53 protein-coding genes and 1 pseudogene (2 of these 54 cut by a window edge) are annotated in these 56621 nt (G+C 64.3%); 25 read left to right on the forward strand and 29 right to left on the reverse strand.

The genetic code is table 11. From position 1 onward, the window contains the following. The 3 genes from KG104_RS03075 to KG104_RS03085 form a co-directional block, all read left to right on the forward strand. Window positions 1–222, forward strand: the 3' end of a protein-coding gene (locus tag KG104_RS03075; protein ID WP_207347211.1) for an ROK family protein. 795 nt of this gene lie to the left of the window's left edge; 222 of the gene's 1017 nt are visible here — the last part of the coding sequence; its start codon lies off the left edge, out of view; its stop codon occupies window positions 220–222. Continuing rightward, window positions 215–886 (forward strand): N-acetylmannosamine-6-phosphate 2-epimerase, encoded by a 672-nt coding sequence (locus KG104_RS03080; RefSeq protein ID WP_207347212.1) that lies wholly within the window; start codon window positions 215–217, stop codon window positions 884–886. Before KG104_RS03075 ends, KG104_RS03080 begins: the two co-directional genes overlap by 8 nt. Before the next feature lie 67 nt (window positions 887–953). Continuing rightward, window positions 954–1757, forward strand: a complete 804-nt coding sequence (locus tag KG104_RS03085; protein ID WP_207347213.1) for a MerR family transcriptional regulator — start codon at window positions 954–956, stop codon at window positions 1755–1757. Here the strand turns inward: KG104_RS03085 and KG104_RS03090 are convergent. Further along, the gene (locus KG104_RS03090; RefSeq protein ID WP_237688654.1) at window positions 1730–3343 is read right to left on the reverse strand and encodes an SLC13 family permease; all 1614 of its coding nucleotides are present in this window, start codon (window positions 3341–3343) and stop codon (window positions 1730–1732) included. The genes KG104_RS03085 and KG104_RS03090 overlap by 28 nt on opposite strands. 222 nt (window positions 3344–3565) lie before the next feature. Here KG104_RS03090 and KG104_RS03095 point away from each other — a divergent pair, with 222 nt between their 5' ends. Continuing rightward, window positions 3566–4129: a small multidrug efflux protein gene (locus tag KG104_RS03095; RefSeq protein WP_207347214.1), complete on the forward strand. Its 564-nt coding sequence runs from the start codon at window positions 3566–3568 to the stop codon at window positions 4127–4129. Here the strand turns inward: KG104_RS03095 and KG104_RS03100 are convergent. Genes KG104_RS03100 through KG104_RS03115 form a run of 4 tightly spaced genes read right to left on the reverse strand, consistent with a single transcriptional unit; the run spans window position 4113 to window position 5903 of the window. Then, window positions 4113–4535: a VOC family protein gene (locus tag KG104_RS03100; protein ID WP_207347215.1), complete on the reverse strand. Its 423-nt coding sequence runs from the start codon at window positions 4533–4535 to the stop codon at window positions 4113–4115. The two genes, KG104_RS03095 and KG104_RS03100, sit on opposite strands and share 17 nt — an antisense overlap. A 2-nt stretch (window positions 4536–4537) precedes the next feature. Further along, the gene (locus KG104_RS03105) at window positions 4538–5038 is read right to left on the reverse strand and encodes an SRPBCC family protein (RefSeq protein ID WP_207347216.1); all 501 of its coding nucleotides are present in this window, start codon (window positions 5036–5038) and stop codon (window positions 4538–4540) included. Beyond that, a complete protein-coding gene (locus KG104_RS03110; RefSeq protein WP_207347217.1) occupies window positions 5038–5544 on the reverse strand; it encodes an SRPBCC family protein in 507 nt (168 codons plus the stop codon). The genes KG104_RS03105 and KG104_RS03110 overlap by 1 nt, the downstream gene beginning before the upstream one ends. Continuing rightward, the gene (locus tag KG104_RS03115) at window positions 5541–5903 is read right to left on the reverse strand and encodes an ArsR/SmtB family transcription factor (protein ID WP_104055459.1); all 363 of its coding nucleotides are present in this window, start codon (window positions 5901–5903) and stop codon (window positions 5541–5543) included. Before KG104_RS03115 ends, KG104_RS03110 begins: the two co-directional genes overlap by 4 nt. A 177-nt stretch (window positions 5904–6080) precedes the next feature. Here KG104_RS03115 and KG104_RS03120 point away from each other — a divergent pair, with 177 nt between their 5' ends. After that, entirely contained in the window at window positions 6081–6374 is a 294-nt protein-coding gene (locus KG104_RS03120; RefSeq protein ID WP_104054906.1) for a hypothetical protein, read from the forward strand. Here KG104_RS03120 and gluQRS read toward each other — a convergent pair. Both gluQRS and KG104_RS03130 read right to left on the reverse strand, forming a co-directional pair. Next, window positions 6371–7276 (reverse strand): tRNA glutamyl-Q(34) synthetase GluQRS, encoded by a 906-nt coding sequence (gene gluQRS / locus KG104_RS03125; protein ID WP_207347234.1) that lies wholly within the window; start codon window positions 7274–7276, stop codon window positions 6371–6373. The two genes, KG104_RS03120 and gluQRS, sit on opposite strands and share 4 nt — an antisense overlap. A gap of 70 nt (window positions 7277–7346) precedes the next feature. After that, complete coding sequence (locus KG104_RS03130; RefSeq protein WP_207347218.1) at window positions 7347–7775, reverse strand: VOC family protein; 429 nt, start codon at window positions 7773–7775, stop codon at window positions 7347–7349. Between the two features lie 122 nt (window positions 7776–7897). Here KG104_RS03130 and KG104_RS03135 point away from each other — a divergent pair, with 122 nt between their 5' ends. The 3 genes from KG104_RS03135 (at window position 7898) to KG104_RS03145 (ending at window position 11299) form a co-directional block, all read left to right on the forward strand. Next, window positions 7898–9484, forward strand: a complete 1587-nt coding sequence (locus KG104_RS03135) for an exonuclease domain-containing protein (protein WP_207347219.1) — start codon at window positions 7898–7900, stop codon at window positions 9482–9484. A gap of 60 nt (window positions 9485–9544) precedes the next feature. Next, complete coding sequence (locus tag KG104_RS03140) at window positions 9545–10402, forward strand: MBL fold metallo-hydrolase (RefSeq protein WP_207347220.1); 858 nt, start codon at window positions 9545–9547, stop codon at window positions 10400–10402. Window positions 10403–10477: 75 nt separating this feature from the next. Beyond that, on the forward strand, window positions 10478–11299 hold the full coding sequence (locus KG104_RS03145) for a putative hydro-lyase (RefSeq protein ID WP_207347221.1): 822 nt from the start codon (window positions 10478–10480) through the stop codon (window positions 11297–11299). A gap of 188 nt (window positions 11300–11487) precedes the next feature. Here KG104_RS03145 and KG104_RS03150 read toward each other — a convergent pair whose 3' ends face one another. After that, the gene (locus tag KG104_RS03150) at window positions 11488–12159 is read right to left on the reverse strand and encodes a TetR/AcrR family transcriptional regulator (protein ID WP_104161479.1); all 672 of its coding nucleotides are present in this window, start codon (window positions 12157–12159) and stop codon (window positions 11488–11490) included. A gap of 94 nt (window positions 12160–12253) precedes the next feature. Here KG104_RS03150 and KG104_RS03155 point away from each other — a divergent pair, with 94 nt between their 5' ends. Then, window positions 12254–13330, forward strand: coding sequence for an NAD(P)-dependent alcohol dehydrogenase (locus KG104_RS03155; protein WP_207347222.1), 1077 nt, complete (start codon window positions 12254–12256; stop codon window positions 13328–13330). A gap of 187 nt (window positions 13331–13517) precedes the next feature. On the opposite strand, the gene KG104_RS03160 is transcribed toward KG104_RS03155, so the two are convergent. Further along, on the reverse strand, window positions 13518–13955 hold the full coding sequence (locus KG104_RS03160; protein WP_104054916.1) for a nitroreductase family deazaflavin-dependent oxidoreductase: 438 nt from the start codon (window positions 13953–13955) through the stop codon (window positions 13518–13520). Between the two features lie 143 nt (window positions 13956–14098). Here KG104_RS03160 and KG104_RS03165 point away from each other — a divergent pair, with 143 nt between their 5' ends. Together KG104_RS03165 and KG104_RS03170 are read left to right on the forward strand one after the other, a co-directional pair. Further along, window positions 14099–14293, forward strand: a complete 195-nt coding sequence (locus KG104_RS03165; protein ID WP_104161482.1) for a helix-hairpin-helix domain-containing protein — start codon at window positions 14099–14101, stop codon at window positions 14291–14293. Window positions 14294–14412: 119 nt separating this feature from the next. After that, window positions 14413–14787 (forward strand): VOC family protein, encoded by a 375-nt coding sequence (locus tag KG104_RS03170; RefSeq protein ID WP_307858983.1) that lies wholly within the window; start codon window positions 14413–14415, stop codon window positions 14785–14787. Window positions 14788–14881: 94 nt separating this feature from the next. Here KG104_RS03170 and KG104_RS03175 read toward each other — a convergent pair whose 3' ends face one another. Next, a complete protein-coding gene (locus tag KG104_RS03175; RefSeq protein WP_207347224.1) occupies window positions 14882–15988 on the reverse strand; it encodes a thermonuclease family protein in 1107 nt (368 codons plus the stop codon). Between the two features lie 312 nt (window positions 15989–16300). Between KG104_RS03175 and KG104_RS03180 the strand changes: the two genes are divergently transcribed. Then, the gene (locus tag KG104_RS03180) at window positions 16301–16696 is read left to right on the forward strand and encodes a hypothetical protein (RefSeq protein ID WP_104054920.1); all 396 of its coding nucleotides are present in this window, start codon (window positions 16301–16303) and stop codon (window positions 16694–16696) included. A 17-nt stretch (window positions 16697–16713) separates the two neighbouring features. Here KG104_RS03180 and KG104_RS03185 read toward each other — a convergent pair whose 3' ends face one another. Further along, window positions 16714–17040, reverse strand: coding sequence for a Rossmann-fold NAD(P)-binding domain-containing protein (locus KG104_RS03185; protein ID WP_207347225.1), 327 nt, complete (start codon window positions 17038–17040; stop codon window positions 16714–16716). 303 nt (window positions 17041–17343) lie between these two features. Between KG104_RS03185 and chvE the strand changes: the two genes are divergently transcribed. The 4 genes from chvE (at window position 17344) to KG104_RS03205 (ending at window position 21875) form a co-directional block, all read left to right on the forward strand. Then, window positions 17344–18453, forward strand: a complete 1110-nt coding sequence (chvE, locus tag KG104_RS03190) for a multiple monosaccharide ABC transporter substrate-binding protein (RefSeq protein ID WP_181032333.1) — start codon at window positions 17344–17346, stop codon at window positions 18451–18453. A gap of 87 nt (window positions 18454–18540) precedes the next feature. After that, a complete protein-coding gene (gene mmsA / locus KG104_RS03195) occupies window positions 18541–20088 on the forward strand; it encodes a multiple monosaccharide ABC transporter ATP-binding protein (RefSeq protein WP_207347226.1) in 1548 nt (515 codons plus the stop codon). Next, window positions 20085–21287, forward strand: coding sequence for a multiple monosaccharide ABC transporter permease (mmsB, locus tag KG104_RS03200; protein WP_207347227.1), 1203 nt, complete (start codon window positions 20085–20087; stop codon window positions 21285–21287). The genes mmsA and mmsB overlap by 4 nt, the downstream gene beginning before the upstream one ends. A 171-nt stretch (window positions 21288–21458) precedes the next feature. Beyond that, window positions 21459–21875 carry a VOC family protein gene (locus KG104_RS03205; RefSeq protein ID WP_207347228.1) on the forward strand — a complete coding sequence of 139 codons (417 nt, stop codon included), beginning with the start codon at window positions 21459–21461 and terminating at the stop codon, window positions 21873–21875. Here KG104_RS03205 and KG104_RS03210 read toward each other — a convergent pair. Beyond that, window positions 21872–22456, reverse strand: coding sequence for a VOC family protein (locus KG104_RS03210; RefSeq protein WP_207347229.1), 585 nt, complete (start codon window positions 22454–22456; stop codon window positions 21872–21874). The two genes, KG104_RS03205 and KG104_RS03210, sit on opposite strands and share 4 nt — an antisense overlap. Before the next feature lie 74 nt (window positions 22457–22530). Between KG104_RS03210 and KG104_RS03215 the strand changes: the two genes are divergently transcribed. After that, window positions 22531–23337, forward strand: coding sequence for a helix-turn-helix transcriptional regulator (locus KG104_RS03215; protein ID WP_207347230.1), 807 nt, complete (start codon window positions 22531–22533; stop codon window positions 23335–23337). A gap of 57 nt (window positions 23338–23394) precedes the next feature. Next, window positions 23395–24594 (forward strand): GDSL-type esterase/lipase family protein, encoded by a 1200-nt coding sequence (locus tag KG104_RS03220; protein WP_307858984.1) that lies wholly within the window; start codon window positions 23395–23397, stop codon window positions 24592–24594. A gap of 76 nt (window positions 24595–24670) precedes the next feature. On the opposite strand, the gene KG104_RS03225 is transcribed toward KG104_RS03220, so the two are convergent. The 5 genes from KG104_RS03225 to arfA form a co-directional block, all read right to left on the reverse strand. Continuing rightward, the gene (locus KG104_RS03225; protein WP_207347236.1) at window positions 24671–25402 is read right to left on the reverse strand and encodes a hypothetical protein; all 732 of its coding nucleotides are present in this window, start codon (window positions 25400–25402) and stop codon (window positions 24671–24673) included. A gap of 168 nt (window positions 25403–25570) precedes the next feature. Next, the gene (locus tag KG104_RS03230; protein ID WP_207347237.1) at window positions 25571–26500 is read right to left on the reverse strand and encodes a carbohydrate ABC transporter permease; all 930 of its coding nucleotides are present in this window, start codon (window positions 26498–26500) and stop codon (window positions 25571–25573) included. After that, window positions 26500–27441: a carbohydrate ABC transporter permease gene (locus tag KG104_RS03235; RefSeq protein WP_207347238.1), complete on the reverse strand. Its 942-nt coding sequence runs from the start codon at window positions 27439–27441 to the stop codon at window positions 26500–26502. Before KG104_RS03235 ends, KG104_RS03230 begins: the two co-directional genes overlap by 1 nt. 72 nt (window positions 27442–27513) lie before the next feature. Continuing rightward, on the reverse strand, window positions 27514–28911 hold the full coding sequence (locus KG104_RS03240) for an ABC transporter substrate-binding protein (protein ID WP_207347239.1): 1398 nt from the start codon (window positions 28909–28911) through the stop codon (window positions 27514–27516). A gap of 48 nt (window positions 28912–28959) precedes the next feature. Further along, window positions 28960–30471 (reverse strand): arabinosylfuranosidase ArfA, encoded by a 1512-nt coding sequence (arfA, locus tag KG104_RS03245; protein WP_207347240.1) that lies wholly within the window; start codon window positions 30469–30471, stop codon window positions 28960–28962. Window positions 30472–30702: 231 nt separating this feature from the next. Here arfA and KG104_RS03250 point away from each other — a divergent pair, with 231 nt between their 5' ends. Next, on the forward strand, window positions 30703–31761 hold the full coding sequence (locus KG104_RS03250) for a LacI family DNA-binding transcriptional regulator (protein ID WP_207347241.1): 1059 nt from the start codon (window positions 30703–30705) through the stop codon (window positions 31759–31761). A 304-nt stretch (window positions 31762–32065) separates the two neighbouring features. Continuing rightward, window positions 32066–32794: a hypothetical protein gene (locus tag KG104_RS03255; RefSeq protein ID WP_207347242.1), complete on the forward strand. Its 729-nt coding sequence runs from the start codon at window positions 32066–32068 to the stop codon at window positions 32792–32794. A gap of 108 nt (window positions 32795–32902) precedes the next feature. Here KG104_RS03255 and KG104_RS03260 read toward each other — a convergent pair whose 3' ends face one another. Beyond that, entirely contained in the window at window positions 32903–35566 is a 2664-nt protein-coding gene (locus KG104_RS03260) for a M14 family metallopeptidase (protein WP_207347243.1), read from the reverse strand. Window positions 35567–36538: 972 nt separating this feature from the next. Between KG104_RS03260 and KG104_RS03265 the strand changes: the two genes are divergently transcribed. Continuing rightward, entirely contained in the window at window positions 36539–37030 is a 492-nt protein-coding gene (locus tag KG104_RS03265) for a hypothetical protein (RefSeq protein ID WP_207347244.1), read from the forward strand. 213 nt (window positions 37031–37243) lie between these two features. Here KG104_RS03265 and KG104_RS03270 read toward each other — a convergent pair whose 3' ends face one another. The 3 genes from KG104_RS03270 to KG104_RS03280 form a co-directional block, all read right to left on the reverse strand. Beyond that, window positions 37244–38557 carry an MFS transporter gene (locus KG104_RS03270; RefSeq protein ID WP_104161508.1) on the reverse strand — a complete coding sequence of 438 codons (1314 nt, stop codon included), beginning with the start codon at window positions 38555–38557 and terminating at the stop codon, window positions 37244–37246. Window positions 38558–38643: 86 nt separating this feature from the next. Beyond that, entirely contained in the window at window positions 38644–39741 is a 1098-nt protein-coding gene (locus tag KG104_RS03275) for a phosphotransferase family protein (protein WP_237686971.1), read from the reverse strand. Next, window positions 39738–41348, reverse strand: coding sequence for a class I adenylate-forming enzyme family protein (locus KG104_RS03280; RefSeq protein WP_207347245.1), 1611 nt, complete (start codon window positions 41346–41348; stop codon window positions 39738–39740). The genes KG104_RS03275 and KG104_RS03280 overlap by 4 nt, the downstream gene beginning before the upstream one ends. A gap of 178 nt (window positions 41349–41526) precedes the next feature. Here KG104_RS03280 and KG104_RS18185 point away from each other — a divergent pair. The 3 genes and pseudogenes from KG104_RS18185 to KG104_RS03290 form a co-directional block, all read left to right on the forward strand. Beyond that, a pseudogene (locus KG104_RS18185) lies at window positions 41527–41748 on the forward strand (TetR/AcrR family transcriptional regulator); the annotation flags it as partial. Between the two features lie 3 nt (window positions 41749–41751). Then, a complete protein-coding gene (locus tag KG104_RS17960) occupies window positions 41752–42168 on the forward strand; it encodes a TetR-type transcription factor C-terminal domain-containing protein (RefSeq protein ID WP_237688703.1) in 417 nt (138 codons plus the stop codon). Between the two features lie 479 nt (window positions 42169–42647). Continuing rightward, window positions 42648–43091 (forward strand): hypothetical protein, encoded by a 444-nt coding sequence (locus KG104_RS03290; RefSeq protein ID WP_104054955.1) that lies wholly within the window; start codon window positions 42648–42650, stop codon window positions 43089–43091. 114 nt (window positions 43092–43205) lie between these two features. On the opposite strand, the gene KG104_RS03295 is transcribed toward KG104_RS03290, so the two are convergent. From KG104_RS03295 to KG104_RS03305, 3 genes are all read right to left on the reverse strand, one after another. Beyond that, a complete protein-coding gene (locus KG104_RS03295) occupies window positions 43206–44762 on the reverse strand; it encodes an SIR2 family NAD-dependent protein deacylase (RefSeq protein WP_207347247.1) in 1557 nt (518 codons plus the stop codon). 74 nt (window positions 44763–44836) lie between these two features. Then, entirely contained in the window at window positions 44837–46330 is a 1494-nt protein-coding gene (locus KG104_RS03300) for an ADP-ribosylglycohydrolase family protein (RefSeq protein ID WP_207347248.1), read from the reverse strand. Then, window positions 46327–47271 carry an ARPP-1 family domain-containing protein gene (locus tag KG104_RS03305; protein ID WP_207347249.1) on the reverse strand — a complete coding sequence of 315 codons (945 nt, stop codon included), beginning with the start codon at window positions 47269–47271 and terminating at the stop codon, window positions 46327–46329. Before KG104_RS03305 ends, KG104_RS03300 begins: the two co-directional genes overlap by 4 nt. 91 nt (window positions 47272–47362) lie before the next feature. Here KG104_RS03305 and KG104_RS03310 point away from each other — a divergent pair, with 91 nt between their 5' ends. Further along, window positions 47363–48025, forward strand: coding sequence for an NUDIX hydrolase (locus KG104_RS03310; protein ID WP_207347250.1), 663 nt, complete (start codon window positions 47363–47365; stop codon window positions 48023–48025). Window positions 48026–48414: 389 nt separating this feature from the next. Here the strand turns inward: KG104_RS03310 and KG104_RS03315 are convergent, their stop codons facing one another. From KG104_RS03315 to KG104_RS03335, 5 genes are all read right to left on the reverse strand, one after another. Then, window positions 48415–49056, reverse strand: coding sequence for a hypothetical protein (locus KG104_RS03315; RefSeq protein ID WP_207347251.1), 642 nt, complete (start codon window positions 49054–49056; stop codon window positions 48415–48417). 69 nt (window positions 49057–49125) lie between these two features. After that, complete coding sequence (locus tag KG104_RS03320; protein ID WP_237686972.1) at window positions 49126–49632, reverse strand: hypothetical protein; 507 nt, start codon at window positions 49630–49632, stop codon at window positions 49126–49128. Further along, window positions 49625–52942: a UvrD-helicase domain-containing protein gene (locus KG104_RS03325; protein ID WP_207347252.1), complete on the reverse strand. Its 3318-nt coding sequence runs from the start codon at window positions 52940–52942 to the stop codon at window positions 49625–49627. The genes KG104_RS03320 and KG104_RS03325 overlap by 8 nt, the downstream gene beginning before the upstream one ends. Continuing rightward, window positions 52939–55794: a PD-(D/E)XK nuclease family protein gene (locus tag KG104_RS03330; RefSeq protein WP_207347253.1), complete on the reverse strand. Its 2856-nt coding sequence runs from the start codon at window positions 55792–55794 to the stop codon at window positions 52939–52941. Before KG104_RS03330 ends, KG104_RS03325 begins: the two co-directional genes overlap by 4 nt. Before the next feature lie 101 nt (window positions 55795–55895). Beyond that, window positions 55896–56621, reverse strand: the 3' portion of a protein-coding gene (locus tag KG104_RS03335; protein WP_207347254.1) for a sigma factor-like helix-turn-helix DNA-binding protein. Its footprint extends 546 nt past the window's final position; only the last 726 of its 1272 coding nucleotides appear in the window; the start codon falls outside the window, past its right edge; it ends in the stop codon at window positions 55896–55898.

Below are 56621 nucleotides of genomic sequence, written 5' to 3' on the forward strand. Positions count from 1 at the left end.
CCGTCCGTCGTCGTGGTCGGCGGCGGGGTGGCCGGAGCCGGTGACCTGTGGTGGACGCCGTTCCGGGCCGCGCTGCACGCCGAGCTGATGGACCCGCTGGCGGATCTTCCCGTGGTTCCGGCGGCCCTCGGCTCCGGCGCTGCCATCGTGGGAGCCGCAAGGTTCGCCTACAACCGTCTTTCCGCCGAACTCAACGCACCACAGGAGCACCACCATGTTTGACCTTTCCGTTCTGGCCTCCCGGCTGATCGTTTCCTGCCAGGCCTATCCGGGCGAACCCCTGCGCGATCCCCGCACCATGGCGCAGATGGCGCAGGCCGCGGTGATCGGCGGAGCCGCCGCGGTCCGGATCCAGGGCATCTCCGACCTGGAACAGACCCGTGCCGCGGTGGACGTTCCGATGATCGGCCTTTGGAAGGACGGTAAGGACGGCGTGTTCATCACCCCCACGCTGGAGCACGCCCTGGCCTGTGTGGCTGCCGGGTCGGACGTCGTGGCGATTGACGGCACCCGCCGGCCCCGCCCGGACGGCCGTTCCCTGGCTGAAACCATCTCTGCGCTGCATGAGCAGACCGGCGCGCTGGTGATGGCCGACTGCGGTTCCGCCCTGGACGCCAAAGCCGCCGCCGAGGCCGGGGCCGACCTGATCGGCACCACCCTGGCCGGCTACACGGGGGAGCGGCCCAAAACCGACGGCCCGGACCTGGACCTGATCGCCGAGATCGCCGCTCTGGACCTGGGCCGGCCGCTGATCGCCGAGGGCCGCATCCATTCCCCGGCGCAGGCCCGGGCATGCCTGGACGCCGGCGCATTCGCCGTCGTCGTCGGCACCGCCATCACGCACCCCACCACCATTACCGGCTGGTTTGCGGACGCCCTGGCCTAGCCTCACACTCGGCTGAGCTGTCTCGGGCGGGTATTCTTTGACTGTCGTGGCTCGGGAAGGGGATCGGATGGCGTGGAGCACCCGCGAACTGGCTGAGCTGGCGAAGACAACCGTGAACACCATCCGGCACTACCATCGGCTGGGTCTGCTCGAGGAGCCTGACCGGCGGTATAACGGCTACAAGCAGTATGAAGGCCGTCACCTGGTAAGTCTTCTGCGCATCCGGCGTCTTGCGGAGCTCGGCGTGCCGTTGTCGCAGATGCACGAGGTGGGCACCAGATCCGGCAGCACACCGGATGTCCTGCATGACATTGACGCTGAGCTGAAGAAAAGCATCGAACGCCTGCAGGAGGCACGGGCCCATATTGCAGCGATCATCGCGCACCGGGCGCCGGCGGACGTTCCCGCAGGATTTGAAGCCGTTGCCTCCCGTTTGTCGGAAAACGACAACGCGGTGATCCACCTGATGAGCCACCTGTACGACGGGGAGACATTGACCGATGTACTGGAGATGACGGCGGATGAAACCGATGACACCGGCCCTGACATTGACCGGCTGCCGGCCGATGCTGACGAGGAGACCCGGCAGGAGCTGGCCGGAAGGATGGCCGAGGTTCTGGCGCGGAACATGACCGATTACCCGTGGTTGGGCAACCCGGCATCACTGCAATCCGATGACGCCCACTTCACCACAAAGACAGTGGGGGACATCCTGGCCGAGTTGTACAACCCGGCCCAGCTGGATGTGATGATGCGGGCGGGCGTCCTGGCCGCCGAACGGGTGCAGGCTCAGAAGCGCCAGGCAAGTCAGCAGGACCAGGCAAGTCAGAAGGGCCAGGCAAGTCAGAACGGCCAGATCAGCGGCACGTAGAACACGCCGGCCGCGAGGAAAACGAGGGCCAGCGGCAGCCCCAGCCGCCAATAGTCTCCAAAACGGTAGCCGCCCGGCTGCATCACCATGAGGTTCGCCGGCGTGGCGATGGGGGTGAGGAAGGCGGCGGCGCCCACCACAGTCAGCGCCATCATGAACGGCTGCACACTGACCTCCAGCGACTGGGCAAAGGACACCGCCACGGGCGCCATCACCAGCACCGTTGCCACGTTTGAGATGAACTGGCTGAGGATGAGGGTGAGCACGCAGATGACGAGGAGGGCGAAGTGAGGGGATCCTCCGCCCGTGAGCCGGTCGACGAGCGAAGCGATTTCATCCGCCGCACCCGATGAGACGAACGCATTCGAGAGCGGTATGAGCCCCGCAATAAGGATGACGGTGTCCCACGAGACGGCACGGAATCCCTGGGGCACGGAGACCACTCCCAGGACCACGAGGGCACCTGCCGCGAGCAGTCCCGCGATCACCGGAGGAACAACGCCGGTGGCCAGCAGGACGATGGTTCCGACAAGCACGGCGAGGCAGCGGCGCCAGCCGCGGCCGAGCGGAACGCCCCGCTGGAGACTTTGGGACGGCTCGACGGCGATCACATCGGATGACTCGGTATAGCGGTGCAGCGCATCCCAGGGCCCGTGGATCAGCACGCCGTCGCCCGTGTGGAGGGTGAGTTCGCCCGTTGGTGCGGGGGCCTCGGGGCCGGTCGGCGGTGCGCCGCCGCGGTGCAGGGCGATGACCACGAGGTCCCCGTCCCCGATGGTCTCTCCGGGGAAAACCGTGCGTCCGATCAGCCGCGAGTGGGGCGCGACGATAACCTCGGCCACACCCTCACCTCCGGTGAAAAGCCGTCCGGCCTCGAGGTCGGCCGGGTATCTCTCCTGCCAGGACCGCACCCGCTCGCGCGGGTCGGCTGTGTTTGCCGTGAGCCGCTCGGGGGAACGCTGAGGCAGGAGGCGTCCCCCGAAGGCCACCACCACGAGCGCGGTCACCACCACGAGGGGCAGGCCCACCAGCGCAAACTCAAAGTAGCCGAACTCCCGTCCGCCTGATTCGGCAGCCATTTCGGAGACGATGATGTTCACCGGCGTTCCCGTCAGGGTCAGCAGCGATCCCGCGCCGGCGGCAAAGGCCAGTGGAATCAGCATGCGTGAGGGAACGACGCCGGACCGTCCGGCGGCGACGACGGCGACGGGCAGCAGCGCCGCAACGGCACCGTTGATGCTGATCACGGCGGAGAGTGCGGCCGCGGCAGCCATGACCGCCAGGAGCAGCCCGGCGCCGCGGAGCGACGAGCGCCGCTCGAGCTGCTGTCCGATCCACGCAGTGATGCCCGTGGCATCGAGCGCGTCGCTGAGGACAAACAGGAAGGCGATGAACAGGACAACCGGATCGCTGAATCCCTGCAGTGCTTCGGTCAGCGGAAGCACCCCGGTCGTCCACAGCGCCAGCGGGACAAACAGGGCAACGATCACGAGCGGAACCCGGTTGGTCATGAAGCCCAGTACGGCCAGCACGAGCACCACGTACGTCGCCCACATCGGATCCAGGATCACCTGCAGGTTTTCCACGCATCACCTCTGTGCCAGTTGGTCCACGCCTGCGGAAGAAGGTTGTTCGTAGAAACCAGTCAAGTGCGTTAACGCCGAGGTGTCGATGGATCAGCATCCCCCGCGTCTGCACGGGAGGCAGAGTGCCCTCTGCGCCGGGGTTGACCCTGTTCCGGGAACACGGTTTCTACTGATGGAACGTCCGGAGATATCCGGTACGCCAACCAGCAGTCAGGAACCGTCATGAACCCGATAGAGAGTCTCGTCAGCAATTTACACGAGCTGGCAGCCCAGGTGCCCGAGATTATTCAGCCGCTTGTCGTGGCGCTGGCCGGGGCAGTCCCTTTTGTCGAGGGGGAGGGAGGTGCCATTATCGGCGTGGTCGGTGGAATGCACGTGATCATCGCCGCGATCGCCGCCGCGGCCGGTAACTTTCTCAGCGTTCTTGTGGTGGTCCTTCTCGGTTCCCGGGCGCGTCACGCAGTGGTGGAACGCCGAGCCGTGCACGCCGTGGCGGCGGGGGCAGCGGCAGCCGGAGGATCGGTGGAAACGCTCCCGGCCGTTTCCGTGAAGCCTGAGTCCAAGGGCCAGCAGCGGTTCAAGAGGTGGCTTGTGCGGTTCGGTGTCCCGGGGGCCAGCATCCTCGGCCCGCTGGCGATTCCGACCCAGTTCACCTCTGCAATGCTCGTTGCCGCCGGCACTCCGCGCGGTTGGGTCCTGCTCTGGCAGGCAGTAGCCATCATCCTGTGGACAACCGTTGCGGCTGTCTCGGTCTGGGCTGCTCTCACGTTTATTGTTCTCGCGTGACCTCCTTGCGCGGTATCAGCGGATGCTCGGCACGGACCTTCATTTCCTGGACCATCCAGCTGTTGCCGTCCGGGTCGCTGAAACCGAAGAAGGTGCCGCCGTCGCGCTCGTCGAAAACGGTAATCTCGCCCGCTTCCACGCCGCGGCCCAGCAGCTCCTCGCGGGCCGCCCGCGCATCGGAGACCACGAGCTGCATTCCGTGCAACGCCCCGGGCTCCATCTGCTGCTGGGCCGGATTGCCGATCACGATGGAACACCCCGACCCCGGCGGCGTCAGCTGGGCAAAATCCATGTCGCCGGCAGTTGTGCGGTGGTCCAGGGTGAAGCCCATCTGGTCACGGTAGAAGGCAATGGCACGGTCCAGATCGGTGACCGGAACCTGCACTACTTCGAGGGTCCACTCCACGGTTACTCCCTCCCTTCCGGGGCTTCGGTGGGGAGGGACGCGAGAAGGTCATCCAGCTGGTTGTAGCCGGAGGACATGCCCTCTTCCATGCCGTTGCCTAGGAACTCGTCCCGGGATTCAACCGACGGGTACAGGGAGCGGCCGGTCAGCAGTGTCCTGCCGCCGGGCAGCTCGGTGAACGTGCTGTATTCCAACGTCACCACGTCCGGGTAACCCTCGAATTCGAAGGTCTGCAGCACGAAGTCGTCCTGGCGCAGAGCGTGGAAGGCACCCCTGAAGGCGTATTCGTCCTCGCCCCGGCACTGCACAAACCGGTAGGCGCCGCCGGTACGCGGTTCGAAGACATCAATCCGGGTGGTGAGGTCCTGCGGTCCGATCCACCGGGCGAACAACTCCGGGTCGGTATGGGCGCGGAAGACGTCGCTGACCGGGAAATCGAATTCACGGGAGTAATCCATAGAGGGCTCGCCCGCCGGCGCGCTGAGGTTCAGAGGGTTGCTCATCACGCGCCCCGTCCCTGCAGCGTTTCCGGCTGGAGCTGGGCGAGTAGCTCCTCCATCCGGTCAAAGCCCTCGGCGACGCCGGATTCCATGCCGGAAGCCGCCATCCCGTCCCGTGCCTCCATGGAGGGGTAAACGGAATGGGCAGAGATCCGGGTGCGGCCGCCGTCGAGCGCCTCAAGGGTCATGAACTCCAGGCTGGTGACATCGGGGTACCCGGAGAATTCGAAAGTTTGGATGGCGGACTCGTTCTCCCGCACGGTGTGGAAGATGCCTCTGAATTCATAGGGGACCCCCTCCGGCCCGGTGTGGATGTAGCTGTAGGAGCCGCCGGTACGGAAGTCGTAGTGATTGATGTCCATCTTCATGCCGCGCGGACCAAGCCACTGGACCACCAGGTCCGGCTCGGCGTAGGCCCGGAAGACCTGCTCCACGGGATAATCCACCTCGCGGGTGAAATCAATAAACGGAAGCCCGTCCGGGACGTTGAGTTTCAGTGCGTTCGTCATGGCAATTCCTTTGCCTGCTGGCCGCCTTTCACAGCGGTCTCTGTGCTGAGCACGGCATCAAGGCTGCGGAACTGCTCCTCGCGGACCAGCCGGTACTGGCCGATCCAGGCGGTGAGCGCCTCCAACCGCGCGGGATTCAGGTGGACGGGGCGGCGCTGGGCGTCACGGCTGCGCGTGACGAGCTGTGCCTGCTCGAGGACCTGAATATGCTTCGAGACTGCCTGCTTGGAAATCTCGAAGGGTTCCGCAAGTTCGTTGACCGTGGCCGGGCCCCGGGACAACCGGGCGATGATGCGGCGGCGGGCGGGATCGGCCAGGGCCAGAAACGCCCGGTCCAGATCTGCCTCGTCAGTGTTCATGGCGTTGGTCAGCTTCTGTGTAATCAAGGTACTGGTTGTTCAACCTGTTGGTTGATTACGAAGCTACGCCCGCGGTCCGACGACGTCAACGGGTCTGCAAACTTTTGTCGGAGACTTTTCGAGTCCGCCCGTGCCCGCCGGTATTCACAGGCACCGGCCCCCGCCGGACAATGGAGCATGACTAGTTCGGTATCGCGTTCTCATCCCCGCGGCGAGCCCGCTTTCCACTGGGGCAGCTTTGTCTTCGGACTGATCATGCTGCTGCTGGTGATTGCGCAGGGGGTGGCCTCCGGCCTGCCGGGCTACGTGGGCATGGCCGGGCTGATCCTGCTGCTGACCGGCCTGTATGCCTTCTTCACCCACCGGCCCTCCTGGCTGTGGCTGCACCATCGGCGGGACGCGGCCATTGTGGCGGTCATCGGCCTGGCGGCGTTCATCCTGGCACTGGGCATTCATCTCGGCAGGGCCTAGAGGCCCGGCAGGACAGACCCCGGCGAGTCGAATACCCACGGTCCGCGCGGCAGCAAGGCCGGAGAAAACGCATCCAGTGCATTCTCCAGCGTTCCCGGCGGCAGGTTCAGGGACGCCAGGATCAGGTTCCGCACGTCATCCGAATCCATGCCGATGCCGGCCAGCGCCGTCAGGGTGATGGCGCCGTCGCGCTTCGCCAGCCGCTGGCCGGCTCCGTTCAGGACCAGCGGCACATGCGCATACACCACTTCGGGCAGGCCAAGCAGTGAGGCGAGGTAGGCCTGCCGGGGAGCGGAAGTGAGCAAATCGCCGCCGCGGACCACCTGGTCAATGCCCTGGGCGGCGTCGTCGATGACCACGGCCAGGTTGTACGGCGGCACACCGTCGTTGCGCAGCAGCACCATGTCATCCACCGGCCCCGTAAACGTGCCGTGCAGCAAATCCTTCACGGTGTACTGCTCTGCGTCGGCACGCAGGCGGAGAGCGGCGGGCCGGTCCCGGCGTCGTCGTGCCCGTTCCTCTTCCGTGAGGTTCCGGCAGGTTCCGGGGTAGGCACCGGGCGGTGCATGAGGGGCCCGCGGCGCGTCGGCGATTTCGCTGCGGGTGCAGAAGCACTCATAAACCCTTCCGGCTTCGGACAGCCGGTCGATGGCCGCCAGGTAATACCCGGTGCGCTCGGACTGCCGCACCGGAACGGCATCCCAGGAGAGCCCGAGGGCGGTGAGATCCCGCAGCTGCGCAGCTTCCGTCCGCGAACGCTCGGGATCCAGGTCTTCCACTCGCAGCAGGAACCCGCGTCCGGAAGAGCGCGCAAACAGCCAGGCCAGCACGGCGGTGCGGAGGTTGCCGACGTGGAGATCCCCGGAGGGGCTGGGAGCGAAGCGGCCGGCTCCTGCTGTCATGGCGGCGGCGGGGGAGGCGGTCACTTGTCCACCTTACAAAACTGGTTGTAAATCCAGTGCCATCGGCGCCTTACGCCAGTTCCTCGAAGAGCGTCAGTTGAAGCCCCTCCGGTGCGTTGAGCCGGGAGTTCAGCGACCGCCACGGGGTTTCCCGCGGTTCGGCCACCAGCTGGGCACCGCCGTCGACCGCCGCCGCGGTGGCGCTCCGTGCGTCGTCGACCTCGAAGGCCACCCGCAGCTTCAGGCTTGGCTTGCCGTTGGCTTCCACCCGGTCGATCATGCGGACCTGGGAGGCGTTGGCGATCTCCAGGGTGGCCCGTCCCGCGTCGAGGATGGTGACCTCGGCGCCGTCACCGCCCGAGTAGGCCTCCTGCTGCGGCATGCCCAGCGTGTCACGGTAAAAGGCCAGGGCCGCTGCATAGTCCTCAGCGGCGATCACGAGGCGCAGCTGGCGGACGGGAGGAGCCGGAGACGACGGAGCGGGGTCTGTTGAGGTCATGCCGGCACAACCGTCTGCGGGGCGTTTGAATTCCCGGAGGAAAGGTAAAGTAGAGGGCCGCCGCTCGCGGTTTCGATGCCCCGGCTGAGTTCGGCCGGAAACCCCAAGGACCTCCACACAACATGACACTGAACTTCACCGCGATCGACTTTGAAACAGCCAACGGATCGCGGGCCTCGGCCTGTGCCCTGGGCATGGTGAAGGTTCGCAGCGGACAGATTGTGGAGCGGGGGCATTGGCTCCTGAGGCCCACCGACGGCGGAGGATTCCAGCAGCGCAATATCGACGTCCACGGCATTACTGAAGCCATGGTGGCCGGTGCACCCACCTGGGCCCAGGTCCATTCCGAGATTGCCGCGTTCATCGCCGACGACGCAGTGATCGCCCACAACGCAGCCTTTGACCTTGACGTTTTCCGCAAAACCAGCGAGACGGCCGGAATCGTATCAACACCGTATCGCTCCGGCTGCTCGGTGAAACTGGCGCAGAGCCTGCTGGCACTGGAGAATCACAAGCTGCCCACCGTTCATGCGGCACTGGGTTTCGGAGCTTTCCAGCACCACGACGGGCTGGCCGATGCCGAGGCCTGCGCCAATATCACCATCGCCCTGGCAGGCAGGGAAGAACTGGCGGACATCGATGCCGTGCTGGCGCTGTGCGGGTCCAGGACCCCGGCGGGATCCAGAGGGGCCTCAGCCGGTTCAAACCAGGCTGCCGCCGCAACTTCGGGGGCAGGCCGGGCACAGCGGTTCGCGCCGCGCACCGCTCTGGCCCTCGCCGAACCGGTGACCGAGCTCTCCGCCAAAATGAACGGACACATGGTGTCCTTCACCGGTGACTTTTCCGTGGAACGCCCGGTCCTGCAGCAGCTGGTCCTGGCACACGGCGGGGCGCTGAACAACCATGCCCCAACGCGCACCACCACGCTGCTGGTGGTGGGGAACTGGGACGCAGAGATGCTGCGGCCCGGCGCCGTCGTCAGCCGCTCCGTTCAAAAAGCCCAGGACCTGCGCGCCAAGGGCCAAGCCCTGGAGATCATCGGTGAAGCGGCGTTCTGGCAGCTGCTGGACGCTGATCCGGCGGCTGCGGCGGAGGCTGCCGCAGCCGCCGCGCTGCTGCCCTCCGCCTACGAGCCGCTGTCCCTGGCCGATGCCCCGCCGGCGCTGCCCAAGCGCCGCGATGTAAAGGGCATGGGTGCAGTCCTGGCCCGGATGGGGCCGGCCGAGCTCGCCGCTGCCACTTTCAAGAGTGAGCATTACGGGGTATTCCGGGTCTCCGGCACCGCCTTCAAATCCCCGGTGCTCGGAGTGCGGATGCTCGGCCACCGCAGCATCGAAAACAACGGCAAACCCGAGCGGGACATCCATTCCCTGACGGTTCTGCAGGACGAGGATGCTGCCTTTGTTGCCGTCCTCACCGCAGGCCTTTCCGAGGACGGGGCCGCTGACCTGCTGCTGGGCCGCGTCCGGCACGGGGACGTGGTGACCGCAGTGTTTGACGCCCTGGGCGGCCCGTTCGTGGTTCAGGGAGTGGCGGTTTACGCTCCCGTTGCCGACATGTTCATGCTCGGCTCGATGATTCTGGCACGCCACGGACGGCCCGGAACGAAGCTCAGCTCGCTGCAGTCGGTCATCCCGCGCGCCGAGCATACGCTGGCGGTGCCCGAGACGATCAGCGCCTGGGACTTCTACGAATCCTCGGCCGACTAGGAGCTAAGCTGTTGCAGCCCGCCGGAAGCCGGGCTATACCTCTATACAGGAGGTGTCGGCATGCACGGTGGACAGAGACGCCCGGGGTATTCACTGAGCGAACCCGCCCCTGACGTCTTTTTTGTGGAGGGACCGGCGTCCAACTGGGTCATCCTGCGCCGCGGGCCGGAGTTCACCCTGATCGACGGCGGCTATCCCGGCGACCTGCCGCTGGTGCTGGCTTCGATTTCTGAGGCCGGCCTGGACCCGGCCGATGCATCCGCCGTCCTCATCACGCACGCGCACATCGACCACGCGGGCACTGCCGGCCACTTCGCCGCGGCATTCGGCATTCCCGTTCTGTGCAGCGTGCCCGAGCTCCCGTATCTGCTGGGGGAGGACCGGGATCAGGTCTCGGTGCGGCGTATTCTCAGCCGGGCCTGGCAGCCCTCGGTGCTGCACTGGTCCTGGCACGTCCTGGCGTCCGGCGGCGCCTCCCGGGTGGCGGTGCTGACGGCAGCGGCGTGGGCCGACGACGGCGAACTGGCAGCGCTGCCGGGATCCCCCGCAGCAGTCCCCACCCCGGGCCACACACCCGGACACACGGCTTTTTACCTGCCGGCGGCGCATGCTGCCGTCACGGGTGATGCTCTGATCACCGGCCACGCCATCAGCCGGCGCCGGGGCCCGCAGATGCTTGATCCGATGTTCCATTCCGACGAAACCGGTGCGCGCCGCTCGCTGTCACAGTTGGGGAAGCTGGATGCTTCGCTGCTGCTGCCCGGTCATGGACCCGCCGTCCGGACGGCGATGAGCCGGGCCGTGGGAACCGTACGGTCCCGCGCCGCAGTGCCGAAACGGAAGTTTGTGGTGCCGGGGCCGGTAGGCGGGTTTGCTGAACCCACCTACGGGCGGAGTGCTGCAGGCTCAGAACGGTAAGCGGCAGGGTCCGGCAGCACTTGCACATCCTTTTGGGCTGGGAACCGCTGTACCGCTGGTGTCGAAAGGATCTCCATGAACTCTGAATTCGGGCCGAGGCACCTGCTTTCCGACGCCGTCGCTACCGCAACAATGTCGCCGATCGAAGCACGCATGCTCTTTCGCAGCGGCATGGTCACGCCAACGGCAGGCTGGGCCGCCGGCTATGCGCAGGCGAACCTGATCATTGTGCCCAAGACCCAGGCCTTCGATATGTTGCTTTTTGCCCAGCGGAACCCGAAACCCTGTCCCATTTTGGGAGTGTTCGACGCCGGCCAGACTTCCGGGCCGCTGCTGGCCGAGGGGGACATCCGGACGGACCTGCCCCGGTACACGGTGTATGTGGACGGTGAAGTGGTCGCAGAGCCGACGGATATCTCCGGGTACTGGCGCACTGACCTGGTGACCTTCATTGTGGGCTGCAGCTTTACCTTTGAAGCAGCGCTGCAGGAGGGCGGCATCCGCATCGCACACATCGACCAGGGCACCAACGCGCCCATGTACCGGACCTCCATCCGGTGCCGGCCGGCCGGGAGCATCAGCGGTCCCCTGGTGGTGTCAATGCGGCCGATTCCCGCCTCGCAGGTGGCCGACGCCGTTCGGATCACCTCCCGCTATCCCGCTGTGCACGGGGCTCCGGTGCATGTGGGAAGCCCTGCGGAGCTGGGCATCGCTGATCTGGACCATCCGGACTTCGGTGATCCGGTGGAGATTGCGGCAGGAGAGGTACCCGTGTTCTGGGCCTGCGGGGTAACCCCGCAGGCCGCTGTCATGGAATCAAAGCCGTGGCTGGCCATCGGACAGGCTCCCGGGCACATGCTTATTACAGACGCACGGGACAGTTCGTACCTGGTGTGAGCCGCGCCAGGGGGAATCAATAAGCCGTAGTTCGGCGTCCGGTTAGGGCGCCAGATGTCCCAGCATCCGCCTCGGCGGCGTCGAGGTAGCCGCGCAGCGCCTCGGCTGCCTCCGCCCGCCGGCCGGCCCGGAGCAGTACGACCAGCGACGCGTTTTCCTCGACATAGCGGGTGTGGAAATCGGGTTCACTATTGCACCAGCAGGCCGGCAAGACCATCGAGAATGATGCGAAGCCCCACTCCGAACTCCGCACCGAAGCTGTAGTCCGGCTGCATGGCGCGGTCCATCGCCATCTCCGCCAGGTAGGGCAACTTGTCGGCCGGAATGGCGCGGGCCATGGCCTTCACGATCTGCGGATCTGCGTCGGGGACGCCGACCGGCAGGCCGGCCTCCTGCAGTGCGAAACCGTAGATGTAGCTGTCCAGCAGGGCATAGGCGTGACCGGCCGCGTCCAGCGAGAAACCCGCCCGGCGCAGCACGCCCAGTGTGGCATCGTGGTGGCGCAGGTTGGCGGCGCCCGGCTTCGTGCGCGTCTCCATCAGGCCCACCGCCCACGGGTGGCGGGACAGTGCGGTCCGCATGCCGTGGGCGCGGGCCTCCATGGCCGCACGCCATCCGCCGGGCGTTTCGGAGGGCACCTGCACCTCGTCAAAAACCAAGTCGATCAGCCCGTCCAGGATGTCTTCCTTGTTGGCCACGTGATGGTAGAGCGACATCGGCTGCACCGACAGTTCCGTGGCCAGGGAGCGCATGGTCAGCGAGCCTAGTCCGCCGTCGTCGGCAATACGGGCGGCCGTCTGCAGAACCCGTTCGCGGGTCAGGGGCTGACGGGGGTGGGCGGAAGCGTTTGTGGAAGTCATTGCGGGCAGTCTACCGCTGCCTTACTTTGTAAGGTACGGTCCATCTTACAAAGTAAGGCTGATGTGTTTCAGAAGTTCCGCGAAAGGAACCGCCATGTCCCGCACGTCACGCACCACCCCTAACGCCGCTCCGTCCGCTCCGTCCGTTTCATCGTCGGCCGTTTCGCCAGCAGTTCCGCCGCTCGCCGGCCTGCCGGTTGCAGCACCCGCCGTGCTGCAGACAGGTTACGGCGGCCCGGAGGTCCTGCGCCTGTCCGAGCACCCGCTTCCTCACTTGGAGGACACAGAGGTGTTGGTGCAGGTGCGTGCCGCCGGACTGGCTCGTGGAACCTGGCACATGATGACTGGCAAACCGTATCTGCTCCGCGCGGCCGTCGGGTTGCGCCGGCCGCGGCAGCCGGTGATGGGCCACAATCTCGCCGGCACGGTGGCCGCCGTCGGTGCCGCCGTCACTCGTTTCCGTGTCGGGGATGAGGCGTATGGAATCGGGCGGGGCTCCTTTGCCGGCTTCTCCGCTGCACCAGAGGGCAAGGTGGCGCTCAAGCCCGTTGGCCTGGACTTCGAGCAGGCGGCAGTGGTTCCGGTGGCAGGACTGACTGCATTGCAGGCACTGGACGCCGCCGGGGTGGCCGCGGGGATGAAGGTCCTGGTGTTGGGAGCGGCCGGCGGGGTCGGCAGTTTTGCAGTGCAGATGGCCCGGGCAGCCGGGGCGGAGGTGGTCGGGGCGTGCAGTGCCGGCAAGGCGGAGTTTGTCCGGTCGCTTGGTGCCGCGGGGATTATTGACTATGCACGGGAGGATTTTGCAGCCGCCGGGCCCCGGTTCGACGCGATTATCGACCTCGGCGGCAATCCGTCCCCGGTCCGCCTGCGCCGCGCGCTGGCGCCCGGCGGCACGGCAGTGCTTGCCGGCGGGGAGGGAGGCAGCCGGCTGACCGGGTCCATCTTCGAGCGGCAGGCCGCCGGTGCGGTCCTGTCGCTTTTCGGCAACCGCCGGCTGACGGGGCTGATGTGCCGGGAGAACCATAAAGATCTTGAGCGTATTTCCGCCCTGATCGAGGCGGGCGAGGTCGTGCCGCGCATCGACAGCCGGTATCGGCTGGCCGACGTCGCCGAGGCGATGCGGCGGCTGGAGTCCGGCGGGGTGTGCGGAAGCGTCGTATTGGTCCCGTGAGCTTCCTGCGGCTGGGGCCGGGTGAGCCCCTCCGTTTTGGATAAATTCGACCGTTTTGGGTTCTTGCTGCCACTGCGCATCGGCAGCAGAAACACAAAACGGCAGCGGAAACCCAAAACGGCAGCCGAATGACGACGACGGCGGAGCCCACGTGGGGTCCGCCGTCGTTATTTCCGTGGGTAAAGAGCTAGTCCATCCGCTCCAGGACGAACACCGGGATTTCACGGTCCGTTTTCGCCTGGTAATCCGCATACGGGGGATAGGCCGCCACGGCCCGTTCCCACCACAGCGCCTTTTCCTCTCCCGTAATTTCTCGGGCCCGCATGTCCCACTTCTGCGGGCCGTCCTGCAGTTCCACATGCGGATTGGCCAGGAGGTTGAAGTACCAGACGGGATGTTTGGGTGCGCCGCCCTGGGAAGCGACGACGGCGTAGTCGCCGTCGTGCTCCACCCGCATCAGCGGCGTTTTCCGCAGCTTCCCCGACTTGGCGCCGACGGTGGTCAGGAGAACCACTGGCCGGCCGCCGAGGGTGGTGCCCTCGGTTCCGCCGGAACTTTCGATCAGCTCCGCCTGTTCGCGGGCTCGCTTGCTGGCACTGGGGGCATATTCACCGGTAAGAGGCATGGGAAACAGTCAACCCGTTAGTCGGGCCCAGGTCCAGTTCAGTCCAGTCCTCCGCGAAGCCCCCGTGGGTTGACCGATCCGGTTCGTCGACCCAGACTTTGGAATGGACACGGCCGCGAGAAATTCAGGAGGCGTGGGCGGTGATGACAACACCACTAAATGCCCTTCCCCAGGTCGGGGCCCCTGCAACCAGGGCGCTGGATGCTGCAGGATATTCATCGCTCCGGAGCCTGGCCGGGGTTCCGCGCAAGGAGTTGGCGGCTCTGCATGGTCTGGGGCCAAAGGCGCTGGACCTTATTGAGCGGGCCCTTGCCGAGCACGGACTCGAACTCGGCTGAGCTGTTGGCCGCTGCACCCACGGTGTCCCTTATGCCATGATGACCTTGTCCGGCGTGGCCAGTTCCGGTGCGACGGCGTACAACACATCACTCGGGGGGAAACAATGCGGCTACACCATGTGCAGATCTCGATACCCAAGGGCGGGGAAGAGCAGGCGCGCAGCTTCTACGGAGACGCGCTTGGTATGACCGAGGTGCCCAAGCCTGCTTCCCTGGCCGGACGCGGCGGGTGCTGGTTCCGCGCCTTCGAAGGCGAGACCGTGGTCGCCGAAATCCATCTGGGCGTCGATACGCCGTTTGTTCCCGCCAAGAAAGCTCACCCGGCACTGGTTATGGCGTCACCCGGGGAACTTGAAGTCCTCGGTGCCCGGATTGAGTCGGCGGGGTTCGATGTGTCCTGGGAAGAACGGCACACTTTCGAGGGCTACGAGCGGTTCCACTGCCTGGATCCGTTCAACAACCGGGTGGAAGTGCTTTCGCCGCTGGTGGGCTGAATGCGACGACAGCGCCAATACAGCTGAAGTCCGGGACGTTGGTCCCGGGCTTCAGCTGCAAGGCATTGTTTCCGATTTAACGCGGCGTTTCTGGTTAGCAGGGACGCCAGGACTTGCCGCCGGGTGCGTAGCAACGCGGACCGGTGTATCCGGGCGGATTATTGCTCTGCGCAGGAGGTGGGTTGTAGGTCTGCACGGGAGGCGGGTCATAAGTCGGCGCGGGAGGAACAGCTGCTGCCCGCCGGTCCGCTTCGGCCTGGGCAGCGGCCGCGCGGCTGGCTTCGGCCTCCGCTGCGATCCGGTCCGTTTCGGCCTGGGCGGCAGCAACACGCTCAGCCTCCGCTTGGGCGGCCACCCGCTCGGCTTCTGCCTTCGCCTCGGCAGCTTTGCGGATCACTTCGTCCTCGGCTGCCTGACGTTCCGACTGCAGGGTTGTCAGTTCGCCGTGGCGTTCGTACACCGTGCTCCGTGCGGCGGAGACCCGTGCCTGCAATTCGGTCCGCTGTGCTGATGAGAGCGCGGTCCAGATGATCGATTTTCCGGCCTTGGCGCCGGACTCGAAGGCATCGAAACCCTCGTCAACGGTTTTGACCAGTGCGTACACGGCGGCGGCAGCAGCGGCAGCGGATGCCGCCGTCGAACCCGCTCCCTCCTCGGCGGCCTGAGCCGCGGTGCCTTCAAGAGCCGCGACCATTGCCGGAATGGTGCACTCAACATCCTCGGCGAAGAGCCCGGCCTGCTGCTCCTGCGCTTCCTGATACGCCTCGTCCACCGGCGGACGGAACTTGGCATTCGGCTCGTACGTCACCGGTACGCCCAGCCCGCGGCGGGCAACTTCGGCGTTGATGAGGAGACCCTCGCCGTCGTACACGGCGGCCAGGGTGCGACCGTAACGGTCTTCGCGCTCGACGTCGAATGCGAGTGTCACCGTGCTGCCTTGCGGCAGAGCCTCGGTCAGGAAATCGGTCGCCTCGGGACCCAGGCATTCCACCGGCTTGTTGGGGTCTTTAGTTTCCGGGGTGTCCACGTTCAGCAGACGGACGGTCAGTTCCTGATCGTCGAAGTCCACTACGAGGGTGTCCCCGTCGATAACCCGGATGACAGTGCCTTCGTCGGCATTGCCCGTGGACGCGACGGCGATGGTGGTACCGGCGACCAGCACGGCTGCGGCGCCTGCGAGAACCTTCGTACGGCCGATCATCGAAGGTGCTTTTCGAGAGAAGGGAAACGGTCCCAAACGGACGGTTTCCTGGCTGCCGGAAGACCCGGACTTGGAAACGCGGAGGAGTGGTCTCCGCGGATGGCGTGTTGCAAGGTTTTCCCCAACTATTGAATTGTCTCTTTGAGATTACTGGTCAGCGGTGACAATGGCGAAACAGCACATTCTGGCTGCTTTGCGCAGGGGTGCAGACCGTGGCTGCGGACCTGAAAGAATGGAGAATCCGGCAGGCGGCGTGCTAGCCGGGCATCAGGTACCAACACAGTCTCACGCCCTGGAATGGAGCTTCACCACATGTCATCCGATTCAACTACCGCCCAGATCTTCGGTGTTTCACCGGAGAGCCGTGTCACGGTCTACGGCGCGCAGGACCGTCCGGAGGTCGCCCCGTTCCTGCCCGCCCAGGCGTACTTGGCCGAATCCGGTTCGCGGAACCCTGCCGACGTCGTCGTGCTGTTTGCGGGCACCGCAGCTGATCTGGCGCATGACCTGTCCGGTGCCGCGGCTGCCGTGGAACCCGGCGGGGTGCTGTGGGTCTGCTATCCCTCGGCCGCGGCGGAAAATGGGGAGCGCGACCTCAACCGGGACACCGTAGCTTCCCTGCTGGCGGACAACGGCTGGGAACCGCTGGCTGATGCCGCAGTGGGCGAGCAGTGGTCTGCCGTGCGAGGGCAGCCCACGGCGAAGTAGGTGTCCCAGAACGGGGACTAAATCACGCCCTTTCCGGGGAAGCGTGCCCTGAGGCTCGCTTCCCCGGAATTCGGGTTACGGACGCCGGCTAAGCGAAATTGATTCCGCCGTCGAATCAGTACTCCGGTCATATGATCCGAATCAGGGCCGGAAAGGAACGACACCAGCTTGGCAACGTCCTCCGGGACGGAAGCCCGCCCGGCAAGGATGCTGTCCACCTGGCGCTCCAGTGCGCTGCCGCGGGGAGTGCCCTCGAGCGTGGTGAGGCGCTCGTCGATGAGGTCCCACATTCTGCAGGGAGCAACCGCCGAAAAGTATGTGCTGCACCGGGCTTCGACGAGCATGACCGGACACGTCGTCGTGTGGCTGCGGTCTGTTACTCCAGCCGCGGCAAGCAGGATGTTGCGTTCGCATAAACATTCCAAAATCCCTTGTCCAGATGCGGTCGGAGTGGAATTGTTGGCTCAGCCCGCAAACAGGTGACGGTTGCTTTGGTCACGGGGCGCTACAGCGTTGTATCCGTCCGATCCAGTCCTGCGGCACATGAGGGGGCCTTCCGCCGCTGCCCGCGGCGCCATGCCAACCCCGCGGCGCCATGCCAACCCCGCGGGGCCGGATCCTTTTTCAAAGGCTCAACAATGACTCGAATGAAGCACCTTTCGACCCTCTTTCTAGCCATCGGACTAGCAGCCGGCATGTCTGCCTGCGCTCCTGCCGGGTCCAACAATGCCTCGGAAGACGGGGATGCCACCGAATGCAACGTGGGGATCTCCATGCCCACGCGCAGCCTGGAACGCTGGATCAACGACGGCGAGGGGCTGGAGGAAAAACTCAAAGCCAGGGGCTGCACCGTTGACCTGCAGTACGCAGAAGACAAGACCGATCAGCAGATCAGCCAGATCCAGAACCAGGTGGCCGGCGGTGCCAAGATCCTCGTGGTGGCGGCCATCGACGGCAAAACCCTTGGCCCGACCCTGGAAAGCGCCAAGGACCAGGACGTCACCGTCATCGCCTATGACCGCCTGATCAACGGCACCGACGCCGTGGACTACTACGCCACCTTCGACAATTACCAGGTGGGCCAGCTGCAGGGGGAGTTCATCGAGGAAGAACTGGGCCTGGCCAACGGCGAGGGCCCGTACAACCTGGAGCCCTTCGCCGGCAGCCCGGATGACAACAACGCCTCCTTCTTCTTCTCCGGCGCCTGGGACGTGCTGCTGCCCTACGTGGAAAGCGGCCAGCTGGTGGTGCCCTCGGGCAAGTCGCCGGCGGACAACGCCGGCTGGACCTCCATCGGCATTCTGGGCTGGAAGTCAGCGGATGCCCAGTCGGAAATGGACAACCGCCTGCAGTCCTTCTACACCGGCGGTGACAAGGTCGACGTCGTGCTCTCGCCTAATGACAGCCTGGCGCTGGGCATTGAATCCTCGCTCCTGGCCGCCGGCTACACGCCCGGCACCGACTGGCCGCTGATCACCGGACAGGACGCCGACGCCGCCAACATCAAGGCGCTGCTCAACGACCAGCAGGCCATGACCGTCTGGAAGGACACCCGTGAACTGGGCGCCCAGGTGGACGCCATGATCGCCTCCCTCGTGGCCGGAGAGGATCCGGAAGTGAACGACACCGAGACCTACGACAACGAGGTGAAGGTGGTTCCCACCTACATCCTGGAGCCGCAGGTAGTGGTCAAGGATGACGTGCAGGGAACGCTGGTGGACTCCGGCTTTGTCTCTGCGGATGAGGTTGGGCTCTAAACAGCCCCGGACATTGACCGGGAGCGGGGCGCGGCCGGTCCGCGTCCCGCTCCCGGTTCTCCACTTCTGCAGCGAAATGAGAACGGCATGAATGACGTCATCCTCTCCATGGACGGCATTGTGAAGGAGTTCAACGGCATCAAAGCGCTCGACGGCGTTTCGGTGGATATTGAGCGCGGCGGGGTGCACGCCATCTGCGGCGAAAACGGAGCCGGCAAGTCCACCCTCATGAAGGTGCTCAGCGGCGTGTATCCGCACGGCAGTTTCGAGGGCACCATCACGCTGGAGGACTCGCCGGTGTCCTATTCAACGATCAATGACAGCGAGCGGGACGGGATCGTGATCATTCACCAGGAGCTGGCGCTCAGCCCATTCCTGTCCATTGCGGAAAACATCTTCCTGGGCAACGAAGTCTCCCGCGGCGGCGTGATCGACTGGAACCAAACCAACCTGCGGGCCGCGGCTCTGCTGGAGCGCGTGGGGCTGGACGAAAGCCCGGCCACCAAAATTCTCGAGCTCGGCGTGGGCAAGCAGCAGCTGGTGGAAATCGCCAAGGCCCTGTCCAAGGAAGTAAAAATCCTGATCCTGGATGAGCCGACGGCGGCACTGAACGACGGCGACTCCGCGCACCTGCTGGGGCTGATTAACCAGCTCCGCGAACAGGGCATCACCTCGATCATCATTTCCCACAAGCTCAACGAGATCCGGGCCATTGCGGACATCGTCACGGTCATCCGCGACGGACAAACCATCGACACGTTTCCGGTCGAGGACACCGACGAGATTGAAACCCGCATCATCCGGGCCATGGTGGGCCGTCCGCTGGACAGCCAGTTTCCGGACCGGGAGCCGGACATCGGCGCGGAGAAATTCCGGGTCGAGGACTGGACGGTGCACCACCCCGTGGACACGGACCGCGTCGTCGTCGAATCCGCCTCCTTCAACGTCCACGCCGGAGAAATTGTGGGTTTTGCCGGGCTGATGGGGGCCGGCCGCACCGAACTGGCGATGAGCATTTTCGGCCGTTCCTGGGGTTCCGGAATTTCCGGCCGCGTGTATAAGGACGGAACCGAAATACAGACCCGCACGGTGGGGGAGGCCATCCGCAACGGCCTGGCGTACGTCAGCGAGGACCGCAAACGGTACGGGCTGAACCTCATTGGCAGCGTCACCGTCAACGTGTCCGCCGCGGCGCTGCGCAAGCTGGCAAAGCTGGGGATCATCGACCGTAACCGCGAGTACGGGGTGGCCGATGACTACCGCCAGCGGATGAACATCAAGACACCGAATGTTTCCTCCCTGGTGGGGAACCTGTCCGGCGGCAACCAGCAGAAAGTCGTGCTCAGCAAGTGGATCTATTCCGGTCCCGACGTCCTGATCCTCGACGAGCCGACACGTGGGATCGACGTCGGCGCCAAGTTTGAAATCTACGGAATCATCAACGAGATGGCGGCACAGGGCAAAGCCGTCATTGTGATTTCCAGCGAGCTGCCCGAGCTGATCGGGCTTGCCGACCGCATCTACACGATCGCCGAAGGCAGGCTCACGGCCGAGGTGCCCCGCGCCGAAGCCACCCAGGAAGAACTGATGCGCCATATGACCGCCGCCCGGAACCAAGGAGCACAAGCCTCGTGACCACCACTACTCCAGAACAGGCGAAGGCCCCGCTCCCGCCGAACCCCAAGACCTCGAAGCGGCGGATCCGGGTGGACCTGCGGCAGTACGGGATCCTCGCCGCGCTCGTCGTCATCATTGTGCTGTTCCAGATCCTCACCGAGGGACGCCTGCTCTATCCCGGCAACGTGTCCAACCTGATCCAGCAGAACGCGTATGTGCTGATCCTGGCCATCGGCATGGTCATGGTGATCATTGCCGGGCATATCGATCTTTCCGTCGGATCCGTGGTGGCCGTGGTTGGCGGCGTGGCGGCGCTGTCCATGAACGACTGGGGCCTGCCCTGGTGGGGCGCGGTTGTCCTGGCCCTCGCCGTCGGCGCCCTGATCGGAGCCTGGCAGGGTTTCTGGGTGGCGTTTGTGGGGATACCGGCGTTTATTGTGACCCTGGCCGGGATGTTGATCTTCCGCGGCGTGGCCCTGGTGCTGCTGTCCGGCGGAACCGTCAGCGGCCTGCCGCGCCCGTATATCGCGATCGGCTCCGGCACCCTTCCCACCACCGGAACCCCGGACCTGATCACGCTGGGCATCGGCGCGGTGGCGTCCATTGCGGTGATTGCGCAGCAGCTCAAGAGCCGCCGGGATCTGCAGCGGCTCGGACTGCCCCGCGAGCAGGCCCCGTCCTTCTGGTTCAAGATCGGCGTGGCCGTGGTGGCCATCATGTACCTGTGCTATCTGCTGGCCTACAACCGCGGCACACCTATCATCCTGATCATCCTGGCCGTGCTGGTGCTGGCGTACTCCTTCCTGCTGACCCGCACCGTGTTTGGCCGTCACATCTACGCGATGGGCGGGAACCTGAATGCGGCCATGATGTCCGGCGTGAAGACACAGTGGGTGAACTTCTTCATTTTCGTGAACATGGGTTTCCTGGCCGGGCTGGCCGGCGTGGTGAGCACCGCGCGGGCCGGGGGAGCGGTGGCCTCGGCCGGCGGCGGCTACGAGCTGGATGCCATTGCCGCCGTGTTCATCGGCGGTGCGTCGGTGCAGGGCGGTGTGGGCACCGTGATCGGCGCGGTGATCGGCGGCCTGGTGATGGGCGTGCTGAACCAGGGCCTGTCCATCCTGTCCGTGGACGCCGCCTGGCAGCAGATCATCAAGGGCCTGGTGCTGCTGCTGGCCGTGGCGTTCGGGTTCAGCCGGCGGAAGAGTGCGCGCTAGGCGCCGCAGCTTCAGGACGACGGCGGCGGTCTCCTTCGGGAGACGGTCGCCGTTTTGTCCTGCCGTGGCCGTTTCGGAAAGGACGAAGCTCTTTCGGCGGCGGCACACTGCGCCTACTCTGGCTGGACATCCATCCACACCGTTCCACACGGAGTTTTGAAGGAGATCACCATGTCCACCCTCATGAATCCCTACCTCAGCTTCCGGGACAACGCCCGGGAGGCGATGGCGTTCTATCAGAGCGTGTTCGGCGGAACCCTGGAAAGCAACACCTACGGTGACATGAACATGGCCGAAGACCCCGCCGAGGCCAACAAGATCATGCACTCGTCCCTGAAGACAGACGACGGGCTTGTCCTGATGGCCTCGGACACCCCGGCCAGCATGGCCCTGGACGAAGGAAGCAGCTATTCCATCTCCTTGAGCGGCAGCGACGGTGAGCGGCTGCGCGGATACTGGGACAAGCTGCTCGACGGCGGCCAAATGACACTGCCGCTGGAAAAGGCACCCTGGGGCGACATGTTCGGCATGCTAAATGACAAATTCGGCACCAGCTGGATGATCAGCATCGAGGGCCAGGACTCCTAGGAGTTTTCCCCGGAGCCCTCCGGGGCGTCCTCACCGGAGCCGGAAGCCGACATGCCCTGCCCGGCGGCCCACTCGGCAACCCGGGCGGCGCTTTCCTCGTCGGACAGGTCCTCCACTCGGGACATGACGGACCAGCGGACCCCGAACGGGTCACGGATACTGGCGAAACGGTCGCCGGAGACGAAAGTGGTCAGCGGTTCGCGGATGCTGGCCCCGGCTGCTTCTGCCCGGGCCACGGTCTCGTCGACGTTTTCGCAGTACAGACCCATCGAATAGCAGTCGGCGTCACCCTCCGGGGCGGAGACGAGCCCGTAGTCCGGGTTGGGTTCGCCCAGCTGCAGCCGGCCGGTGCCGAAGTCCAGATCGGCGTGGACCACGATGCCGCCCATCTCGGTGGCATCGATCAGCCGGGCGCCAAAGACATCGCGATAGAAGTTGATGGCTTCGCGGGCATCCGGTACAGCGAGGAACGGGGTCAGCGTGGTGACGCCGTGCGGGACGCCGCAGGTGGTGTGCTGGCCGGTGACACCTGAGGTGCCCGGCGCTGAGGCGGTGGGATTGGTGTTGGGTGTAGTAGTCATGCTTCGACGGTAGGAGTGCGGACCCGGCTCCGGCTTGAAGATTCGCGACAGCCTGGGGAAGACATAGGGGAGACATGGCAGCGGCCGGTGAGGGAGAGGATCAATGGCGCGGGACGCTGTATCCCGCCCGGCTGCCTTCCTTCCACCGGATCCCGGCACCGGCAGCGCTCGCGGACCGGGTGCGCTGGTTCTGGATTCCGGAATGGAACCTGGCGCCCGGCCGGGTGTCGCGGCAGGAGCTGCTGCCCTTTCCGGCATTGAACCTGGTGGTCCAGGCCGAAGGCGTCACGCTGTCCGGTCCGGCGACCCGGCGCTCCTTTCGGGATCTGTCCGGACGCGGCTGGGCATTGGGACTGCTGCTGCGGCCGGCCGCGGTGCCGGCGTTCGTTCAGGATCCGGGAAGCCTGCGCGACGTCGAAATCCCCTTCCCGGCTCCGCAGCTGCTGGCAGCGGTTACGGCTGCCATGGCGGACGACGACGACGCGTCCCGCCGCACGGCCGCCGCGGCGGCGGCAGTCCACTGGCTCGAAGCTCAGGTCCCCGCCCCCAGTGCTGATGCCCTGCTGGCCAACCGGCTGGAGGACCTGATCCAGTCGGATCCGTTCCTCATCCGCGTGGCTCAAGCCGCCGAACAGCTCGGCGTCTCCGTCCGGACGGTGCAAAGACTGGCGCGGCGGCATGTGGGGCTGCCTCCGCTGGCCATGATCCGCCGGTACCGGCTGCAGGAGGCGGCCGAACGGGTGCGGCTGGATTCCACAACCCCTATTGCGGACATTGCGGCGGAACTGGGCTACGCGGACCAGGCGCATCTGGCCGCCGCGTTCCGTGAGGTTCTCGGCTTTACGGCCAGCAGTTACCGGCGGTCCGCGGGCGGGTCATAGTCCGCACTGCGAGTTCCCGCCGGAACGGCGCTGGCCTGCCGCATGCACTAAGGTGGCTTGGCACCTGAATATCGACGAAAGACCCTCATGATCACCACTGCCATCGCCCCCGCGCTCGTTCACGGAGCCGCGGAACTCGAAACCACTGCCCGGGGACTGCGGCCGCACCGCCTGCCCGCCGCTGTGCGAACCAGGTTCCCTGACCCGCAGCTGCTCATGGCCGAGGCCCAGCCCTCCGGGGTCCGGCTGGTTTTCTCGACGACGGCGGAGCGGCTGGAACTGGTCACGCACCCCACCCGGGTGGTTTACCTGGGCGCGGACCGGCCGCGCGGCTCTGTGGATCTGCTGGTCGACGGCGAGCTGATGCAGAGCGACAGCCTCACCGGAGGTTCGTACACCGAGGTCATTATGTCCACCGGTGCCAGCCGGCAGGTCGAGGGACCCTCGCACACCAGCATCTTTTCCCCGCTGCCTGCCGGTTCCAAGGTGGTGGAGATCTGGCTGCCGCACAACGAAACGGTGGAGCTGGTGGAATTGCGCAGTGACGCCCCGCTGGAACCGCACCGCTACGGCATGCCGGTCTGGTTGCACCACGGCAGCTCGATCAGCCACGGTTCCAACGCTGCCACGCCGTCGGGCATCTGGCCCGCTGTGGCCGCGCGGATCGGCGGCGTCGACCTGCGCAACCTGGGGCTGGGCGGCAGCGCCCTGGTGGATCCGTTCACCGCGCAGGTCATGCGGGACACCCCGGCGGACCTGATCAGCGTGAAGCTGGGCATCAACGTGGTGAACATGGACTCGATGCGGCTGCGTGCTTTTGTCCCCGCCGTCCATGGCTTCCTGGACACCATCCGCGACGGGCACCCGGACACCCCGCTGGTGCTTATTTCACCGATATTCTGCGGCATCCACGAGGACACTCCGGGGCCCGGCGCCTTTGACCCGGCATCCTTCGGCACGGATCAGGTGAAGTTCATCGCCGCCGGCTCGCCGGAGGGCGTGGCTGCCGGCCAGCTGACCCTGCGCGTGATCCGTGACGCGTTGCAGTCCCTGATGGAACGCCGGTCTGAGGACGGGAATCTTTATTATCTGGACGGGACCGCCCTGTACGGTGCCGAGGATGCTGAGGATCATCCGCTGCCGGACGCACTGCATCCGGATACCGCTACGCACCGGTTGATCGGGGAGCGGTTTGCGCAGTACGCGTTTGCGGGCGAGGGCCCGTTTGGACAGGACGCTAAGGGGGCCGTTGCCTAGGGTGACCCGTTAAAGGCATGGGGGGTGCCGGCTGAGATCAGCCGGCACCCCCCCCACAGCGGAAGTATCGAGGCGGTTATGCCTGGTATCCGCCGAACTTCTTGGCCTGCCGGTAGTCCTTCTTGCGGGTGAAGTACTCGCTGGAGGGCTTCATGAACAGCAGCACGACGGCGGCGATGGTGGCCACCAGGGACACCAGCGTCAGGACACCGGAGACAGTCCCCGTGGTAAACAGTCCGAGCAGGCCCACGAGGGAGAGCACGGCGAGGATCGTGAGGACGATTCGTGCCCAGTTGAACCCGGCACGGACCAGCAGGGCAAGTCCAACCGTCACGGCTGCCCCGAAGATGCCGCCGAACACCGTGGACATCGTGCTGCTCGCCACGCCGGCGGAGAGCGATTGTGAATCAACCTCCAGGCCCAGATCCCGCGTGATGGTCTCCAAGTACTCGAGGTACTCCGGAGAGTTCATGTAGGAAATAGAGAAGGGCAGCGAGATCAACCCGGCGACGGCGCTCGCGATCAGGAGCCAGAAGGCCCGGTTGACCTGCTTGGGGCGGGGCGGCTCTTCGGCCGGTGACATCTGGCCGTAGGGACTGCCCGGGTACGCGTAACTGCCCTGTGCCGAGGAGTCGCCCGAAGCCGGATAGTTGTAGTTTCCCTGAGCGCCGGGATAGGCCTGTCCGCCCTGATAGGGTCCCTGCTGTCCGGGCGGCTGCTGACCCGGTGCGGGCTGGCCCGGCTGGCCGGAATTCCACGGTCCGGGGTTGTTTCCGGACTGGTCGTTTAGCTGCGTCGGTTCACTCACGCGTTATTCCCCCTGAAGATACTGTGCCGTGACGGCAATAGCGGTTGTCCGCCCGAAACCGGGCGGTGAATTACTTCACGGCCAGCCTAGCGGGGAAGAATGCCGGAAAGAGGGATTCACCGGGTTGGGTGCCCTGTTTTATTGCGGGGTTTATTGCGGACCTGCTTCTTACTTCAGGCTTCCCAGCGACAATCCGCCCTGCCAGTACTTCTGCAGCATGAGGAAGGCGATGATGAGCGGAATGACGGAAACCAGCGAGCCGCTCGTGACCAGGTTCCAGATCAGGCCGTTGGCGGTGGCGGAGTTGGACTGCACCTGCCAGGCGTTCAGGCCCACCGTGACGGGCAGCAGTGTCTGGTCCGAAATCATGGCCAGCGGCAGGAAGTAGTTGTTCCAGCCGCCCACCACGGAGAGCAGCAGCACGGTGACGACGGCCGGCCGCATCAGCGGCAGGGCGATGGTGAAGAATGTCCGGATTTCCCCGGAACCGTCCACCCGCGCCGCGTCCAGCAGCTCGTCCGGGATGGCATCCTGCACATACACACGCATGAGGTACACGCCGAAGGGGCTCAGCAGCGAGGGAAGGATCACCGCCCAGACCGTGTTGGTCAGCCCGAGGTTGTTGAACAGCACGTAGGTGGGAATGACGAGCGCCGTCGCCGGCACCATCACCGACGCCAGCAGGATCATGAAGCTGACGGACCGTCCCCGGAAGCGGTACTTGGCGAACGCGTAGCCGGCCAGCACCGCGAGAACCGTGGCCCCCACCCCGCCTGCCGTCGCGTACAGGAAGGAGTTGCCGAGCCAGCGCAGGTAGATGCCGTTGTTGTAGGTGGCCAGCTGCTGGAGGTTGTCGAACAGGGCGAAGTTCGAGTCAAACCAGAGCGGACCTCCGGTGCCGGTAAACAGTCCCTGGGTGCTCTTGCTTCCCGCGACCACGAGCCACCACAGCGGCAGCAGGAAATACAGGGACGCGACGGCGAGGAGGATGTGCAGGCCGACGGCGCGTTCCCGCGGGGGCTTGTTGGCGCGGCGTTTCCCGCGCGGTCCCGAGGCTGTGACGGCGTCGTCGAGCAGTGGTGCCGGTGTTGTAGTCATCAGTTGAGTCCGCTCTTCTTGCGGGTGGCGATCAGGAAAATGATGGAGGCAAGGAACACCATGAGCCCGAGTGCAAAGGAAATGGCCGACGCGTAGTTGAACTGCTGGTAGGAGAACGCCAGGTTGTAGGCGTAGAGGTTGGGGGTGTACGCGGCGTCGATGGCGTTGCCGGCCAGCGGGGCCAGCACCTGGGGTTCAGTGAAGAACTGCAGGGTGCCGATCAGGGAGAACACCCCGGTCAGCACCAGCGACGAGGTGATGATGGGGACCTTGACCTGCAGTGCCGTCTGCAGTTTGGTGGCACCGTCAATTCGGGCAGCCTCATAGATGGACGGGTCAATCGACTGCAGCGACGCATAGATGATGATCATGTAATAGCCGGTCCACTGCCAGGTCACAATGTTGGTCAGTGACCAGAAGATGGAGCTTCGGCTGAGCAGGTCCGGCGCCTGCATGTTCAGGAGATCGAAGAAACCCACCAGCGGCCCGAAGGAAGGGCTGTAGAGGAAGCCCCACATCAGGGCGCCAATTACGCCGGGGATGGCGTACGGCGCGAAAATCATCAGCCGGGTGAAGCGCGAGAGGCGGGTCCGAACGTCGTCGAGGATGAGCGCGAAGACGAGCGCCAGTCCAATCTGGAGCGGCACAAAAACCAGGGCGAAGCCCGCCACCCGGGTCATGCCGGACAGGAACCGCTGGTCGGTGAAGGCCTTGCTGTAGTTCGCCAGCCCGGCGAACTGTTCACCGCCGGCGAGGGTGTTGGTGTGCAGGCTCATCCAGAACGCGTAACCAAGCGGCAGGACGAGGAACACCAGGAACACCACGGCAAAGGGGGCAAGGAATACCCATCCGAACCGCGCGGTTTTGCGCTCCAGACTGGTTCCCCGTTTCAGCACGGCCGGGGGCCGGGCCGGCGTTTCTAGCTCTGAGGTGGCTGACATGTGTCTCTTCCTTGGGACGCATAGGGGGGACCTCCGTGCGGGCAGGGGGGTGCCCTGCCCGCACGGGGCTGGTTATTTCAGTTCGAAACCCTGCTCACCGGCGTAGGTTTCCAGTGACTCCTGCAGCTGGTCCGCTGCGTCCGAAGCTGAAATGTTGCCTTCAATCGCTTCGGAGAGCAGCCGCTGGGATTCGTCGTAGTAGAACTGCGTGAACGGGGAGAACGTCACGCCCTCATAGTCGAGGGCGGCCTGACCGAAGATTTCCTTGTTCAGCTGCTGTCCGCCGTAGAACTCATAGGGGCGGTTCTGGAAGTACTCGGATTCGATCATCTCGGGGTAGGCCAGGAAGAGTCCGCCCACCTCGACGCCGAGTTCCTTGGTTTCCTGGGACTCGTAGAGTTCCGCGGCCACCTTGGTGGCGAGGGCGGCGTCGTCGGCCTGAACCGTCACGGCCAGCGTGCTGCCGCCCCAGTTCACCTGCTTGGGGCTGGAAGCATCCCACTGCGGGATCGGAGCTGCCCGCCACACGGCGTCCGCGTCGGCGCCTTCCAGCGCGGGAATGTGGACGTTGTACCAAACCGGATAGATGGCTGTGGCGTACTTGCCGGTGCCCAGCGCGGTGCTGAATTCGGGTGTCCAGGCCTGGTCGGTGCCCACCAGGTCCTGGTCCACCAGATCGATCCAGTAGTCAAAGACTTTCTTGCTGGCCTCGTCATTGTGGTTGATGCTGATCTCGGTGGGATTGCTGTTGTCGAAGTCGAAGGGCTTGGCGCCGGCCTGGTCCAGGAAGGCATAGTGCTGGCCCTGGCCGTTCGGCGCGAAGTTGCCGATCAGTGTCTCTCCGCCGGTGGCGTCGCTGAGCTGCTTGGCCGCAGCGGCATACTCGTCCCAGGTGGTGGGAACAGGAATTCCGTGCTTGTCGAAGATGTCCTGCCGGTACCACATACCCACGGGTCCGAGGTCGACCGGCACCGCGTAGACACTGTCGCCGCTGGAGACGTCGCGCCAGGCGCCGGCGGTGAAGTTGTCCTTGTATTCGTTGATCCCGTGTTCGGTCATGTCCACGAGCCCGCCCTGCATGAGGAAGCTGTTCAGCCAGTCGTACTCGATCTGGGCGATGTCTGGTGCGCCGGACTTGGACTGCAGCGAGGTGGAGAGCTTGGTGTAGGCGTCGGCGCCCTGCCCGGCGTTGGTCCAGCAGATCTGTACGTCATCGTGGGTTTCGTTGAACTTGTCGACGGTCTGCGCCGTGTCTTCGAACCAGCCCCAGTAGGTGACCACGGGAACATCATTGACCTTGATCTCGTTGGCGCAGTTCGTTTTGCTCGCGCCGGCCCCGGTGCCGCCGCCCCCGCCGTCGTCGTCGTTGCTGCCGCAGGACACCAGCGTCATGGCCAGCGCCGTTGTCATGCCGGCGGCGAGCAGGGTTTTTCTTTGGATTCTTGTGTTTCGGATCTTTGTGTTTCGCACTGCGTACTCCCTTGTATGAGTGATGGTGAAACAGAAGGGTTTTGGTGCTTACTGCAGCTCGAGGGCGGTCCACGAGACCGGGGGAAGGGTCACGGTGACCGTGCCGTTTTCGATGCGCGCGCTTTTGTTGGGTTCGGGGACCACCCGGTCCTGGTCCTGAAGGGTGTTGCCGGCGGAGTAATCGTCGTCATGCAGGGTCTGCGCGCTGCGGACGCTTTCGACGCCGAGCGGGCCGGCATCGATGCTGACGGTCACGGTGTCGGTGAGGCTGCGGTTGACCAGGAACACCGCGGCGGTTCCAGCGGCGTCGTCGTGGGTGGCGACGGCGTCGACCATGGGGACGTCGCCGTAGGCGTCGGTAACCATGGCGGGGGAGTCGATCTTCGGATCCAGGACCGTGCCGCGGGCCAGCCGCGAAGTGATCGCGAACGGGTAGAAGGTGGTCTGCCGCCACGCCGGTCCCTGCGGTTCGGTGGTGATTGGCGCGATCACGTTCACCAGTTGGGCCAGGCTGGCGGCGGTCACCCGGTCCGCGTGCCGGAGCAGACTGATCAGGAGACTCCCGACGACGACGGCGTCCATCGCCGAGTAGGCGTTCTCCAGCAGGCGCGGCGCCTGCGGCCACTCGGAGGCATCGGTGATCTTCTCGACGTCGTTGTAGACGCTTTGGTACCAGACGTTCCATTCGTCGAAGGAAAGGTACATCGTCTTATCGCTGCGGCGGACGGCCTTCACATGGTCGGCGCTCGCGACCACCGAATCGATGAAGCGGTCCATGCTGACTGCCGAGGCCAGGAAGCTGGCCATGTCGCCGTCGTGCGGCTCGTAGTAGGCGTGGCAGGAAATGAAGTCGACGTCGTCGTAGGTCTCTTCCAGGACCGTGCGCTCCCAGTCGCCGAAGGTTGGCATGCCGGCGCCGGAGCTGCCGCAGACCACGAGTTCCAGCGTTGGGTCCAGCTGGCGCATGGCCCGCGCGGTTTTGGCTGCGAGACGCGCGTATTCTTCGGCGGTGCCGTGGCCGAGCTGCCAGGGGCCGTCCATCTCGTTGCCCAGGCACCACATGCGGATGGCGTGCGGCTCGGGGCTGCCGTTGGCGATGCGCTGGTCCGAGAGTGCGGTGCCGGAGGGGATGTTGGCGTACTCGAGGACGTCCAGGGCTTCCTGCACGCCGCGGGTGCCGAGGTTCACCGCGTACATGAGTTCGCCGTCGACCTCTTTGATCCAGCGGGCGAACTCATCAAGGCCTACTTCGTTGGTCTCTGTGGAGTGCCAGGCGAGGTCCAGCCGGCGGGGCCGGGACTCGCGGGGGCCCACGCCGTCCTCCCAGCGGTAGCCGGAGACGAAGTTTCCGCCCGGATAGCGGATGGTGGAGACTCCCAGTTCGCGGACCAGCTCGATGACGTCGCGGCGGAAGCCGTCCTCGTTGGCGGTGCGGTGCCCGGGTTCGTAGATGCCGTCATAAACGGCGCGGCCGAGGTGTTCCACAAAGGAGCCGAAGACTCGTCGGCTGACTGGGGCCACCGTGAAATGCGGGTCAAGGGTGAGGCGGGCTTGGGGCATTGGGACTCCGTTGTCGAAATGTTCCAGTGCCGGAGTGGTTCCGGCGTTGCAGAGAAGGCTTTTTTCTTGGGTGCTGGTGGTGCAACCTTGGTGAGGTACAACGTTGTACCCGGAACGCTAAACCGCGCATGGTTGAGGCGTCAAGAGTCCTGGGCATTGTTTTTGTGCGGCTAGGATTTGAAGACGTTTTGGCCGGAAAAGCTGCAGGGCAGGAAAGGGCGCCTTCGAAACATGAATCCAACGCTTCACGATGTTGCCCGTGCCGCCGGCGTTTCCATCAAGACGGTCTCCAATGTCCTCAATGACAATCCCAAAGTGGGGCCGGAAACGCGCTCGCGGGTGAGCCGGATTATTGACGAGCTGGGGTATCGCCCCAACCTGTCCGCGCGCGGATTGCGGTCCGGTAAAACGGGAGTGATTGGGCTGGCCGTTCCCTCCATTCGGGAAAATTACTTTGCCGAGCTGGCGGATTCCGTTATCCGTGCTGCGGCGACAAAGGGCCTGCGGGTTTTGATTGAGCAGACCAACGGTGAGCGGAAGCTGGAGCTGGAGGCCCTCTCCGGCGGACGGCTGCGCTTTGTGGACGGCATGCTGTTCAGTCCCGCCGCGCTGGGGCAGGACGACGCCGGCGCCCTCACCGTGGATGAGCCCCTGGTGCTGCTGGGCGAGCGGATCTTCGGCGGACCCACCGACCACGTCACCATGCACAACACGTCCTCGGCGCGGGCCGCCGTCGAACACCTGCTGGGCCTTGGCCGGTCACGGATTGCTCTGGTGGGTGCGCCGGAGATCTCGGAGGACGCCGCCAGCTCGGCCAGCCTGCGCGAGCGCGGCTACCGCGAGGCCCTTGCCGCCGCGGGCATTGCCTTCGACCCGGATCTAGTGGCCCGCGGCGGCAGCTGGGGACGGGACACCGGAGCTGAGGCCATCCGCGGGCTGTGCCGCCGGGGCGTCGGCTTTGACGCAGTCTTTGCGCTGAACGATTCCCTGGCACTGGGTGCCCTGCGCCAGCTGGCGGTGGAAGGTCTGCGCGTGCCAGAGGACGTGGCCGTGATCGGCTTCGACAACATCGACGAGGGCCGCTTCTCGCTGCCCTCGCTGACCACGGTGGATCCCGGTCGGGACGAGATCGCCAAAACCGCGGTGCAGCTTTTGGTGGAGCGGATCGGGGAGAAGGGGGAGCCTTTGGCGCCCCGGTCGGTGAAGGCCGGGTTCCGGATTGTCCGGCGGGAGTCCACCGGGTTTAGGGACGACAACGGCGGGGGTGGTGTGGGTGACGGGGATAGCTGATATGCGGCAGCATCCCCTGACGCTTCTATGCATGTCGATCTGGAGGATAGTTTCCACGCCGGAGTGCGGGGAGCAGGACGGGAATTGGCAAACCCCGGCGGGGAGATGCACGGCGAGGTGGACCTTGTTTTGTTGAGGATTAAAGCGTCATATACTTTAACCGCCGTTGAGGCAGTACCTCAATAGGATTTTGGGGACACCACAGCGACACCTGAGTTTTCCTTGACGCCTGCCGTGCGTCGGAACCGTTTGGGATCCGAAGCTTCCCCTTGTTCTAGAGCATCAATAGAATCAGGGAGACAAAATGGCGATCAAGCCAGAACAGAATAACGGGGATGCTTACACGGAGGGCTCCGGCGCCCCGAACGAGCCTCACTCTGACGCCATTTATTCGGGTGAATCCGTTCCTGCGGACCAGAAGAATGAGCCCGCAAATGAAGCAGTGGGTGACACGTCATGGACAAAAATATGCCCTAAATGCAGCGTTGCGAACGAAGGTCTCGGGGAATACTGTCCTCACTGCGGCGCCTCCTATGCTCGGGGCCGGAAGCTGAAATTCAGCAGGAAGGCCATCATCATCACCTTGGCGGTTCTGCTTGCTCTGGGTGCGGTCACTGGGATCACCTTGGGGGTGCAGCATTCTCAGCAGGTTGAGGCTGAAGAAGCAGCCGATCGGGCTGCCCAGGCAGCGGCAGCTGCTGCTGAAAAGGAACAGGAACGCCAAGCGGAGGCTAAGGCCGAAAGTGAGAACGGCCAGCGGGCGCTTCGAGCTCTCATTGTCGAGGGGCTGCAGGAAGCCGTGCAGAAGGACGCTGTAAAACGCGTAGATGAAGGAAGTCTTGACGGTCCGATCATGCGTACCGAATGTACCCCTCTGGGCGGAGGATCCATAGATGATTTGACGGCCATCACGGGGACCTTCGAGTGCATTGCAGTCAACGAAAAGCGTGATGACGGAACTGAATCGGGATACATCTTTTCTGCGACAGTGAACTGGGACGCGGCCAGCTACTCTTGGCGCTTGGGCAGGTAGGTCACTGCAGCTCGCTGCCTCTGGTCACGAAAACGTGTAAGGCGACAGGCAGCGACGGCAGATTCCCGCGCCGAGGGCTGATGGCCCCGGCCCGGGAATCCTCTGCTGCTAGCGGCCGGCCTTGGCGAACAGGCCTGCCATTTCCTCAGCCGTCAGTTCGGTGCCCGCGCCGTTGTAGATCGCGTTGGTAACCACGGTCCAGGAAGCGCGCGGCCAAGTGCGGAAGGTGATGTGCCCGCCGGCAATCGTCACGTCCCCCTCACCGACGTCGAACGAGGCAATGTTCGTTGCTCCGTTGAGCGCTTCGGCACCCAGGGCGTATCCGCTGACCAGCGGGTTGCCCTCGGCGGGGTACTGCGAAACCGAGGTTCCCTCCCCGGTCAGGCGGAAGGCGGCGTCGTTGTTGAACCAGGTGGGCCAAGACGCCGGCATGCCCCAGGCTGTGGGCTGGGCCGTGTCATAGTTCTGGGCCAGCAGGGCGCCGGGAACATTGAAGGCGGCACGGTCCGCCGGGGTGATGTTCTCCACCGGCAGACTCATTGCAGAGGCCGCGGTGAGAGACGAAGACCCCAGGGCCAGGACGCTGCCGCCCTGCTCGGCGAACTCCGCGAGCTTCTGCGGTGCATCCGGCACACCGGCAGCCCAGGCGAACTCCTCCGGATACTTGGTGGTGTCCAGGCCGGTAGTCAGCCGGTCCGTGGAGATGCCCGGCGCGAGGACGATCGAGTCGAACTGCCCGGCCAGATCCGCATAGTCCTCAGCTTCAACCACCTCATAGTTGGTGCCGAACTGGTCCATCATCCACATCAGCCAGCCGCCGGGCATGTTGTTGGCCCCGCGGACCAGGCCGATCCGGGTGTTGTCCGCGAGTTTGATCGCCCCGGTTTCCGGCATCTGCGCCGTGGCGTAGACCGGCAGGCTGGTTTCGCGGATGGCACGGGTTAGGGCGCCGCGGGCACCACGTTCGCCGGCGGGAACCATCAGCGCACCGGGAGCAAACTCCTGCCCGTTCACGGTGATCGGACCGGCAGCTCGGTAGGTATCCACCCCGGCGTCCTGCAGATCGTCAATGATCCGGCCCAGGCCGTAGGACTCGGCACTGAGAATGTAGGCGCCGTTGTTTCCCGGCGGCCGGGGCATCTGAACCCGATCCTGCCGGATTTCGCGCACCTGCCGGGTAGCAGTCTCGAACGGCTCCTGAACCGCGGCAACATCCACGCCCATGAACAGGGCGATGTTGTCGGTGGTTTCGCTGTACGGCATGATCAGCGGGCAGTCGGCGCACTTGCGGGCGTTGTCCGGATACTCGTCGATGCGCAGCAGCTGATCCACCCAGCGTCCCAGCGGCTGCTGGGTGCGCAGGATGTAAGAGCCGGCGGCGAATTCCCGGCCTTCAGCAGTGAAGGCTGCCGTGGCCTGCTCAATTTCCACCTCGCCGAAGTCGAAGATCCGCATCATGTCATACACGGCGTAGGGGTCGCGCTGGCCGCTGGGCACCACATAGGCGTACGGGCCGCCCTCCCAGTCAACACTGTTCATATTCACCCGGTAGAGGTTGTTCAGCAGCCACGACTGGGGATCCGACGCCACTGTGTTCATGCCTGAGAAAGCCGCTGACGTGGCGTACTGGACAATCTGCTTCAGCGTCCAGGTGTCGGAATCGTAGGGCAGGGGTGAGCGCATCGTTTTGTCGACCGGTTCCAGCACGCCGTCTCCGGTGTAGGGGTAGGCCAGGTCGCGGACGGAGGCAATCTCGGTCAGGAAGGTGGAGGTGCCCAGGAAGGTGCCGTATCCGGCGACGTCGGCGTTCCAGAGGATGCCGTACGCGTCGTCGGACTTCACGCCCTTCAGGCCTTCGGCCACGAGGTCACGCTGGGTGAACTGGCCGAGCGCATTCGAGGAGGAGATGGCGATGGGATCCACGGCCGTGGAGAGCGGCTCGTCATACGGCGGGGTCCAAATCCGGGGACTGTTGGTTCCGGCCTGGTGCATGTAGTGCTGAACCACCGGACGGTATTTCTGTTCCAGCATCACCCGGGTCCGGGATTCCTTTTGCGTGAACATGAACCAGTCGCGGTTGTTATCGTGCCCCACATAGGAGTGGTAGAGGTCCGGATACACGCGGTTGTACTCTGTGCCCGCGGTTTCGTTGAAGTAGTCCACCACCATCTGCTGCCCGTCCGGGTTGGCGGAAGGAACGATCAGCACCACCATCTTGTCCAGAATTTTGTTCATTGCGTCGGAATCTTCGGTGGCGAGGCGGTGGACGACGTCGACCAGCGCCTGCGTGTTTCCCACTTCCGTTGCGTGGATGGAGGCCTCAATGTAGTAGACCGGGACGGTTCCTGCGGCGACCTCCCGGGCGTAGTCCTCTTCCTCCATCCCGGCCGCGGCCGCCTCGGCAACCATGGCCTCAGGATCGGACAGCCGCTCGTTGGTGGCGAGGATTTCATCCAACCGGTTCAGATTCTCCTCACTGCTCATCCGGAGGATTGGATATTCGTTGTTGTCGGTGGTGCGGTCCACCACTTCGTAGTCCACTTCCGGGGACTGCGCGGCGATCGTCTCGAAGTAGTCGCTGATGTCCGCGAAGGACGCGAGTTTCCCTTCGTCCCCCATTTCGAAGCCAAAGTATTCGGCGGGGGCGGGAAGATCCGGCAGTTTACTGCCGGGCGGTGCATCGCCGCGATAGCCGGTGGCCGGCGATATGGCCAGTCCCAGCAGGGCGAGCGAGGCAAGAAGGGCTGTGGCGGATTTATGCCTTATCTGCATGGAGGAATCCCTCATACGGGCCGCGGCCAACTCCGGCCACGGCAGGGTGCTGCTCGTATACAGCGCATCGGAAACATGCGGTGTTGCAGCTGATGGTGCCCGGCCGTCGTCGCACCGGGCACCATCAGCCGTGTCTGTGCCGCACCCAGTGGTGATGCGGCGGCGCGAGTGTAGGAGGGAGGCTAAGGGGCTGGTTGGCAAGGATCAACCGTTGTGGACGGATTTTGGTCGGGTCGGCGGAACTGCTGTTGTTTCTTCTCCGGAAGTGTGGCTAGGGGTGCAGTGCCAACGCGTCGAGACCCTAAGACGAAAGACGAACGTCCCCTGATCGGTACCTCCAACCTGCAGGTACCGGGTTGGTAAAATGGCGATTGTCGGCATCATCGGTCTCAGCATTCCCCCCATAGGGGAAACCGCCCAGACCCGCGGCTAGGAGCTTCCCGGCGTTCGCAGCCCGTGGGCCTGCCGAAGCGGGAGTATGTAAAGGGAAACCGAGGCGCGGAGGGATCCATCTCTCGATCGACGCCACATCCATTTCTTGCGAAATATCCAAAATGATCAGGCCGTTTATGGATTCACTTGAAAAATGGAGACTAAATGACCATGAGATTCAATCCACCTCCCAATTGGCCGCCAGCACCTGACGGGTGGACTCCGCCCCCGGGGTGGAGACCGGACCCATCCTGGGGGCCCGCGCCGCAGGGGTGGCAGTTCTGGGTGGAAGATGTGCCTCGGGTAAACCCTGGATTTGGTGGACCCGTGCGGCAGGTGGGCGGCACTGGGCAAACGAACTCGAATTGGTTTGCCAAGCACAAGGTCCTAACTGCTATCGGTGCTGTGATCGTATTGTCCGTTTTTGGGAGTGCTTTATCCAATGGGAATTACGGAGAGCCCGTACCGGCTGCCGTGCAGAGCGAAACAGCGACCGCAGAGCCTTCGCCTAACGAAGCATCAACGGAGTCATCACCGCCCGTGAAGAAGCCGTCCACGGCGTACGGGACCTATCCAGCAGACGAGCAAGCCTTCATAGAGGCTTTTGTCCAGGGGAAGAGCCAGTACAACAAAGCTTCAACCGAACTTCAGCAGTCAGTTGCCCTGAGGGAAAGAGATGCACAAATGTGCGCTGTCTCTGACAACGGAAGAATGACCAATTGGTCCGGCAGGATCGTCGAAATCGGCGCGAACAGCGATGGGCTCGCTCACGTAGAGATCGAAATCGCTGGCGGCGTTAAAGTCAAGACATGGAACAATGCTTTTTCAGATCTGATGGATAACACACTTATCCCCACAAATGCGCCTTTTTTCGAAACGCTTACATCCCTGAGCGAAGGTGACCTCGTGACTTTCTCCGCGGAAACTGTCCCCGATGGGGAATCTTGCTTGACAAAGGGCAACCTCACAACTGCGTTCTACGCCATCGATCCGGAATTTATTGTGAAGGTGACCGATGTGCGACCGCAGTAGCGAAAGTGATTGGAATCTGATGCCAGTTCGGTGGGGTATAGCGGGTGTCCTGACACCCGCTATACCCCACCGCACCAGGTGGTGGTGCGCGACGCGAGTGTAGGAGAGAGGCTAAGGGGCTGGTTGGCAATGATCAACCGTTGTGGACGGATCTTGGTAGGGTCGGCGATTTCAGGACTTTTGGAACAGGTGATGCCGGATGCCACCGAGCTTTCAGGCGTCCTTGAGATCGATGCCTTTGGTTTCCGGCATGAGCCACACTGCCACCGCAGTGCACAAGCACAAGAACATGATGTACACGCTCGACAGCCAGCCCACACCCCACTCAATCAACAGCGCATTCAGGTACGGGGCAGTACCACCAAACACTGCCACCGAAATGGAGTAGGCAAAGCCGATGCTTTGCGTCCGCACTTTTGTTGGAAAGTTCTCCGACAATGTGGCGGCAAGCAACGCTCCCGGAACTGCGACAACCAACAAGGCGAGGGAAGAAGCGACCAGCAGGGTCCAAGGCTCAGAGGAAATCAGGCTCATCAGAGGCAATTGGACCAAGATCATCACTGCGGCGAAACCGATCATCATCGGGCGGCGCCCCACCTTGTCCGAAAGCCTCCCCCAGAAGGGCAGGGAGACAAGGGCTATCAACTGTGCGATGACGGAGGACCAATAAGCGGAGGAAGCGGACATCCCCTGCTGTGTGATGGCGTAGGTGGACGCGTAGGAGGTCCAGGTGTAATGGGCGGCGGTGATACCGGAAGTCATAGCGATCATCAGCAGGATGGCACGGACTACCTGCTTACGGGCCAGCGGCGTCGGCCGACTGTCGGCGGCAGCCTTGTCCTCATCGTGGAAAACGTCGCTCTCGTCCATCCCCTTCCGCAGGTACAGGGCGGCCAGAGCAAGGAAGGCACCCAACAGGAAAGGGATCCGCCAGCCCCAAGCAGCAACTTCACTTTCCTCGAGCACGGCCGTCACCGTTCCGCCTACGGTGTAGGCAAGCACCGATCCGGCGAAAATCGCGACAAAAACAATGCTGCCCCACATGCCCCGGCGATGCGCGGGGGCAATCTCAGCCACGTAAGTATTGGCGGTGGCGGATTCACCACCGTGTGCGAAGCCCTGGCTGACACGGGCCAGCAGAAGGATGATGGAGGCCCACACGCCCACAGTGGCGTAGGTAGGCATGAGCCCGATGACAAGGGAGCCGCCAGCCATCATCAGCATGGTGGTGATGAGGACGAACTTTCTTCCCTTCTTGTCTGCGATCCGCCCAAACACGATGCCGCCGAGAGGACGCATCAGGAAACCGACGGCGAAGACAGCCAAGGTGGAAAGCAGCGCTGATACCGGGTCGTCCGGGTTGAACATTGCCGCAGCAATGAAGGGAGCGAAAACAGCGTAGGCACTCCACTCATACCACTCCAGAATGTTGCCGACGGTGCTTGCCGCCAGCGAACGCTTTTTGGACCTGCCCGCCGGGGCAATGGCCGCACCCGATGCTGGAATTGAGGAATATTGTGCTGACATGCTGGGGCTCCTTTGCCGTTCAGACTGTGACGGGACTTACGGGCTTACGGGACTGCTGGAAATTACGGATAAAACTGTGGACGGAATTACAGGTCGTGCATGCGCCGCGTTGCCTGCTGCAGCAGGTGAGGGACTCCGGCTTCCAGCGAGGGTCCGAAGACTTCGTCGCCGGGACGCTCGCCCTGGAGCCAGCGGGTATAGATTGCTTCGCAGAAGATCGCAGACTTCCAAAGGGCCAGCACTTGGTACCAGGGAAGAGGGCCCATCTCGAAGCCGGTCCGTTCCGCGTAGCGGTCCACCAGCTGTGTTCTGTTCCAGTACCCGGGTTCACGGGTGACCGGAGTGAGCTCCATGACGGTTGGTGCGCTCGCCGGGTCCGAATACGTGGCGGTCAGATACCCCAGATCCGCCAGGGGATCACCCAGCGTTGCCATCTCCCAGTCGAGGATCCCCGCTACCGAGGCAGGGGCGGAGCCGGAGAACAAAAGGTTGCCCATGCGGTAGTCGCCGTGGACGACCGACATGCCCTGCGAGTCAGGCCGGTTTTTCTCCAGCCAATCCGCGAGGTCATGGACCTCCGGAAGGTGACGGGTGGTATTGGTTTCCCAGAGGCCGGAAAAGCGCTTCACCTGGCGCTCAAGGTATCCTTCGGGCCGACCCAAGCCCGAGAGATCCGGCTTGGTCACATCCACTCTGTGCAGCTGGGCGAGGGCATCGACGACGGCGCGGCTGGTGGCTTCCCGCTGGCCGCGTGATTCAAGGGCTGGCGGGACGGTATCGGTGATTACCACCCCCTCTACGAAGGACATGACGTAGAAGGGCACCCCCAGCACGGATTTATCGGTGCAGACAGCGAGGATCCGGGGCACGAGCACTCCCTCGGCGTGCAGCAGCTGCTGGATTCGGGCTTCCCGGACCATGTCATGGGTGGAGGGCGGTAGGGGTGGCCGGGGCCCGCGGCGCAGTACATACGTCTGGTCGCTGCGTTGAATCCGGTACGTGATGTTGGACTGTCCGTCTCCGATCCGTTCCCAGGCCAGCGGGCCGGTGCCGAACCCCTGTTCGTCGAAGAATGCTGTTACCGAATCCAGGATGAGCAGTGGAGGGCTGGGCAGTGCACGGGCTTCCGCCGTCGTCGTCACTACTTCCACGCCGTCCGGCGTCATCCGTGTTTGGATGCTCATCGGGTTCCTGGCTCGCGCAGCGCCTTGCGGCGAATCTTGCCGGTCTGCGTCTTGGGCAGATCCTCGATGAGGTGGACGATTCGGGGGTACTTGTAGGCGGCGAGGCGCTGCTTGGTGAACTCGATGACTTCCTCCTCGGTAAGAGTATGTCCGGCCTTCACCGAGACGTACGCGACCACTGTTTCTCCGCGGTACGGGTCGGGCTGGCCGACAACGGCGGCTTCAAAGACCGCGGGATGTTCGTAGAGCACGTCCTCAACCTCGCGGGGCCAGACCTTGAAGCCGGACACATTGATCTGGTCTTTGAGCCGGTCCACGATGTATACCCAGCCGTTCTCATCAACGATGGCTACGTCCCCCGTGCGAAGCCGGCCGCCTGGCATGGTCCGCTCGGTCGCTTCGGCATTGTTCCAATAGCCGGGAACAATCTGCGGTCCCGCCAGCTCCAGTTCTCCCTGTTCGCCCACGGGCAGCGGATTACCGTCGGCGTCGATGATCCGCACGGTGACGTTGGGCAGCGGGAGGCCGATGGACAGGCTTCCGCTCAGCGGGTCGACGGGAGCCTTGACGCCCGGCGGCACGGCTATGACGCCCGACGTCGTTTCCGTCATGCCGTAAATGTTGTGGATGTATTTCCCGAACCGCTTCTGGAAACCCTCCACCGTGGCTGGCGGAATGGGTGCGCCGCCGGAATACAGGGTGCGGATTGAGGTGAAATGCTCCGGGGTTGCACCGGGGTCCTGGTAAATGGCGTTGAAGACGGTAATTGATCCCGTGGTGCAGGTGATGTGGTGTTCGGCTACGGCGTCCACGACGACGGCGGGTTGGGTGCGGTTGATGAAGACCAGCGTGGTGTCGTGGAGGAGGGGTGCCATGGCGCCGAGCACGGCGCCGGTGATGTGGAACAGCGGAGCGACGGCCAGTACGCTGTCGCCGGATTGCAGTCCCATCCACGCAGCCGAAGTCATGGCAACGTTGAGGACGTTGCGGTGCGTGTTCATCGCGCCTTTGGGCGGACCCGTGGTCCCCGAGGTATAGGTCAGCAGCGCCACATCGTCGGACATGAGGGCAGCGTCGCCGGGGGAGCGCCCGGCAAACTCGGAGATCAGGTCCGCCATGTCCCCGTCGGGAGAGGCTTCGACCGGCGTGGTGTTCGAAAAGACCCGGGGATCATTGCGGTTCTGGTATTCAAGCCCCGACGTCGTCACGATCCATTCCACTGAACTGCCGGCAACGGTGTCGGCAGTTGCGGCGTACAGGGTGTCTTCGGCAATGATTCCCCGGACCCGGGAATCATCAACGAGATGACGCAGTTCCCTGCCCCTGTACATGGGGTTAAGAAGCACTGCTGTTGCGCCCAGCTTCCACAGGGCAAGGAAGGAAATGGCATATTGCGGGATATTCTGCAGCTGGATGCCAATCCGGTCGCCGGGCCCCACGCCGCGGCTTTCCAGAGCTGCGGCGAACGCGTCGGACACTTCGTCCAGCTGGGCAGCGGACAGGGCGCCGTCAAAATAAGCGATTGCGGTTCCCTGGGGATTCGCCTGAACCCGGAGCCGCCAGGCCTCCACCAATGACGTGGTCTGAATGTTAAAGGGGGAGGGCAAGCCGGAAGGGTAAAAGCTGGTCGATGGAGGAGTCACACTGGCATCCACTGGGTGCTCACTTCCTTGTCGAGCTTGGGGCTCTGGGACGGGTGGCTACCGAGCGATCGCTCGGTAGCCTTAGTGTGAAGTGGGACTCACGGGGTGTCAAGACTCAATGCGGGTAGTTCGGGAGGACAAAATGTCATACACAGTGCGAAGCGGAGATCCGGCTTTGTCCATTTCCGGGAGTGGGACCGGGTGGCGGACCTACGCGCAGAATGATCTGTCCCCGATACTTACCTGTGCCCTGCAGTGCTTTATGGAACACGGTTATCACGGCACGACTATTCGACGGGTCGCGGCCCGCTGCGGGTTGTCCGTTCCCGGTCTTTATCACCACTATCCGTCCAAACATTCGCTTCTGGTGGCAATCACTTCGCACGCAATGGCGGATCTCTGGACCCGCAGCGAGCAGGCGCTGACTGAAGCCGGGCCGTCCCTCTCGGATCAGTTTGATTTCCTGGTGGAATGTGTGGTGCTCTTCCACTCCCGGCGGACGGGACTGGCGTTTATCGCGTTCAGCGAGATTCGGAGTCTCGACACCTCAGCCCGGGCACAGCACATTGCTGCCCGCGATCGCCAGCAGGCTCTCATGTACGCCGTGGTTGAACAGGGCGCGAAGTCCGGGGTCTTCGCCACTCCTTTTCCGCGCGAGGCCAGCTTGGCGGTCATCACGATGTGCACCGGAGTTGCTCAATGGTTCCGGCCCGACGGGGCACTGACGCCGGAGCAGCTGGTGGAGCGAATCCGTGAAATCACCAGGATGGCTGTCGGCAAGTGAGGCGGCAGACCTCCGTTCGGAGCTACTTCTTTTCCAGCTCCTGGTCCTTGAGCAGCACCTCTGCTGGGATGTGGGGGCCGTTCAGTGCACGCTTTTCCGAGTTTTTGCCGGCTTTGAGTCCGTAAATATCCCAGCTGGTTCAGGCACTGGTAGCTCTCGCCGGTCATGTGGACCCTCTGGGGATCGAATCCTGCGGCAATGGCATCGATGCCGAGGATGCCCGCGAACAGGTCTTTTGCTGACTGGCTGGCGGACTGCCCCGACGAGGGGTTTACCTCGAGGCGTTCAAACAGGGCGGCTGCGGCCGCCTCCGAACCGGCCACCAAGGCGCTATCGCCGGAAAGAACAATTTCAATTTCGCTTTGCACTTCGTCAGTGGGTTAATTCACACGTTCATTGTGGCATATTGGCGGCTCGTCATCCGCCCAATATTTAGTACCGAAAAGGACTGCACGTAATTCCTGTGTAAGAGTGGCTCTATGAAGAAAATTATTGCACCAGTTGTTCTTGCCGCGGCTCTAGCTCTGACGGGGTGTGGAGGCGAAGAGGCACCCGCCGCCGGCGGTGTCGAAAATAAGGTTGCAGAAACTCCGCAGATCCCAGACCTTGACGGCGATTGGAAGCAGAGTAACGCCACCAATAAGGAGTCCTATCAGCAAGCAACTATTGCCGGGGACACCATCACAATCGAATGGGTCAGCGACGGGGGAGATACAACCTCCATCTATTGGGTTGGCTCGTACGAAGCCCCAACGGACGGGAATGAACCGCACACATGGGCGTCCCAGCGGGATACCGAGGCGACAGACTTTGCCCTCTTGGCGTCCAGTGACGAAACTAAAGAGTTCACATACGAAGAAAAGACCATCAGTTACAAGGTCAGTTTGATGGGGACCACTACAACTGTAGAGCTGGAAAAATAAGACAAAACCAGATTCGCTACGATCGGCCGAGTCGGCTTTTCCAGGGATGAAGCTGGTCGTAGGTCTCAGGCACCGGCATCCAGCCGCTAACATCCTGCAACCCCGGGGGCAGGGTCAGTTTTCGGCACCCAGTTCGCCGAGCATTTCCTGCAGGCGCCTGCCGCCGCTGCTTTCTTTCTCCTCGTCCGTAAATTGATCGCTCAGGTCCTGCAGTCTTTTGCGCAACAACCGTTCTGCGTCAGTCAGAGCCTGTTCGTACCCGTCGGCCAGAAGGTAGGAATGGCTGTCGGTGGCCATTGCCACCAAATAATCCAGGAAGATTTCGAGAGCGCGAGCGGTTCGTCCATTCGTGTCTGGGCCCATTGACACGAGACTCAATTGGTTGGACCACATGCGCTCACCCAACGGATCTTTGGACAGCATCAGTGCTGTCGCGATCCCGTTCTTTTCATGCATTGCCTCGGGCAAGGCCCGGCGCACGTCATGGAGGATTTCGTGGAAATGGTCGTCCTCCAGCCCAAATCCCACGAACAACAGATGCTGCGTCATGAGTGTGGCTTTGACGAGCGCAGAAAGCGCGTTGCGCGAGACATTGAAACCTAGGTAATCGTCGCGGGTCAGGACAATGCTCTCCGGATCCGTCACGGAACCGTGAAGTTTCAGCAGCCAGGCGTTCTTTTCCTGGACTCCACCGGGGATTACGGTGCGGGGGAATCCGGCGTCGGCGGAGGCCGCCTCAAACAGCGTGTCGTAGTTCAAAGTAATAGCTTCACGCGAACCCAGGCTCGCCAGGAGCGCCGGCGCCAATCCGTAGCGTTTCAGGTCCACATGACTTGCTATGGCTTGGTTGAAGGACGTTTCGCCCCGGTTCACACGCTCGTTGAAGATGGACCGCAGGATGCCGGCCTGATCCAGGTTGCTGCGGTTCTTGAGGGACTCCTTCTCTCGATCGGAAAGGTGCGCATCCGAAGCCAGTCCGTCCAATAACTGTCCCCAACTGGGCGCCCCCGCGCTCATACTGACTCCGGCGCCCATAAACGGAACAAGCTTGCCGCTGCGGGCATGGGCGGCCAACGGTTCAGCTTGGTTTCGCAGGTCTTGATTCAGAGCTGGCCACCAGTCCGTGCCCTCGCGCTTCCGTAGCTCTTGTGCGAAGGCAAAGTCTTTCTCATCCCTAAGCACCAGGGCAACATCAACCTGCGCTTCGGCCGCAGCTCTCCGCGCCTCTCCGAGAAGGCGCTTGATAACGTCCCCGACGACAAACCCCGCTCCGCCTCCGCCTGTTCCAAACAGCGGGATCCCGAGCAGTGGAACCGGCCGGGCCGTATCTGCTCGGCTCGGCGCCCACCGTGCTCTGGCCCTCTCGGCCGCCACACGAACAAACTCGCGCACCGGCGGGAGGAGATCCTCCACTGAGGAAATCCCCTCATAGGGCACCGCCGTGAGGACCGGCAGCGGTTTCCCGGCGGACCAGGAATCCAGGGGCTGGGTCAGCTTGGATCCGCTCGCGAAGTCTTCGTCCAGGTTTTCCTTCACCGCAGCTTCAAGTCCGCACACCGCATCAAGCCAATGCTTCTTGATGCTGTACGCCCGGTCGGTGGGCAGCAGCCATGCATCACATGCGAAGTTGGTCAGACTGCCTTTGGTCACGAAAACGTGCGATTCTCCCATGGGCGATTTCTACCACGAGCTACGGCCTGCGCTGGGACCTGCCCGGTTTGCGGGGGAGTCGCCGCGGTTCCCTTTCAGTTGCCGGGTTCTGTTGCCTGAGCAACGGCCACGGCCAGGACCTCTCGGAAGGCGGGGTTCGGATGAGCGTTGGGCAGGACCCGGCGCACATGCTCCAGAGATTCCAACGGAGTCACTCCGGCGGCACGCGCACCGTAGAGTGCTGCAACGGTCGGGGTTCGGGATTCGGCCCGGACACAGTGCAGCAACACGGTTTTGCCTTCAGTTCGGAAGCGTTCGACGGCGGCGGCAGCCTCCTGCAGGACATAGCCGGCGTAGGCGTTGGAGTCCGGGGAGGCGGAATCCACCAGCCAGAACGTCGACTGGTTCTCCGGCGCGATGCCGGTAACGTCATCCGTTCCCAACCGGCACAGACTGACCACTGCATCAATACCCATCTCCGCCGTCCTGCCGAGCGCACCTACCCCGCCAAGCCAGACGCCGTCGTCGTCGGGATGCTGAACCAGGACGTCGGTTCTGGACCACGAGCTGTAATCAAAATGCGGGGTACGAGGCCACGTGTCCGCCCGGTGCCCGTTGCCGGCGGCGAGTTCGACGCCGAGGGTCATCAGGTCACGCGTCCGCAGGCCCGGCCAGCCGTGCAGGTTCCGGCGCCATTCGAAGGGCACGGCGGAGAAACCATAGGCGGCTCCCACCAGTGACCCGGCGATGGCGGCCACCGTATCGGTGTCGTTGCCGCCGCGGACGGCTTCTTCCAGTGCGGCCCGCAGATGGGCGGGACCGTTGCATCCGGCGCGCGTGCTGGTGATGGCGCTCCACGCACCCTGCAGCGCTTGCACCACCCAGCCGTTCTGAGTGAAGTCCCGCGGACGGGATGATTCGGCCGTCTCGATCCGCTCCAGCCACAGGCCTGCGCGGTCCTCCGCCAGCAGGGGCAGCCCCGCGCGGATATTCAATCGCCCGGTGAGAACAGCCTCTCGGATGGCGACGCACCACAGCCCGCAGGCTTCCTGTGCGTCGGCTTCCACATGGGTAAGCGCGCTGAGCACCCCGGCCTGTGCCATGAGTTCCGCCGGTTCCCGGTCCAGGTAGGCCAGGGCCAGAGGAGCGGTGCGCATCAGCGATCCGTTGCCGCCGCTGCGGCCGGTGCGTTCGTGGAAGGCTTCTGCGGTGCGGGCAAAGTCGTCAGCGGTGACCTCGGACCGGTGGTCCGCTGCCGCGGTCCGGCGGGCGGCGTCGATGACGTTCCGGGTCTGCGAGCCTACGTCCTTGGCTTCGGCGGCCCACGCGCTCCAGGCCCGGGCGACGGCGTCCAGCGCGGCGGGGGCGGGGCCGGCGTCGAGGAGTGCTTCCGCGATGGGGATGGCCATGGAGGTGTCATCGGTCCATTCGGCCGGCTCGAACCCGAACGGTCCGCCGCCTTTCATGGTGACCTCGGCGCCGTCGGGCAGGGGAGCGTCGAATTCGTAGCCGGCGCCGAGTGCGTCTCCGGCGGCGAAGGCCACGAGGACGCCGGCGGCGCGGTCATTCTGTAGGGAGTTCAGGTTCATGAGGTCTCCATCAGGAAGTGGTTGGTGTTCCAGTAGCTCACATGGACAATCTCGGGAGCCCGGTCGGGGAGCACGACGGCGATGCCCGAGGCGCGCACGGGGCCGCGGGTTCCGTTGATGTGCCGGCTGCGCATGGTGTCGTGGCGTCGGACATCGCCGCTGCCGTAGAACTCGCCGAAGTCCATGGGGCCGGCGATAGCAGCCAGGTCCCGGGCTGCCTGCCCCGGCATCGGTGCGGCGTTCCGCGCAGAAGCGGGCAGCAGCTCGGCGTCCAGGAGTACGGCTTCGATCAGCTGGCGATAGTGCCGGCGGAACAGGGTGGCGGTGCCGAAGACTTCCAGCAACAGCGGCTGCCCGGCAACTCCGATCATCACACCGCGCTGACCCTCGAGGGGTTTCGGAATAGGCGGAACGGACTGAGGCCGGGTGTCCCCGCCGAAGCGGTCCAGATGCTCCGGGAGGGAGGTGGTGGCAGAGGGTCCGCGGGCGGCATCAAAGCGCCGGACCCGTTCCCAAATCTGTGCCTGGCTGTCGCGTCCCGGTGCTGCGCCGGCATAAGCCAGCTCGGCGCGGACAGCCACGGGTGCCCGCCGTGCCAGGCGGCGGTGGATGCTCTGGCCCGCCTCCCAGCGTCCGGCCTCAACGCAAAAGGTCTCAATGTCCATGGACTCACCGGGGCCGACGAGCACGTCGCGGGCACAGGTGCGGTGCTGCTGGCCACCCTCCAGCAGCTCGCCTTCGAGCAGCAGGGCATTGGTCTTTCCTTTATTCAGGATGGTCAGATTGCCCACCCTGGCGCCGGACGTCAGTTCTGAAACTGCGATGTCGGCGTTTAGGCCAGTGCTGATGCCTAGCCGTCCGGCACCGGCCGTCCAGACGGGAAAGGTGGTGAGTGGGCCGGCGGCGGTGCCGGCACCTACGTGGAGCTGTGGAATCTTCATGGTGAACCCCTTCCTTTAGCGCATATCTGCGCTAAGTGATTCCAGTATGCACCGGTTGCATCTTTTGCGCAAGATTGAGATAAATAGGGGTATGAGTGAGTCCAGCAAACCCTTGCCCCTCCTGGAATATCCCCGGCCGTCTGTCGCCGTGGACACCGCAGCGTTGACGGTTGATGCCGGCCAGCTCAAAGTCCTGCTCGTACGCCGGCGGGAGGAACACCGCACGGGGGAGTGGGCGCTGCCCGGCACCTTCCTGCGGGAGCGCGAAACCTTGGCGGCCGCCGTCCTGCGTTCCCTCCGGGACAAAGCCGGAATCGAGGGGCGGGTCCCGCAGCAGCTCCACGTCTTCGACGATCCGGACCGGGACGACCGGGGGTGGACGCTCTCAGTGGCGCATGTGGACGCGGTTCCGTACGTGGAATTGGAGAAGCCGCTGCAGTCTGACTACGTCCGGCTGGCCTCGGTTACGGCGGATGCGGAGTTGATAGCCGGGCTGCCCTACGGGCACGCGGAGATGGTGCTTCTGGCTGCTAACCGGCTGCGGCAGGACTACGTGCAGACTCCCGACCCGGCGGGCCTGCTGCCCAAGCCCTTCACCCTGAAGGAGCTTCGGGACTTACACGAGGCGGTCGCCGGACGGCCTCTGATGCGCGACACCTTCCGGCGGCTTATGGAACCGCAACTTGTCGGTACCGGGCAGATGTCCGACGGTACGCGCGGCCGGCCGTCGCGGTTGTGGAGGCGCGGACATTAGGGACGCTGATTCGAGCAGGAGTCCATTGGGGCTGCTCGGTTTGCCGGTAGAACTTTGTCACCATTCGTGACTGCAGTCGGGCGAGGCACAGCGCCACGAGCACACGAATTTGCCTGGGGGAATGACGCATCCCTCGTAGTATGTCTTGGGCCAGGGATCGCCAAGCGCGGGGTCAGGCATACCATAGACAACTGGCCATGCCTCGTGGCCACAGACCGGACAGGGGCGGGTTCGTTTTCCGGTTTCTGGGTCCAACCCTGGTGGTACAACGTCCGGCGGATGCGGGTCAGGGAAAAGTTCATTCCAGACAGGGTCCATGATGGGGTCCTTGGAAAACAGGCATGAATTATTGTGGGGCCATTTCCATAGTAAATCGGTGCTGAGACACCTTATAAGGGTGGGACCCGCAGATCACGCTCGTGTGCCCAGATGGCGTGGTCCAGTTCCGTTGGTGTTGCCTCAAGCTCGGCGGCAGCTTCAAACAATAAGGCCTTGGCTTCGGTTGCCGTCACATCGCGGCCGAGAGCCCGGCCTGCGAAGCGGACAATCCATCGGTCCGCCTTGATACCCGGCTTACCGAGCAACATGCCGAAGTACTCCCATGTCACCCAGCCGAGTCCATGCACAGCGGTGTACGCCTTCTTTTGTTCCGCGTTATGAGGATCCAGATCGGCTGCAGACTTCACTCCTACCGCCAGCAGATTCTTCGCGGCCTCCACGATTGCCGATGCCTTGGTGCGCCCGCTGACCTTCTGATCGTTCAGCACAGTTTGCAGCTGTTCAGGGTCCTGGTTCGACAGCCGCGCGAGGTCATTAGGCCGGTCCGAGTCCACCTCTGCTCGGTAGCGGGCGACTGCACCCCGAACACCGTTGGTCTCGGAACCGTACTTCGCGCTGATGCTCAGGACCGCATCAATGAGAGCGGCCTCGATCTGATCGGGCCAGCCGCCGGGCCACGGCGTCCACGAATCGCGGGGGAGCTCAGCGGTGATGAAATCAACCAATTGTCGGACGTCAGTTTGAGAAGTCATTATCTTCCTTCTGGAAGTTTGTTGATGTGGAACAGGCGAATCGTGCGCAGTTGAATGGTGCGCGGGGTGCTACCGACGCAGGTTGGCGAAGGGCAGCTGCCCATAAAACTGAAAGAACTCTTCAAACAGCGCATCTTCGACTTCCTTCGTTGGCCGGTCGGTCACGGGAAGCCACGCGATCCGCAGATCCGAAGAATCGGAGAGCTGCCAGATATACCGCCCGCCCCAGTGCCCAACGGCCTGACCGCTGCCGAACCGGGAAAACTCCGTGATCCGCTTCCGCAGGCCGCGGGTGCCCCGAGCACCGGCGTCTGCCTTGCCGATGTAGAGGGTTTCGGAATGACATCCCAGAAGGGACTTCAGCTTTTCAGGATCGGCGGAGGGATCTTTGCCCTTGAACCAGCCGCCTACGCTGGCAGTCAAGACCTCATGGTTGCTGTAGAAATCCCGCAAAACGGCATAAACGCCCGGCTCGCGGGGAACCTGGGACAGGTCAAGGTCATCGAACCGCTTGAAACCCCCGAAGCCCCGGTCCCTAAGATCGGCTTCACTGAACGGAACCACATGATCAGCCACGGGTCCTCCTCAGCACCTCGGCGCCGCCGGCGCGGCAGAAAATCAGCACCAGTTCGCCGACATGTTCGCCGGTAATGCGCTCCATCATCCGGGCGTAGGTGCCCAGTTGCCGCCAGTATGCCGCCAGTTGCTCAGTACCAACGCTGACGTCGGTTTTGAAATCGGCGATGACCAGGCTTCCGTCATCTTCGCGGTACATCAGATCGATGATGCCCTCCACCGTGCGGTCCTGCTCGGGAACCATGATCGGCAGTTCCAGCCAGCGCTCCCGGCCCGCGGCACGGCGGACGGGAGCCGACTCGAGAGCGGAGCGGGCATACGCCTCCAGATCTGAGACAACGTGCAGCCCCGCAGCAGCAGCGACGCCGGCGGCCAACTCCGGCAGCGACGGTGCCAGCTCCAGATCCGTCAGCTCCAGAAGCCGGTGCAGGGCAGTGCCGAATACCGCTCCGTGTTCCACGGGAATGCCGGCAAACCCCGGGAGCGCCTCCTCCGCGTCCGTTACCGCGTGGAAGGCCACCGACGTTCCGTATTCCGTGGCCACACCGGTTCCCGCAGTCGCGGAAGTTCCCTTTGCAAGGGCCGTGACGGAAGTTCGGGATGACAGGGCAGACTGCTTGATCCAGCTAGACGCCTGCACTTCCCACGCCGCAAACTCAGGGACCGGAGCCGGGGCAACCCGCTCTTTAGACAGGGGAACGAGCTCGTCCGGGATCTCCAGGTCCGGAGCCAGCTCGACGTCGTCGTTCACTGACGCGAGCAATCCGCTCAAACTCTTGTCGGAGCTGTTGTAATGCGAGACCACCAGATGGCTTTCTGCGCGGGTGCAGGCGACATACAACAGCCGGCGGCGCTCCGCTTCGGTGAATTCCTTTTCAGCGGCGGCGGCCTCGGAATAGCCGCGGCTTTCAATGCCCTTCACAAAATGCACCAGCGCATTGCCGCTGCCGTCCCACAGCGCGGGATCCGTGGAAGTCCGGGGTGCGGACCCTGCTCCAGCCAGGATCACCATCGGAAATTCAAGTCCCTTGGACGCGTGGATGGTCATAATACGAACAGCTTGCATGTCGGTTTCCGGCACCATGGACTCTTTGACCTTGGCATTCTCGTCCTGCTGGGAAGCGGCCCAAGACAGGTAATCGCGCAACCCGCCGTGGGTGGCTTCGGACCATGCCCGCGCCTGGTCAACGACGAACCGGACCCGGCGCCAGACATCCCGGTAGCGCGGGGTGTCCGTTGCGGCTTCCAGAATCCGTCGGTCCGCGGCGATGCGTTCCAGCAGCTCCGCCGGCGAAAGCACCGCGAGTTCGCGATGCACGACGGCAAGATATGCCAGTGCGGCGCCCACTGCCGACGTCTCCTGCCCCTCCGGGACCGGTGCATACAGGTTCCAAGATCCGCCGGCCTGTTTCCAGCGGAAGAGGTCATCGTCGCCGCAGACGAAGAGGGCAGAGCGCAGTGTGAGCACCAGCGCCGCCTGGTCGGCGGTGTTGGCCAGTGTCCGCAGCGTCAGCAGCAGGTCAGTGACCTCCTGCGTGGCATAAACCAGTGATGACGCCTCGGCCCGGTACTCGACGCCAGCGGCGTCCAGCGCGTCCTCGATGAAGGGCAGCGCAGTACGCGTGGGCAGCAGGATGCAGATGTCCTTGAGCTCCACATTCCGGTGCAGGAAGTCCGCTGCCTTGCCGCCCTGATGCTGCCAGGCCGGCTGGCCGGCGCTGCCTGTGGCAACACGGATGGCGGCCGCGACGTCGTCTGCTTCCTGTCGGTTGCGGTCCGCTGCAGTAACCTTTCCGTTTTCGCCGGGGACGGCACCGTTGCGCCCGATGACGGCGACAGCGGGACCCGCCTCGTTTCCGATCCACTCGGGGCGGCGGGGAGCCGGAACCAGAGCGGCATAGGGCGGTTGGACAGTGCCGTTAGCTTGGATGAGCGCAGCAAATACTGAGTTGATCCACTCCAGCAGTCCGGTCGTGGAGCGGAAGTTTGTCTGCAGAGTCGCGATCTCGGACCCGGGATCGGCGACTGCACGTCCGCGGGCGGCCAGGAACGTGGCGATGTCCGCGCGCCGGAACCGGTAGATGGACTGCTTGGGATCTCCCACCATAAACAGCCGCCCGGCTGGAACCGGCAGGTCCTCCCAACCCTCCGGCCCGCAGCCGGCCCCGGCGGCCAGCCGCACAGCGATCTCGGCCTGGACAGGGTCGGTGTCCTGGAATTCGTCGAGCATGAGGTGGGTGTAGCGCTGCTGCAGGTGAAGCCGGGCGGGAGCCTCGTCGTCGGTTTCCCCGACCAACAGGTCGCGGGCGTGGACGAGCAAATCGTGGTATTCCAGTTCACCGCTGCGCTGCCGCGTCCGGGCGGAATCCAGCAGGACCGTGGACAGGATGGCACTGACGGTCTCGACGGCGGGGGAGACCAAATGCACCAGGGTCTGGTCACGCTCTTCGACCAGCGCCACAAACTGCTGCTGGACGCTTTTTACATCACCGCCCCAGTTGCCCTGTTTCCCAATGGAGTAACCCTTGGAAGGCAGGCTGCTCAGCACATCGATGATGCGGCCAAGATCACCGGACCCGCGCACTTCCTGCAGCCGGGTCCGCCACTCTTCCACGACCGGAAAACGAGCCATGAGCTTGTCCTCGGGGTCCGTGCAGAGGGACTTGTTTTCCAGGACCAGTTCGGCAGCGCGCAACAGCGGACCGACCTCCAGCGTCGGCACAGTCTTGCTCACCGGCGGGTGGTCCCGAAGCCGGTCCCAGTTGGCATCCAGTGCCTTGGCCACATTGCGCAGCTGGTCGAGCGTGACGCCGACGGCGAGCAGCACCCGCAGCGCGCTGTCGGCATCCGGATCGGTAAACAATGCCTGCTGGGCCTGTTCCCAGCGCCGTTCAAAAGCGAGCTGGGCACGGAGCTCATCCACCACCGTGATCAGCGGAGGAACGCCGGCTTCAATCGGATATTCGCTGATCAGCCGGGCAGCGAAGGAGTGGATGGTGCCGATGGGGGCTGCATCCAAGCGGTCGAGGGCAGTGCTCCGCAGCGCTGTCCGGTTGGCGTCCAGCCCGGCACGGTCCTCGAGTGTTTTACGGAGCCGTTCGCGGAGCTCTCCGGCAGCCTTCTCGGTGAAGGTGATGGCGGCAATGCTGCCAATGTCGACGCCGCTGTCCACCAGGGCGGCGATCCGGCCGACCATGGCGTGGGTCTTGCCGCTGCCGGCTCCGGCCTCCACGAACACCGTGGTGTCCAGTTCGGCAGCGATCAGGGTGCGGTCGTCCTGGTCTGCCAGGGCAGTGCCGATGGTGCTCATTTCTCCTCCTGGAAGAACCGTGAGTAATCGCTGAGGGCCGGGTCGGTTTTGAGCCGTTCCCAGGTGTGCCGCACGCCGGGGGCACCCATCATCGTGGTGTGGTTGGCATAGCGGTCCGACTCCGGGCGGGGCGGAAAGATGCCGGCGCGGAGCGCAGCCATGATCAGCCCGACGTCGTCGCGCAGGGTGGCAACGACGTCGGGACCCACCGTGTAGCCCACGCTGGCGTAGTTGCCGGCAGCGGTGAGGAAGCGGTACTCGGCTCGGACCTCCGCGGCGGGGTCCTGCTGGAACCGGCGGGCGAAGAGCCCGTAGACAGGCAGCTGGAAGCGGGTGCCTCCGGCGGTGGGATTCTCCGCGGTCAGTTTCTTGTACTTCTCGGACTTGCCGGTTTTGTAATCGATGACCAGAACCTGGCCGGTGCTGTGCCGGTCCACCCGGTCCACCTTGCCGCGGAACCGGACGGTGGAGCCGTCAGGCAGATCAAGTTCCACGGGAGGCTCACTGGTGGCGCCGCCGAATTCGGCTTCCACATCGACGTGCTGCCAGCCGGTCCCGCGGGCGTGGTCGTCGATCTCGTGCGTCTTCTGGAGGTCAGCCCGGATTCGGGATTGGTCGCGGTCCCAGGTGTGGCTCAGCCATGCAGGGTTGGCGGTGTCCCGAAACGCATCCTCAGCGATCTCCAACAGCCGCTCCGCAGACACCGGGTGGGCGCCCTCCGTCAGGCCCCGCACATAGTCCTCCAGCACCTGATGCATCAGGTTTCCCCGCTGCATGTTGCTGATCTGGACTTCCAAGGTGACGTCGTCGAACAGCTCCGCCCGGAGGATCCGGCGCAGGAAGTAGGCGAGCGGGCTGATGACCCAGTCCTCCAGATGGGTGGGGGAGATGGGGTTGTCCGCGTCAACAACCGATTCGGCCACGCCGGAGAGGTTGCCGTTGTAACGGGAGAACGTTCCGTTGCGGCGATCGGCCCGGACTTCCAGGGCGGATTCCAAAACAGGGTCTGGTGCTGTGCCTCCGGCGAGGACCCGGCGCACCCGCCATTCCTGAGCGGTGGCTGCCTGCTGGGTGGGTGCACCCTGCGTCAGCCCGTGGGCAAAGGACGGCAAAGGCTGAATGGCGGCGCCGTCCAGCCAGCGGGAGGGAGAGAGGCTTCCGCCGGCGCGCAGGTTTCCGCGGGGGTACAGGATGGTGCGTTCGACGCCGGTGGCGAGCAGGCGTTGAAACTGTTCCTTCCGGGCGGCGGCGCGTTCATGGACGGTCGGCAGCCGGGCGTCGAGCATGGGACCGGCGCTGTCGGGCAGCAGCGGGTTTTCCCGGATGCGTGCCGGGGCCAGTCCGTCGGCCGCGCCGGCAATGAAGATGACATCGAGATCCCGGCCCACGCCGTCGTCGTAGGAGCCCAGAACTATGCCGGTTCCGCTGGTGCCGGTCCCGAAAGGGCGCGAGTCGATGCCCTGCCGGACCGCGGAGCGGACCGAGGCTGCTGTAGGGGCCGGGGCGATGCCGTGCAGCAGTTCTAGTTCTCCGATCACTTCGGAAAGGTACTTGCGCGCCTTGGCCTGCTCCGGACGTTCGGTGGCGGAGCGCGGAGCGAAAAACCCGGAGACAAAACCGGTCAGGGCTTCGGACACTTCGCTCCAGCCACCGGCAGAAAAGACTTCCCTCAGGCTTTCCCCAAGTGCGGCCACGAACTCGGTGAAGCGGGCATAGTCCAGCTGCCGTTTCTGCTCGTGTTCGGGCAGCTCAGCGGTTTCGAGCTCGCCGGAGTCCTCCGCATCGGCCGGGGGATGGGCGTGCAGGCGCTCGCAGGCGGCACTGCTGGGCAGGGTTCCGCCCTGCCAGTTCAGGCTGCCCTGCGACAAGACGTCCAAAATAACCCGGAGATCGGGTGCTGTCGGATCCAGGCTCAGCAGGCTTGCGAGTCCGCGGGCGAGGGCGGCATCAGCCAGACCGTGTGCGCCGGTGCCGACAAACTCGATGCCGGCTTCGGCCAGGCGCTGCGCCAGCAGGGCACGGTAGGGTTCCGCGGCCGAATAGAACACGCCGATGCGGTGGCCGGGAACGCCGGAGGCCAGCCGATCAATGACCAAGCGGACGACGGCGCGGGCTTCGTCGTCAGCGTCGGAGGCACTAAGGATCGTCTCACCGGGGGAGAAAGGCGCCGCGGCCGTGAGGAGGCTGATTCCGGAGTGTTGTTCCAGCGCGCGGCGGAAAGCGGCGGCGGACGGGTCCTGCTCCGGGGCGAGCTGGAAGCCAATGACGCTGCCCAACCGCTTGACGGCCTGCGGCGTGCCCAGGACGGCAGTGGCTGCGGCATAGAGTTCGTGGCCGGTATACCAGCGGGCGGTCAGAGCGGCTGCGGCAGCCCGGTGGACGCGGGCAACCTCCCGGACCAGCCGCGGCAGGCGCTCGAGGTCCTCGGGGCAGGCCGCATCCAGCGACGAGGAGGTGTTGGCGATGGCGCGGGCGGTGGCCGGCTGGTCTGCGACCGCGGCGAACAGCCCCGGTGCCTGGGCCAGCGCGGCGGTGATGGCACCTTCGCGGACCATGGCCGGCAGGGGAGCGCGGCCGGAGAGCTGTCCGGCTGCAGCGGCGAGTTCCTCGGCAAGGTCGGGAAGCGTGACGGTGCGGACGGCGGCGCTGCCGCGCCCGTCGTTGCCGACCCGTCCCAGGAAATGCGCGATGTCCAGGGCTGAGGCGTGGGACGGCGCGATCACGGTGACGGGCTGCAGCGGTCCGTCCTGCTGGGCCGCGTCGACGGCGGCGGCCAGCGCGTGGAACGCGTCCGGCGCGCTGGCGAAACTCCGGGTGGGCGAACCCAGAACCGGATCAGTAGCTGTACTCAACAAACTCCCCCTTGTTATTAAGTGCCTTCAACCTAGCAGTCGGTGCTGACGATGCTGGACCGGCTGACGTGCGGGTATATCCTTCCGTGGAAGCCGGTTGCTCAAAACTCCCAGCCGCAGTCCGGCGCCATGCAGTGCCAGTCGGGCATGTCCTCAGTCACCACGCAGCCCGCAGGCCAGATCTTGGCATCCTCGGCGGGTTCAGGTTGAAGTCCCCGGACTATCGGCCACGCTTCGTGGGTGCAGATTTCGCAGCGGACAGTGCCTTCGCCAGGACTTGCAGGCGCGCCGACAATCGGTTCAGCAGCCGTCTGCTCCTTATCGGCAATGAGTTCCTTCGATGAAAGTTCGGAGACCGCCTCCTGACCAGCGGCTCGGAGCGCTGCCGACCAACTACCGAAGTAATTGCGCAAACTCGAGGACGACGGGTACTCGTGCCCCGCAAGATTCATGTCGGCTGACCAATCCGCATACCTTTGATGGCTGGGGTGCGAGCCCTGAGTATGCATTTCCGCCACGAAGTCCCGGATGGCCTTTTCATAGAGCCTGTCGGTGAACTTCACCAGCCCCGGCGGGCGTCCCTTTTTCGCCGCCGCCATCCCCACAGACTCCAGCGCACTATTCCAATAGGTGTAGCGGCCCATCAGCGTCTGGCGAGTCGGTGGCCAAGGAGTTGACCCGCGGCGGGACTCCCAGCCCAACGCCGGCACGAGCTCGTCACGCAGATCGTCATAACGTGAACCGGTGATTGTGGTTTCGGGGTGCTCAGCGATGTGGCGTTTCGCGGCACCGATAATTCCGAGAATGGTGGCAATATCTTCCGCGGT

Source organism: Arthrobacter sunyaminii (assembly GCF_018866305.1).
GTDB classification, from domain to species: domain Bacteria; phylum Actinomycetota; class Actinomycetes; order Actinomycetales; family Micrococcaceae; genus Arthrobacter_B; species Arthrobacter_B sunyaminii.

Coding starts and splice junctions, on each gene's coding strand:
- KG104_RS03080 (WP_207347212.1), top strand. CDS start 215: ATGTTTGACCTTTCCGTTCTGGCCTCCCGGCTGATCGTTTCCTGCCAG.
- KG104_RS03085 (WP_207347213.1), top strand. CDS start 954: ATGGCGTGGAGCACCCGCGAACTGGCTGAGCTGGCGAAGACAACCGTG.
- KG104_RS03095 (WP_207347214.1), top strand. CDS start 3,566: ATGAACCCGATAGAGAGTCTCGTCAGCAATTTACACGAGCTGGCAGCC.
- KG104_RS03105 (WP_207347216.1), bottom strand. CDS start 5,038: ATGAGCAACCCTCTGAACCTCAGCGCGCCGGCGGGCGAGCCCTCTATG.
- KG104_RS03110 (WP_207347217.1), bottom strand. CDS start 5,544: ATGACGAACGCACTGAAACTCAACGTCCCGGACGGGCTTCCGTTTATT.
- KG104_RS03115 (WP_104055459.1), bottom strand. CDS start 5,903: ATGAACACTGACGAGGCAGATCTGGACCGGGCGTTTCTGGCCCTGGCC.
- KG104_RS03120 (WP_104054906.1), top strand. CDS start 6,081: ATGACTAGTTCGGTATCGCGTTCTCATCCCCGCGGCGAGCCCGCTTTC.
- gluQRS (WP_207347234.1), bottom strand. CDS start 7,276: ATGACAGCAGGAGCCGGCCGCTTCGCTCCCAGCCCCTCCGGGGATCTC.
- KG104_RS03130 (WP_207347218.1), bottom strand. CDS start 7,775: ATGACCTCAACAGACCCCGCTCCGTCGTCTCCGGCTCCTCCCGTCCGC.
- KG104_RS03135 (WP_207347219.1), top strand. CDS start 7,898: ATGACACTGAACTTCACCGCGATCGACTTTGAAACAGCCAACGGATCG.
- KG104_RS03140 (WP_207347220.1), top strand. CDS start 9,545: ATGCACGGTGGACAGAGACGCCCGGGGTATTCACTGAGCGAACCCGCC.
- KG104_RS03145 (WP_207347221.1), top strand. CDS start 10,478: ATGAACTCTGAATTCGGGCCGAGGCACCTGCTTTCCGACGCCGTCGCT.
- KG104_RS03150 (WP_104161479.1), bottom strand. CDS start 12,159: ATGACTTCCACAAACGCTTCCGCCCACCCCCGTCAGCCCCTGACCCGC.
- KG104_RS03155 (WP_207347222.1), top strand. CDS start 12,254: ATGTCCCGCACGTCACGCACCACCCCTAACGCCGCTCCGTCCGCTCCG.
- KG104_RS03160 (WP_104054916.1), bottom strand. CDS start 13,955: ATGCCTCTTACCGGTGAATATGCCCCCAGTGCCAGCAAGCGAGCCCGC.
- KG104_RS03165 (WP_104161482.1), top strand. CDS start 14,099: ATGACAACACCACTAAATGCCCTTCCCCAGGTCGGGGCCCCTGCAACC.
- KG104_RS03175 (WP_207347224.1), bottom strand. CDS start 15,988: ATGATCGGCCGTACGAAGGTTCTCGCAGGCGCCGCAGCCGTGCTGGTC.
- KG104_RS03180 (WP_104054920.1), top strand. CDS start 16,301: ATGTCATCCGATTCAACTACCGCCCAGATCTTCGGTGTTTCACCGGAG.
- KG104_RS03185 (WP_207347225.1), bottom strand. CDS start 17,040: ATGCTCGTCGAAGCCCGGTGCAGCACATACTTTTCGGCGGTTGCTCCC.
- chvE (WP_181032333.1), top strand. CDS start 17,344: ATGAAGCACCTTTCGACCCTCTTTCTAGCCATCGGACTAGCAGCCGGC.
- mmsA (WP_207347226.1), top strand. CDS start 18,541: ATGAATGACGTCATCCTCTCCATGGACGGCATTGTGAAGGAGTTCAAC.
- KG104_RS03205 (WP_207347228.1), top strand. CDS start 21,459: ATGTCCACCCTCATGAATCCCTACCTCAGCTTCCGGGACAACGCCCGG.
- KG104_RS03210 (WP_207347229.1), bottom strand. CDS start 22,456: ATGACTACTACACCCAACACCAATCCCACCGCCTCAGCGCCGGGCACC.
- KG104_RS03215 (WP_207347230.1), top strand. CDS start 22,531: ATGGCAGCGGCCGGTGAGGGAGAGGATCAATGGCGCGGGACGCTGTAT.
- KG104_RS03230 (WP_207347237.1), bottom strand. CDS start 26,500: ATGACTACAACACCGGCACCACTGCTCGACGACGCCGTCACAGCCTCG.
- KG104_RS03235 (WP_207347238.1), bottom strand. CDS start 27,441: ATGTCAGCCACCTCAGAGCTAGAAACGCCGGCCCGGCCCCCGGCCGTG.
- arfA (WP_207347240.1), bottom strand. CDS start 30,471: ATGCCCCAAGCCCGCCTCACCCTTGACCCGCATTTCACGGTGGCCCCA.
- KG104_RS03250 (WP_207347241.1), top strand. CDS start 30,703: ATGAATCCAACGCTTCACGATGTTGCCCGTGCCGCCGGCGTTTCCATC.
- KG104_RS03255 (WP_207347242.1), top strand. CDS start 32,066: ATGGCGATCAAGCCAGAACAGAATAACGGGGATGCTTACACGGAGGGC.
- KG104_RS03260 (WP_207347243.1), bottom strand. CDS start 35,566: ATGCAGATAAGGCATAAATCCGCCACAGCCCTTCTTGCCTCGCTCGCC.
- KG104_RS03270 (WP_104161508.1), bottom strand. CDS start 38,557: ATGTCAGCACAATATTCCTCAATTCCAGCATCGGGTGCGGCCATTGCC.
- KG104_RS03275 (WP_237686971.1), bottom strand. CDS start 39,741: ATGAGCATCCAAACACGGATGACGCCGGACGGCGTGGAAGTAGTGACG.
- KG104_RS03290 (WP_104054955.1), top strand. CDS start 42,648: ATGAAGAAAATTATTGCACCAGTTGTTCTTGCCGCGGCTCTAGCTCTG.
- KG104_RS03295 (WP_207347247.1), bottom strand. CDS start 44,762: ATGGGAGAATCGCACGTTTTCGTGACCAAAGGCAGTCTGACCAACTTC.
- KG104_RS03300 (WP_207347248.1), bottom strand. CDS start 46,330: ATGAACCTGAACTCCCTACAGAATGACCGCGCCGCCGGCGTCCTCGTG.
- KG104_RS03305 (WP_207347249.1), bottom strand. CDS start 47,271: ATGAAGATTCCACAGCTCCACGTAGGTGCCGGCACCGCCGCCGGCCCA.
- KG104_RS03310 (WP_207347250.1), top strand. CDS start 47,363: ATGAGTGAGTCCAGCAAACCCTTGCCCCTCCTGGAATATCCCCGGCCG.
- KG104_RS03315 (WP_207347251.1), bottom strand. CDS start 49,056: ATGACTTCTCAAACTGACGTCCGACAATTGGTTGATTTCATCACCGCT.
- KG104_RS03325 (WP_207347252.1), bottom strand. CDS start 52,942: ATGAGCACCATCGGCACTGCCCTGGCAGACCAGGACGACCGCACCCTG.